The 57,671-nt window shown below is 66.4% G+C and carries 48 protein-coding genes and 1 other RNA gene (2 of these 49 cut by a window edge); 36 read left to right on the top strand and 13 right to left on the bottom strand.

Annotation, left to right across the window (positions count from 1 at the left end; translation table 11 throughout):
- From B5D37_RS01860 to B5D37_RS01840, 5 genes are all read left to right on the top strand, one after another.
- Window positions 1-2,428: the end of a HAMP domain-containing protein gene (locus B5D37_RS01860; protein ID WP_200809173.1), read on the top strand. It extends 3,011 nt beyond the left edge of the window; 2,428 of the gene's 5,439 nt are visible here — the last part of the coding sequence; its start codon lies off the left edge, out of view; the stop codon is at window positions 2,426-2,428.
- Window positions 2,413-4,152: a response regulator gene (locus tag B5D37_RS01855; protein ID WP_159447323.1), complete on the top strand. Its 1,740-nt coding sequence runs from the start codon at window positions 2,413-2,415 to the stop codon at window positions 4,150-4,152. The genes B5D37_RS01860 and B5D37_RS01855 overlap by 16 nt, the downstream gene beginning before the upstream one ends.
- Window positions 4,145-4,804, top strand: a complete 660-nt coding sequence (locus tag B5D37_RS01850) for a sensor histidine kinase (protein ID WP_078756986.1) — start codon at window positions 4,145-4,147, stop codon at window positions 4,802-4,804. Before B5D37_RS01855 ends, B5D37_RS01850 begins: the two co-directional genes overlap by 8 nt.
- Window positions 4,805-4,877: 73 nt before the next feature.
- On the top strand, window positions 4,878-5,498 hold the full coding sequence (locus tag B5D37_RS01845) for a hypothetical protein (RefSeq protein ID WP_078756985.1): 621 nt from the start codon (window positions 4,878-4,880) through the stop codon (window positions 5,496-5,498).
- Between the two features lie 3 nt (window positions 5,499-5,501).
- On the top strand, window positions 5,502-5,813 hold the full coding sequence (locus B5D37_RS01840) for a hypothetical protein (protein WP_078756984.1): 312 nt from the start codon (window positions 5,502-5,504) through the stop codon (window positions 5,811-5,813).
- Here the strand turns inward: B5D37_RS01840 and B5D37_RS01835 are convergent.
- Both B5D37_RS01835 and B5D37_RS01830 read right to left on the bottom strand, forming a co-directional pair.
- Window positions 5,798-6,349, bottom strand: coding sequence for a cysteine hydrolase family protein (locus B5D37_RS01835; RefSeq protein WP_159447322.1), 552 nt, complete (start codon window positions 6,347-6,349; stop codon window positions 5,798-5,800). The genes B5D37_RS01840 and B5D37_RS01835 overlap by 16 nt on opposite strands.
- 114 nt (window positions 6,350-6,463) lie before the next feature.
- Complete coding sequence (locus B5D37_RS01830; protein ID WP_143814084.1) at window positions 6,464-6,874, bottom strand: hypothetical protein; 411 nt, start codon at window positions 6,872-6,874, stop codon at window positions 6,464-6,466.
- Window positions 6,875-6,952: 78 nt separating this feature from the next.
- Here B5D37_RS01830 and B5D37_RS01825 point away from each other — a divergent pair, with 78 nt between their 5' ends.
- The 5 genes from B5D37_RS01825 to crcB all read left to right on the top strand — a co-directional run bounded on the left by B5D37_RS01825 (window position 6,953) and on the right by crcB (window position 10,179).
- Window positions 6,953-8,245 carry an SDR family oxidoreductase gene (locus tag B5D37_RS01825; RefSeq protein ID WP_078756981.1) on the top strand — a complete coding sequence of 431 codons (1,293 nt, stop codon included), beginning with the start codon at window positions 6,953-6,955 and terminating at the stop codon, window positions 8,243-8,245.
- A complete protein-coding gene (locus B5D37_RS01820; RefSeq protein ID WP_078756980.1) occupies window positions 8,242-8,709 on the top strand; it encodes a DUF2269 family protein in 468 nt (155 codons plus the stop codon). The genes B5D37_RS01825 and B5D37_RS01820 overlap by 4 nt, the downstream gene beginning before the upstream one ends.
- Window positions 8,710-8,812: 103 nt before the next feature.
- The gene (locus B5D37_RS01815) at window positions 8,813-9,325 is read left to right on the top strand and encodes a hypothetical protein (RefSeq protein WP_200809172.1); all 513 of its coding nucleotides are present in this window, start codon (window positions 8,813-8,815) and stop codon (window positions 9,323-9,325) included.
- Complete coding sequence (locus B5D37_RS01810; protein WP_078756979.1) at window positions 9,325-9,768, top strand: HIT family protein; 444 nt, start codon at window positions 9,325-9,327, stop codon at window positions 9,766-9,768. Before B5D37_RS01815 ends, B5D37_RS01810 begins: the two co-directional genes overlap by 1 nt.
- A gap of 27 nt (window positions 9,769-9,795) precedes the next feature.
- Window positions 9,796-10,179, top strand: a complete 384-nt coding sequence (gene crcB, locus B5D37_RS01805) for a fluoride efflux transporter CrcB (RefSeq protein WP_078756978.1) — start codon at window positions 9,796-9,798, stop codon at window positions 10,177-10,179.
- Between the two features lie 88 nt (window positions 10,180-10,267).
- Here crcB and ssrA read toward each other — a convergent pair.
- Window positions 10,268-10,622, bottom strand: a transfer-messenger RNA (tmRNA) gene (gene ssrA, locus B5D37_RS01800).
- 146 nt (window positions 10,623-10,768) lie between these two features.
- Here ssrA and B5D37_RS01795 point away from each other — a divergent pair.
- Window positions 10,769-12,970, top strand: a complete 2,202-nt coding sequence (locus tag B5D37_RS01795; RefSeq protein ID WP_078756977.1) for a CHASE domain-containing protein — start codon at window positions 10,769-10,771, stop codon at window positions 12,968-12,970.
- Between the two features lie 18 nt (window positions 12,971-12,988).
- On the opposite strand, the gene smpB is transcribed toward B5D37_RS01795, so the two are convergent.
- The gene (gene smpB / locus B5D37_RS01790; protein WP_078757443.1) at window positions 12,989-13,495 is read right to left on the bottom strand and encodes an SsrA-binding protein SmpB; all 507 of its coding nucleotides are present in this window, start codon (window positions 13,493-13,495) and stop codon (window positions 12,989-12,991) included.
- Window positions 13,496-13,563: 68 nt separating this feature from the next.
- On the opposite strand from smpB, the gene B5D37_RS01785 reads away from it, so the two are divergent.
- Both B5D37_RS01785 and B5D37_RS01780 read left to right on the top strand, forming a co-directional pair.
- On the top strand, window positions 13,564-13,995 hold the full coding sequence (locus B5D37_RS01785) for a type II toxin-antitoxin system RatA family toxin (protein ID WP_078756976.1): 432 nt from the start codon (window positions 13,564-13,566) through the stop codon (window positions 13,993-13,995).
- Window positions 13,992-14,246, top strand: coding sequence for an RnfH family protein (locus tag B5D37_RS01780; protein WP_078756975.1), 255 nt, complete (start codon window positions 13,992-13,994; stop codon window positions 14,244-14,246). Before B5D37_RS01785 ends, B5D37_RS01780 begins: the two co-directional genes overlap by 4 nt.
- 40 nt (window positions 14,247-14,286) lie before the next feature.
- Here the strand turns inward: B5D37_RS01780 and B5D37_RS01775 are convergent, their stop codons facing one another.
- Window positions 14,287-14,667 carry an outer membrane protein assembly factor BamE gene (locus B5D37_RS01775; protein ID WP_078757442.1) on the bottom strand — a complete coding sequence of 127 codons (381 nt, stop codon included), beginning with the start codon at window positions 14,665-14,667 and terminating at the stop codon, window positions 14,287-14,289.
- A 141-nt stretch (window positions 14,668-14,808) separates the two neighbouring features.
- Here B5D37_RS01775 and fur point away from each other — a divergent pair, with 141 nt between their 5' ends.
- Complete coding sequence (gene fur / locus B5D37_RS01770) at window positions 14,809-15,210, top strand: ferric iron uptake transcriptional regulator (protein WP_078757441.1); 402 nt, start codon at window positions 14,809-14,811, stop codon at window positions 15,208-15,210.
- Window positions 15,211-15,213: 3 nt separating this feature from the next.
- On the opposite strand, the gene recN is transcribed toward fur, so the two are convergent.
- Entirely contained in the window at window positions 15,214-16,881 is a 1,668-nt protein-coding gene (gene recN, locus B5D37_RS01765) for a DNA repair protein RecN (protein ID WP_078756974.1), read from the bottom strand.
- 90 nt (window positions 16,882-16,971) lie between these two features.
- Between recN and hrcA the strand changes: the two genes are divergently transcribed.
- The 17 genes from hrcA to B5D37_RS01680 all read left to right on the top strand — a co-directional run bounded on the left by hrcA (window position 16,972) and on the right by B5D37_RS01680 (window position 40,777).
- Entirely contained in the window at window positions 16,972-18,030 is a 1,059-nt protein-coding gene (hrcA, locus tag B5D37_RS01760; RefSeq protein WP_078756973.1) for a heat-inducible transcriptional repressor HrcA, read from the top strand.
- A 75-nt stretch (window positions 18,031-18,105) separates the two neighbouring features.
- On the top strand, window positions 18,106-18,624 hold the full coding sequence (gene grpE / locus B5D37_RS01755; protein ID WP_078756972.1) for a nucleotide exchange factor GrpE: 519 nt from the start codon (window positions 18,106-18,108) through the stop codon (window positions 18,622-18,624).
- Between the two features lie 115 nt (window positions 18,625-18,739).
- A complete protein-coding gene (dnaK, locus tag B5D37_RS01750; protein ID WP_078756971.1) occupies window positions 18,740-20,662 on the top strand; it encodes a molecular chaperone DnaK in 1,923 nt (640 codons plus the stop codon).
- A gap of 140 nt (window positions 20,663-20,802) precedes the next feature.
- Complete coding sequence (gene dnaJ / locus B5D37_RS01745) at window positions 20,803-21,939, top strand: molecular chaperone DnaJ (protein WP_078756970.1); 1,137 nt, start codon at window positions 20,803-20,805, stop codon at window positions 21,937-21,939.
- Between the two features lie 105 nt (window positions 21,940-22,044).
- Complete coding sequence (locus B5D37_RS01740) at window positions 22,045-23,307, top strand: cytochrome-c peroxidase (protein WP_327078545.1); 1,263 nt, start codon at window positions 22,045-22,047, stop codon at window positions 23,305-23,307.
- A 76-nt stretch (window positions 23,308-23,383) separates the two neighbouring features.
- Entirely contained in the window at window positions 23,384-24,094 is a 711-nt protein-coding gene (gene dapB, locus B5D37_RS01735) for a 4-hydroxy-tetrahydrodipicolinate reductase (protein WP_078756969.1), read from the top strand.
- A gap of 181 nt (window positions 24,095-24,275) precedes the next feature.
- A complete protein-coding gene (carA, locus tag B5D37_RS01730) occupies window positions 24,276-25,409 on the top strand; it encodes a glutamine-hydrolyzing carbamoyl-phosphate synthase small subunit (protein WP_078757439.1) in 1,134 nt (377 codons plus the stop codon).
- 13 nt (window positions 25,410-25,422) lie between these two features.
- A complete protein-coding gene (locus B5D37_RS01725) occupies window positions 25,423-27,321 on the top strand; it encodes an alpha/beta hydrolase family protein (protein ID WP_078756968.1) in 1,899 nt (632 codons plus the stop codon).
- 195 nt (window positions 27,322-27,516) lie between these two features.
- Entirely contained in the window at window positions 27,517-28,062 is a 546-nt protein-coding gene (locus B5D37_RS01720; RefSeq protein ID WP_078756967.1) for a hypothetical protein, read from the top strand.
- A gap of 9 nt (window positions 28,063-28,071) precedes the next feature.
- Window positions 28,072-31,323: a carbamoyl-phosphate synthase large subunit gene (carB, locus tag B5D37_RS01715; RefSeq protein ID WP_078756966.1), complete on the top strand. Its 3,252-nt coding sequence runs from the start codon at window positions 28,072-28,074 to the stop codon at window positions 31,321-31,323.
- Between the two features lie 87 nt (window positions 31,324-31,410).
- Window positions 31,411-31,887 carry a transcription elongation factor GreA gene (gene greA, locus B5D37_RS01710; RefSeq protein WP_078756965.1) on the top strand — a complete coding sequence of 159 codons (477 nt, stop codon included), beginning with the start codon at window positions 31,411-31,413 and terminating at the stop codon, window positions 31,885-31,887.
- Between the two features lie 3 nt (window positions 31,888-31,890).
- Complete coding sequence (locus B5D37_RS01705) at window positions 31,891-32,841, top strand: hypothetical protein (RefSeq protein ID WP_078756964.1); 951 nt, start codon at window positions 31,891-31,893, stop codon at window positions 32,839-32,841.
- Window positions 32,838-34,556 carry a single-stranded-DNA-specific exonuclease RecJ gene (gene recJ / locus B5D37_RS01700; RefSeq protein ID WP_078756963.1) on the top strand — a complete coding sequence of 573 codons (1,719 nt, stop codon included), beginning with the start codon at window positions 32,838-32,840 and terminating at the stop codon, window positions 34,554-34,556. The genes B5D37_RS01705 and recJ overlap by 4 nt, the downstream gene beginning before the upstream one ends.
- 96 nt (window positions 34,557-34,652) lie before the next feature.
- A protein-coding gene (gene prfB / locus B5D37_RS01695) for a peptide chain release factor 2 (protein ID WP_143814083.1) occupies window positions 34,653-35,781 on the top strand; the annotation gives its coding sequence in 2 pieces (ribosomal slippage) (window positions 34,653-34,727 and window positions 34,729-35,781; 1,128 coding nt in all).
- A gap of 117 nt (window positions 35,782-35,898) precedes the next feature.
- Window positions 35,899-37,416: a lysine--tRNA ligase gene (lysS, locus tag B5D37_RS01690; RefSeq protein WP_078756962.1), complete on the top strand. Its 1,518-nt coding sequence runs from the start codon at window positions 35,899-35,901 to the stop codon at window positions 37,414-37,416.
- Between the two features lie 75 nt (window positions 37,417-37,491).
- The gene (locus B5D37_RS01685; RefSeq protein WP_425478023.1) at window positions 37,492-38,610 is read left to right on the top strand and encodes an HD domain-containing phosphohydrolase; all 1,119 of its coding nucleotides are present in this window, start codon (window positions 37,492-37,494) and stop codon (window positions 38,608-38,610) included.
- The gene (locus B5D37_RS01680) at window positions 38,603-40,777 is read left to right on the top strand and encodes an ATP-binding response regulator (protein WP_159447321.1); all 2,175 of its coding nucleotides are present in this window, start codon (window positions 38,603-38,605) and stop codon (window positions 40,775-40,777) included. The genes B5D37_RS01685 and B5D37_RS01680 overlap by 8 nt, the downstream gene beginning before the upstream one ends.
- A gap of 39 nt (window positions 40,778-40,816) precedes the next feature.
- On the opposite strand, the gene B5D37_RS01675 is transcribed toward B5D37_RS01680, so the two are convergent.
- Both B5D37_RS01675 and B5D37_RS01670 read right to left on the bottom strand, forming a co-directional pair.
- Complete coding sequence (locus tag B5D37_RS01675; RefSeq protein WP_078756959.1) at window positions 40,817-41,710, bottom strand: crotonase/enoyl-CoA hydratase family protein; 894 nt, start codon at window positions 41,708-41,710, stop codon at window positions 40,817-40,819.
- 163 nt (window positions 41,711-41,873) lie between these two features.
- Window positions 41,874-43,547, bottom strand: a complete 1,674-nt coding sequence (locus tag B5D37_RS01670; RefSeq protein WP_078756958.1) for a long-chain fatty acid--CoA ligase — start codon at window positions 43,545-43,547, stop codon at window positions 41,874-41,876.
- Window positions 43,548-43,685: 138 nt separating this feature from the next.
- Here B5D37_RS01670 and B5D37_RS01665 point away from each other — a divergent pair, with 138 nt between their 5' ends.
- Entirely contained in the window at window positions 43,686-44,147 is a 462-nt protein-coding gene (locus tag B5D37_RS01665; RefSeq protein WP_143814082.1) for a nuclear transport factor 2 family protein, read from the top strand.
- A 17-nt stretch (window positions 44,148-44,164) separates the two neighbouring features.
- Here the strand turns inward: B5D37_RS01665 and B5D37_RS01660 are convergent, their stop codons facing one another.
- The 4 genes from B5D37_RS01660 to B5D37_RS01645 are packed head-to-tail and all read right to left on the bottom strand — an operon-like array spanning window position 44,165 to window position 48,061.
- The gene (locus tag B5D37_RS01660) at window positions 44,165-44,614 is read right to left on the bottom strand and encodes a DMT family transporter (protein ID WP_078756956.1); all 450 of its coding nucleotides are present in this window, start codon (window positions 44,612-44,614) and stop codon (window positions 44,165-44,167) included.
- 18 nt (window positions 44,615-44,632) lie between these two features.
- Entirely contained in the window at window positions 44,633-45,484 is an 852-nt protein-coding gene (locus tag B5D37_RS01655) for a MurR/RpiR family transcriptional regulator (RefSeq protein ID WP_078756955.1), read from the bottom strand.
- On the bottom strand, window positions 45,484-46,596 hold the full coding sequence (locus B5D37_RS01650) for a dipeptide epimerase (protein ID WP_078756954.1): 1,113 nt from the start codon (window positions 46,594-46,596) through the stop codon (window positions 45,484-45,486). Before B5D37_RS01650 ends, B5D37_RS01655 begins: the two co-directional genes overlap by 1 nt.
- Window positions 46,597-46,633: 37 nt before the next feature.
- Window positions 46,634-48,061, bottom strand: a complete 1,428-nt coding sequence (locus tag B5D37_RS01645; RefSeq protein WP_078756953.1) for a C40 family peptidase — start codon at window positions 48,059-48,061, stop codon at window positions 46,634-46,636.
- A 312-nt stretch (window positions 48,062-48,373) separates the two neighbouring features.
- Between B5D37_RS01645 and B5D37_RS01640 the strand changes: the two genes are divergently transcribed.
- The 4 genes from B5D37_RS01640 (at window position 48,374) to B5D37_RS01625 (ending at window position 55,775) form a co-directional block, all read left to right on the top strand.
- Window positions 48,374-49,828, top strand: coding sequence for a transglutaminase-like domain-containing protein (locus B5D37_RS01640; RefSeq protein ID WP_078756952.1), 1,455 nt, complete (start codon window positions 48,374-48,376; stop codon window positions 49,826-49,828).
- A 25-nt stretch (window positions 49,829-49,853) separates the two neighbouring features.
- Complete coding sequence (locus tag B5D37_RS01635; protein ID WP_078756951.1) at window positions 49,854-52,895, top strand: TonB-dependent receptor; 3,042 nt, start codon at window positions 49,854-49,856, stop codon at window positions 52,893-52,895.
- Between the two features lie 187 nt (window positions 52,896-53,082).
- Entirely contained in the window at window positions 53,083-54,210 is a 1,128-nt protein-coding gene (locus B5D37_RS01630; protein WP_327078544.1) for a dipeptidase, read from the top strand.
- Window positions 54,207-55,775 carry a serine hydrolase domain-containing protein gene (locus B5D37_RS01625; RefSeq protein ID WP_234987678.1) on the top strand — a complete coding sequence of 523 codons (1,569 nt, stop codon included), beginning with the start codon at window positions 54,207-54,209 and terminating at the stop codon, window positions 55,773-55,775. The genes B5D37_RS01630 and B5D37_RS01625 overlap by 4 nt, the downstream gene beginning before the upstream one ends.
- An 86-nt stretch (window positions 55,776-55,861) precedes the next feature.
- Here B5D37_RS01625 and acnA read toward each other — a convergent pair whose 3' ends face one another.
- Window positions 55,862-57,671: the 3' portion of an aconitate hydratase AcnA gene (gene acnA / locus B5D37_RS01620; RefSeq protein WP_078756948.1), read on the bottom strand. 941 nt of this gene lie beyond the right edge of the window; the window shows 1,810 of its 2,751 coding nt (coding positions 942-2,751); the start codon falls outside the window, past its right edge — the gene reads right to left on this strand; it ends in the stop codon at window positions 55,862-55,864.

Below are 57,671 nucleotides of genomic sequence, written 5' to 3'. Positions count from 1 at the left end.
GGTGCAGATCCGTTCCGGCCTGCTGGAAATGGTGCCGCGCAACGTCATCGTGTTGCCGGTGCTGTTCGAGGACCAGATCAAGGCGGTGATCGAACTGGCGTCGCTGTCGGAGTTCACCGTTTCGCACCGGGCCTTCCTGGACCAGCTCTCGCGCAGCATCGGCATCGTGCTGAACACGATCGAGGCGACGATGCGTACCGAGCGCCTGCTGGCCCAGTCGCAGCAACTGGCGGGCGAGCTGCAGTCGCAGCAGAAGGAGCTGCAGCAGACCAACGAGGACATCGCGCTCAAGGCGGCGTTGCTGGCAGAGCAGAAGAACGAGGTCGAGCACAAGAACCTGCAGATCGAGCACGCCCGCCGCGAGCTCGAGGAGAAGGCGGCCGAGCTGGCGCTGACCTCGCGCTACAAGTCCGAGTTCCTGGCCAACATGTCGCACGAGCTGCGCACGCCGTTGAACTCGATCCTGATCCTCGGCCAGCAACTGGCCGAGAACGTGGATTCCAACCTCACGCCGCGCCAGGTGGAGTTCGCGAGCACCATCCATGCCGCGGGTACCGACCTGCTGCACCTGATCAGCGACATCCTGGACCTGTCGAAGATCGAGTCGGGCACCGTCACCGTCGACAGCGAGGAGATCACTTTCCGCCACCTGCGCGAGAACGTGGAGCGCACGTTCCGGCACGAGGCGGAAAGGCGGAACCTGGATTTCTCCGTCGAGGTGTCCAGCGATCTCGGCCGTGCACTCACCACGGACCCCAAGCGCCTGCAGCAGATCCTCAAGAACCTGCTGTCGAACGCGTTCAAGTTCACCGCCGAGGGAAGCGTGCGCATGGTCGCGCGCCCCGTCACCAGCGGCTGGACCATCGGCCACGACGTCCTGGATTCGGCCGCCACCGTGGTCGCCTTCGAGGTCACCGACACCGGCATTGGCATCTCGCCGGACAAGCAGAAGATCGTGTTCGAAGCGTTCCAGCAGGCCGATGCCGGCACTTCGCGCCAGTACGGCGGCACCGGCCTGGGTCTGGCGATCAGTCGTGAGATCGCCGGCCTGCTGGGTGGCGAGCTCCGGCTGCGCAGCCAGGTGGGCGAGGGCAGCACCTTCACCCTGTACCTCCCGCTGAACTACACCGGCGCCGACAGTGCGCATGAAGCCCGGGCCACCCTGGCCATGGAACGCGCCCAGCTCGCCGCTCCGAGCGACGAACCAACCGTGCCGGTCCACGTGGAAGACGACCGCGAGGTCCTGGAGGAAGGCGATCCTATCCTGCTGCTGATCGAGGACGACGCCCGCTATGCAGCGGTGCTGCGCGACCTGGCGCGGTCCCAGGGTTTCCGCGTGCTAGTGGCGACCCGCGGCCACGAGGCGCTGCGACTGGTGCAGGAGTACCGGCCGACCGCGATCTCGCTCGATATCTTCCTGCCCGACATGCTCGGCTGGACGGTGCTGGCCCGGCTGAAGCAGGACTCGACCACGCGCCATATCCCGGTGCAGGTCGTCACCGTCGAGGAGGAGCGCAACCACAGCATGGAGCGTGGCGCCTTCTCCTATCTCGCCAAGCCTGCAACCACCGAGACCATCGGCGCCGCCCTGCAGCGCATCAAGGAGTACACGGTGCCGCGCGTCAAGCGGTTGCTGGTGGTGGAGGACGATGCGGCCGAGCGCATGAGCATCGAGGAGCTGATCCGCCACGACGATGTGTCGATTGATACCGTCGGCAGTGGCGAGGAGGCGCTGGAGGCACTCCGAAAGACGTCGTACGACTGCGTGGTACTGGACCTGAGGCTGCCGGACATGAGCGGTTTCGACCTGCTCGACCGCCTCGAGGCGGAGCCGAAGCTGAGCGAAGTGCCGGTGGTGGTGTTTACCGGGCGCGACCTCAGCGACGAGGAGGATCGCCGCCTGAAGCGCGTGGCCAAGAGCGTGGTGATCAAGGGCGTGGAGTCACCCGAGCGCCTGCTCGACGAGACCGCGCTGTTCCTCCACCGGGTGATTGCCGACCTGCCCGAAGCAAAGCAGCGCATGGTGCAAAGCCTGCATGAATCCAACGATGCGCTGCTCGGCAAGCGGGTGCTGGTGGTGGACGACGATGTCCGCAACATCTTCGCCCTGTCCAGCGCGCTTGAACGGCACGGCATGGACGTGGTCACCGCCAGCAACGGGCGCGAAGCCATCGGGCGGGTCGAGGCGGACGCCGATATCGCGCTGGTGCTGATGGACATCATGATGCCCGGCATGGACGGCTACGAGACCATGAAGGCCATCCGAGCCAATCCCGATTCCAGGGCACTGCCGATCATCGCCCTGACCGCGAAGGCGATGAAGGGCGACCGGGAGAAGTGCCTGGAGGCGGGGGCTTCGGATTACCTCGCCAAGCCGGTGGTGACGGATCAACTGTTGGGGGTGCTGCGACAGTGGCTGCACCGTTGAACCCCGCCGGTGTCGACGCACCGGTGAAGATCCTGCTGGTCGACGACCAGCCGGGCCGGTTGCTCACCTATCGGGCGATCCTGGAGCCGTTGGGCGAGGAGCTCGTGGAGGCGGACTCGGGCGACGAGGCGCTGCGGCTGCTGATGCAGGACGACTTCGCGCTGATCCTGCTCGACGTCAACATGCCGGGCATGGACGGCTTCGAAACGGCGAGCATGATCCACCAGCACCCGCGTTTCGAGAAGACCCCGATCATCTTCGTCACGGCGGTGAACGTTACCGACATGGATCGCCTGAGGGGCTACAAGCTCGGCGCCGTCGATTACGTGATGGTTCCGGTGATCCCGGAGATCCTGCGCAGCAAGGTGGTGGTGCTGGCGGAGCTGCACCGGAAAAGGACGGAGCTGCAAGCCGCCAACGCCCAGCTCGAGGCCGCCAACCGTGCCTTGCAGGCCGAACAGGCGCGCGAGCTCGAGGTGCTCAACGAGTCGTTGCGGCGCGCGAATGCCGCGCTGGGCGCACAGAACGTCGAGTTGCATGGCGAGGTGCTGGAGCGGACCCGGGTCGAGCAGTTGCTGCGCGAGGTCGACCGCCGCAAGGACGAGTTCCTCGCCACCCTGGCCCATGAGTTGCGTAACCCGCTGGCTCCGCTCCAGAACGCGTTGAGCATCCGCCGGCTTGCGATGGCCGGGGCGGATAGCGAGGATCCGCTGCAGGGACTGATGGAGCGCCAGGTCGCGCAGTTGGTCCGGCTGATCGACGACCTGCTGGATATCGCCCGCATCAGCCAGGCCAAGCTGATGCTGCGCAGGCACCCGACGGTGCTCCAGGACATCGTCCAGTCCGCGGTGGAAACCGCCCGGCCGACGGTCGAGGCGGGTGAGCACGAGCTGGTCGTGGAGGTGCCGGAGTCGCCCGTGCACCTGGTGGCGGACGAGGCCCGGCTTTCGCAGGTGCTGTCCAACCTGCTCAACAACGCGGCGAAGTACTCCGAGCCCGGGGGCCACATCCACCTGCTGGCGCGGGTCGCGGAGGAGCGCGTCGAGCTTGAAGTACGTGATGCCGGTATCGGCCTGACACCCGAGGAGACCGAACGCATCTTCGAGATGTTCTCGCAGGTCAACACGGCGGTGGACCGCACCCACGGTGGGCTCGGCATCGGCCTGACCCTGGTGCGCAGGCTGGTGGAGATGCACGGCGGGGAGGTTTCCGTGCAGAGCGACGGTCCGGGACAGGGCTCCACCTTCAAGGTGAGTTTCCCGCATGTGTGCGAGCCGACCGGCCCCGAGAGCACGGAACCGGCGGGAGCCGTCGAGCGCTCCGCGTCCGGAGGCAAGCGCGTGGTGGTCGCCGACGACAACCGCGACGCCGCCGATACATTGGCGATGATGATCGAGATGCTCGGTCATGACGTGCATCGCCACTACACGCCCCATACGGTGATCGCCGATGTGCGCGAATTCCGTCCCGACATCGTGTTCCTGGATGTCGGCATGCCCGGCATGAGCGGATACGAGCTTGCGCGGACCCTGCGCGCCCAGCCGGAATGCCGGAACATGGCAATCGTCGCCGTCACCGGCTGGGGACAGCCCGACGACCGCCGCCTCACCCGCGAGGCCGGCTTCGACGAACACCTGGTGAAACCCCCGGCATTGGACGCCATCGCCCGTTTGTGCAGCGGCCCGGACCGCGCACGCCACGACGAGGAGCCGACCGATGCCTGATGCTTCACCCGACCACAGCGTGGACCTGCTTGAACGGCTCGCCCATGACCTGCGTGGCCCCTTGTCGCCGCTGCAGACGGCCGCCTACCTGCTGCGGCGCGATGACGTGGATCCACAGCGCCAGAAGGAGCTGCTGGAGATCATCGACCGGCAGACATCCCGCCTGAGTGGGATGGTCCAGGAAGTGTCGGACTGGATGCGCGCCCGCAAGGCGCGGCTGGTCGGTACGAAGGAGCCGCTGGGGGTGCCGATGCTGGTGGAGCTTGTCTGCGCCACCCGTCCTGCGGTCAGCGTGGACCTGCCCGAGAGCCTGGACGAGGCGAACGTCCTGGGGGATGCCCAACGGCTCACGCAGATGCTGGGGACCCTGCTCGACTGGGCCCAGGCACTTGATCCCCAGGGCACGATCACCCTCCGGGCATCGCGGGATGGGGAGGTCCTCAGTCTCCGCCTCGCGGCGCCGCCGGTGGAGGGCGGGATGGTGCAGCTGGACGGCCTGTTCAGGATGCCGCAGGCGGTGCCGTTCGACGAGGGGCTGGGCATGCGGCTGCTGATCGCCCGTGAAATCGCTACCGCCCACGGGGGCGAGATTACAGGCGAGGGCGGGACGGACGGGACAACGGTCGTGGTGCGGCTGCCGCTGGACGAATGACCGTGCCCGCCTATACGGGACACAGACGCGCGCTGGCCTAACTTGCGGTCTCCCTCCCGCAAGGAACGTCCCCATGGCAAAGAAGCAGTACGACAAGGCGCAGCTCCACGAGCTGCTCTACCAGGCACTGGAAACCGAGCTCGGTGGCGAGAAGGTCTACCAGAAGGCGCTCGAGTGCGCGGTCAACAAAGACCTGCACAAGGAATGGGAGGAATACCTCGATGAAACCCGCACCCACCAGAAGGTGCTGCTGAACGTCTTCTCCGAGCTCGGGCTGGATCCCGGCACCATGACCCCGGGGCGCGAGGTGGTAGCGCACCACGGGGAGTCACTGGTCAAGGCCATGCAGATGGCCCAGGACGCCGGTGATCCGGCGGCCGCCGAGCTGGTGGCCGGCGAATGCGTGGTACTCGCGGAAACCAAGGACCACCTCAACTGGGAGCTGATCGGCCTGGTCGCCGAGAAGGGCAGTGGCGAAGAGACGAAGGTGTTGAAGAAGGCCTACGAGGCAGTGGCCGAGGACGAGCACCACCACCTCCTGCATACGACTGGCTGGACACGCGAACTGTGGATCCAGTCGCTTGGACTGCCGGCGGTGCTGCCGCCACCGGAGGAGGTCAAGAACGTCGAGACCAAGATCGGCGCTTCCCGTGCCGAGCAGGCACGGGACGACATGCTGAAGGGCCGGCACTGACCGGTGGGTGCCGACGCGTTGGGCTGGGCCGCCTCGGCGGTCCTGCTGGCTACGCTGGGGCGACAGGTCTGGGTGCAGTGGCGCAGCCGGAGTACCGCCGGCGTTTCCTCATGGCTGTTCATCGGTCAGGTGACCGCCAGCGTCGGCTTCACTGTCTACAGCTGGATGCTGGATAACTGGGTCTTCGTCTTCACCAACGTCGCATTGCTCGCCACCGCGGTGCTGGGGCAAGCGATCTACCGTCGTAATCGTCGCCTTGCCGAAGCCGGCGAGGCGACGCCCGAGGACGGGGCCGGCGCTCATGGATCGACGTAGCGCGAGGTCCGCACATCGATGTGCATTGAGGCCTTCATCAGCGCCAGCGCACGCTCCGTGCGTTCGGTGCTGATGGCGGCAACGCAGTCCCGGGGCACGTGCACGTCGAACTCCCGGATATGCGCATCGGTGGCAGTCGCGAGCACGCAGCCGTCGGTGGCCACCCCCGTGACCACCAGCCGGCCTGCCTGCAGCTTTTCCAGGAGCGTCGGCAAGGGCGTCTCGTAGAAGCCCGAATGCTTGGGTTTCAGTACGAAGTAGTCATCGTGTTCCGGAGCAAGCAGCTCGGCGAGCGGAGCGCCCGGGGTGTCATGGCCCACCACCGCAACGATCTCCTTGAAGTCGGCCTTCCAGTCCATGAAGTTGTCATTGACGTAGACCACCGGACGGCCGCTGTTGCGGAACCGCTTCTTGAGCTTGGCCAGCCGCTTCGCCGCTTCGATGGCCAGGGGCCGCATCGAGGCCCCACCCGGAAAGTCGAGCGGGTTGATCATGTCCACGATCAGCAGGACGGGAGTGCGGCTCGACTCGCTCAAGACTTTTTCTCCAAAGGCTTCACGCGCAGCTGCGCGAAGGTGGGACAACATTTCCCCGCCGCGGTGACGCACGGGCGGGCAGGGAGGCGAAATGCAGAGCGCCACATATCGGTATTAGCGGCGGCGCGTGGCGGCAACCAGGAACAGCCCCGCGGCGAACGCCGCGTACGCGCCGAGAATGGAGGGTCTGGAGAGGTGGAACTCGAAACCTGGGGTCAACCGACGCGGCACCACCTTGTAGTCGACGGTGTAGGCCACGCCGGCCATCGCGGCAGCGGCGATGGCCGGCCGCCTGGACAGCGGAATCCGCGACAGCAACCACCGCTCGTAGAAGGTCGCCCAGAACACGGAGCTGGCATGGTGGATCAGGTAGCCGACCGCCGTGTATCGCACGCTCGCAGGGTCCTGGTCGGCGGCGGCATCTCCCCAGACCCAGTGGCTGGTGGCATTGGTGCCGCGTGCCGGGCGCCGGCCGACGCCCCGCGCCCCGAGCGAGACCACCACGGTGCATAGCGCGCTTGCCACGGCCCCGGACACCATTGCCCGGCGCAGCGCGCGTTTCCACGGAGCCCAGCTGTTGCTCGGACCAGGGTCGGCAGCACGATGCGAGTCCTGCTGACCGGCGCCACCGGCTTCCTCGGCAGTGCCCTGGTGGATGCGCTGGGGCGCGCCGGTCACGACGTGGTGGTGGGCGTGCGCGACGTCGCTGCCGCCAGCCGCCGTTGGCCGGGTATCGACGCGGTCGGGATCGACTATCTCACCGACCATTCCGCGTCGGACTGGCTGCCGCGGCTCGAGGGTGTGGACGCGGTCATCAATGCCGTCGGGATTCTCTCTTCGCATGGCAGCCAGACCTTCGAGGCGATTCACGTGCGCGCGCCCTGCGCGTTGTTCGAAGCCTGCGCGCGAATGCGTGTACGGCGCGTGGTCCAGATATCGGCGCTGGGCGCCGACAAAGACGCCGAAACCGACTACCACCGCAGCAAGCGCGAGGCCGACCGGTGCCTGGTGTCGCTCGACGTGTCCTCCAGCATCCTGCAGCCGTCGCTGGTGTTCTCCGCCCATGGGCCCAGTGCCCGATGGTTCACCATGTTGGCGACGATGCCGGCGCTCGCACTTCCGCGGGGCGGGCCACAATGCCTGCAGCCGGTGCACCTGGATGATGTATGCGCAGCCGTGGTGGCCGCGGTCGCTGCCGCGGAGCCGCCCGCCACGGTGGCCGTCGTCGGCCCGCGTCCGCTGACCCTGCGCGGCTATCTCGATGCGCTGGCGGCACCGATGGGCCTGCGGCGCAGAGTCGTAGTGCCGGTGCCCGGTTGGTTGTCCAGGGCCGGCGTGTGGCTGATGGGGAAGGTGCCCGGATCCATCGGCAATCCAGATACATTGAAGATGCTCGAACGGGGCAACTGTGCACCCGCGGACGCGCTGGTACGCCTGATCGGAAGGCCTCCGCTAGATCCCGGGGACTTCCTTGAATCCGCAAGCGCCGGCGAGGTGAGGCGCAGCGCCCAGTTGCGCTGGCTCCTGCCGGTCCTGCGCGTGGCCCTGGCGCTGATGTGGGTCGTTACCGCCGTCGTCTCCCTGTGGGTGTATCCGGTACCCGACAGCCTGGGCCTGCTGGCCCGCACCGGCCTGACTGGAACGACGGGATGGATATCGCTGTACGGCGCGGCGCTACTTGATCTGGTGCTCGGCGTCGCGATGCTGTGGCCGGGCCTGCGCCGGCAGCTCGTCTACAGGCTCCAAGCGGCGCTCATCCTGGGGTACACCTTCGCCATCACCCTGTGGCTGCCGGAGTTCTGGGCGCACCCCTATGGCCCGGTGCTGAAGAACATCCCGCTGCTGGCGGCCATCTGGTTGCTGCATGAGCTGGACCGCCCGGAGCAGCGCGCATGACCGAGTACTTCGTGGTGAAGTGGCTGCACATCCTGTCCTCGACCATGCTGTTCGGGACGGGCATCGGCACCGCCTTCTACCTGTTCTTCGTCAGCAGGACGCGGGACGTGCACGCCGTGGCGGTCGTCGCGCGCTGGGTGGTGATCGCCGACTGGCTGTTCACCGCGACCACCATGGTGGTGCAGCCGGTGAGCGGCTTCTACCTGGCCCACCTGATGGGGGTGCCCCTTGGCGCGAAGTGGATCGTCTGGTCCACGATCCTGTTCGTGTTCGCCGCTGCCTGTTGGTTGCCCGTGGTGTGGCTGCAGGTGCGCCTGAGGGACATCGCCGCGGCCGCCGATGCGGCGGGCGAGCCGCTGCCACCGGAGTATTGGCGGCGGTTCCGGATCTGGACCACGCTCGGATTCCCGGCTCTTGCCGCGTTCCTCGTGATCTTCTACCTGATGGTGGCCAAACCGTACTGAGGGTGTCTTGAGGCTGATGCTCCGCTCGGCAACACGTGCGCTTTACGGACCGGGGTGCAGCCTGCGACCTCGGCTCCGCCATTGATGCATCAGGAGGACTCGCATGGCGACGCATCCTCAGCAGCACATCTTTTCGCCATCCAAAGGCGCCGAGCCGCCTGATTGGGGCGGCCTCCTGCGCCGTGCAGTGGGGTCGGGCACGATAGCCGCCGCGGCGTCGGGCCTGGCCTTCGCGCTGCTTGCGCGGAGACGCACCGGCAGCCTCGCCAGCGCCCCCAACGCTACCAGCCATGTGCTTTGGGGAGAATCCGCCGGACGCTGCCATGAGGTGGACCTGCGGCATACCGCGGCGGGCGTGGCCATCCACCATGCCAGCACCGTGTTCTGGGCCACCGGATTCGAATGGTTGCTGGCGAGGCGCCGGCCACCGCACCCGCTGACAGCGGCGGCGGCCGTGACCACGGCGGCTTACCTGGTGGACTACCACCTGGTGCCGACGCGGCTCACGCCAGGCTTCGAAATACACCTCCCGGCGCGCTCCATGGGCGGCATCTACGCCGCGCTTGGCGCAGGACTCGCGCTTGCGGCGCTGATGCGCCGTCCGGTACGGCACTGATGGGCGAATCCCCTGGCGGATGCCCGTTCTGCGCCGTCGTCGCCGGGGTCGGACCCTCGAGCATCGTGTGCGAAGATGAGCTGGCCGTCGCCTTCATCGATCTGCGGCAGTTCAATCCGGGCCATGTGCTCGTGGTTCCGCGGCGGCACCTGCAGGACATCCGCGAGCTGGACACCGCAACTGGAGCTGCCCTGATGACCATGCTGGTCCGCGTGACACGGGCGGTGGGGGAGAGGTTCCAGAATGACGGACTGAGTCTCTGGCATTCGATCGGCGAGGCGGCAGGCCAGGAAGTGCCGCACCTGCACTTCCACGTGCACCCGCGCCGGACCGGTGACGGCATGTTGCAGGTATATCCACGCGCGCCGCACACGCCGGGCGCGCAGGACCGGGAAGCGTACGCGGAGCAGCTTCGCTGCCAGCTGGAACTGCTTGGGCACTGATTGCGGTGCCGCGGGTAAAGTGGCCGGATGAAAGCACTCATCCTTGTGGGTCTAGGCGGCTTCATCGGATCCGTTGCACGCTACGCCCTCGGCAACCTCGTCCTGCAGCTGGCGCCCCACGCGCGATTCCCGTGGAGCACCTTCGCAGTCAACGTGCTGGGCTGCCTGGTGGTGGGGCTGCTGGCAGGTTTGGCTGATCGGCATCCGGTGCTCGGCAACGATGCGAGGCTGTTCGTGTTCACCGGCCTGCTCGGCGGGTTCACCACGTTCTCGGCGTTCGGACTCGATGCGCTGTCGCTGCTGCGGCGGGGCGAACCGCTGCTGGCGGCGATGTACACAGGCGCGAGCGTGGGGCTGGGCCTGCTCGCAGCCTGGCTCGGATTCGCAATGGTGACGGCATTGCTCCGGTGAGCCCCGGGCGGGAAAAGAAAAAGCCGGGACCCTTGCGGATTCCGGCTCGTCCTGATTGCTTTGGAGCTTCACTGCGTGGAGCTTGAATTGGTGGAGGTGGGGGGAATTGAACCCCCGTCCGAAGGCACTCCATCCCCGGCACTACATGCTTAGCTCACCGTTGGATCTCATCCACCGACAGCACGGTGCGCAAAGCGCATCGGCGGACCAGCCTGCTGTGTGTTAACCGGGTGCTGGCAGGCAGCCACTCCCGGCGATTCCGTGATAAATGACCCTACATCGCGAGCACGGACACAAGCGGTTTCGGGGCTTAGGCCTTAAGCGGCCAGTGCGTAGTTGTCGTCGTTGGCAACTAAAAGTTTGCAGCTGGATTTACGAGGAAAGCTACCCCCTCGGCATGCGCCAAGCGATTTCGCGACCCCCGTCGAAGCCAGTGCACCCCCGGGGACTACAAGATTGCTGACACAGCCAGTATAGGGCCACCCGTCCGGTACTCAAGGGCCCGGGAGCGCTTTCGTAGCGGCGGTTCAGCCATCCGCCTGGCGTTGGGGGAGCGCGGCGGTGGCCGCGCCTTGTATGCTTGCCGGCCATGCACGACCAGCACCGAGCGCAGCCCACCCAGACCCCCGCACGCAGGCTGCGCCCGCTGCGCGGACACCTGTGGGCGCTGGTGGTGCTTCTCGCCTCGGTGGGGTCCGTCTTCGCGTTGTGGCGGATGGCCTACGAGCGCGAACTGCGCGTGGCCGAGGCCGCCTTCGTCGCACGCACGGAGGAGGTGGCCGAGCTGATCCGGCAACAGCTGGTCAACTACGAACTGGTAGGCGGCGGCGGCACATCGCTGTTCGCCTCGGTCGAGCGCCCCACGCCGCAGCAGTGGTATGGCTACGTGGAGGGCATGGAGCTGTCCCGGCGATTCCCGGGCATGGTCGGCCTGGGCTTTGCCGGCTACCTGCGCGGCTCGCGGGTGGGAGACCTGCAGGAGGAGTGGAGCAACGCCGGCTGGGGCACGCTGAACGTGCGGCCGGAAGGGGAGCGCGAGAACTACGGTCCTATCCTGTACCTGGAGCCCCGGACTGCGGAGAACGTCGCCGCGATCGGATTCGACATGTTCTCCGAGCCGACCCGCCGGGAGGCGATGCTGAGGTCCATGGAAACCGGCGAGCCGGCGCTGTCGGGGCCGGTACACCTGGTCCAGGACCCGCTTGCCCGGTCCACGGGACTGCTGTTGTACCTGCCCGTATACCGTGGCGACATCCGACCCGTGACCCCTCAGGCCCGGCGCGAGGCGATGCTGGGCTGGGTGTACATGCCGTTCAAGCTCGAGCAGCTGGTCGGCGAGGTCCTGGCGCCGCGTGAGCAACGCGATGCCCGCTTCCGCATCTATGACGTGTCCGGAGACGACGCCGCGCTGCTGTACACAGCGAGCACCGAAGCGGACTCGCAGGTCCCTGCCTTCCGGCACCACACCGAGCTCGACCTGCACGGACGCCGCTGGCGCGTGGAGTTCGACTCACCCCCTGTCGCGGCAGCCGCCCCGAGATTGAAGAATCTGCAGAGCACCCTCGCGGTGGGGCTGTTCGCGTCCCTGCTGATGTATGCCATCGCCTGGATGCTGGCACGCACCGAGTCGCGAGCGCACGCCATCGCGGTCCGGATGACGGGCGACTATCGCCGCAGCGAGCAGCGGTTCCGTACCGCGATGGAGTATTCGGCGATCGGCAAGGTCCTCCTGGACAGCGACGGCGCGATCGTCGAGGCTAACAAAGCGTTTTCGACCATCGTCGGGCGCACGCCGGAGGCGCTGGTCGGAGCCGGATTCCACACCCTGTTCGAGGACGACGGTGAGACGTCCCCGGTCACGACCGATACCCGCCAGGCCATGAAGGACCTGGGCGAGGGCGTGCGCCGCGAGACCCGTCGCCTGCATCGGCAGGGGGGAGAACCGCGCCATGCCCAGCTGACGTATGCACCGCTGCCCAGCAGCGTGGAGCAGGACATCGCCGGCCTGGTGCAGGTGGAAGACGTGACCGAGCGCCTGCGCGCGGAGGCGCGGGTACACGCGCTCAACCGCACGCTCGAAGCCCGGGTGGCCCTGCGCACCCGTGAGCTCAGCCAGGCCAACCAGGAACTGGAAGCTTTCGCCTACAGTGTTTCGCACGATCTGCGCGCGCCGTTGCGGGCCATCGATGGCTTCAGCAAGGTGCTGGCCGAGCGCTACGCCGGCAGCCTGGACGAGGCGGGGTTGGGATATCTCGAGCGGGTCCGCAATGCGGCCGGGCGCATGGGCGAGCTCATCGATGCACTGTTGAAGATGTCGCGGGTCGGGCGCAGCCCCTTGAACCGGGAGCGCGTGGACCTGAGCCGCATGGCGCACGAGGTGATCGATGAGTTGCGCGCGGGAGACAGGGAGTACCACGTCGAGGCAGTGGTCGAACCCGGCCTGTTGGTAGAGGGCGACCCGACCCTGTTGCGGAGCCTGCTGGTCAACCTGCTCGGCAATGCCTGGAAGTTCACCCGTGGGGTGGATCATCCGCGGGTGGAGTTCGGCCGCGAGGGCGACGAGTTCATCGTCAGGGACAACGGGGCCGGGTTCGCCCAGGAATATGTCGACAAGCTGTTCCGGCCATTCCAGCGTCTGCACGACCAGACCGACTTCGCCGGCCATGGCATTGGCCTGGCGTCGGTGAAGCGCATCGTGGAGCGGCATGGTGGCAGCATCCGCGCCGCCGGGCGGGAGGGGCAGGGCGCCACTTTCTACTTCACCCTGCCAGGCGCGGTCGAATCCGTCTGAGTGGGCCGGGCGCCCTGGTCAGGCGCTCTTGTTGTGGCCGCGCATGACGCGCTGTTTCTCGCGCGCCCAGTCGCGGTCCTTGCTGGCCTGCCGCTTGTCGTGGTCCTGCTTGCCCTTCGCCAGCGCCAGCTCGACCTTTACCTTGTTGCCTTTCCAGTACATCGAGGTCGGCACCACGGTGTAGCCGTCGCGCTGGATGCGCCCCATGAGGTTGTCTATCTCGCGCCGGTGCAGCAGCAGCTTGCGGGTGCGGCGGTCATCGGCAACCACGTGCGTGGACGCCGAGATCAGCGGCGTCATCTGCGCACCGAACAGGAACATCTCGCCGTTGCGGACCACGGCATAGCTCTCGCCGATGTTGGCGCGACCGGCGCGGATGGACTTCAGTTCCCAGCCCTGCAAGGCAAGGCCAGCCTCGAAGCGTTCCTCCAGGTGGTAGTCGTGGCGGGCGCGCTTGTTGAGCGCGATGGTCCCGCCACCACCCTTTCCCTTATCCTTGGCGTTCTGGTTTTTGTTCTTGCTCATCGCGTCATTGTCCCCGAAGCGGAGGTGGCGTGCGATACATCCGGCCATCAGTGCCCCAACTGGACGCCATGCCCACCATCCGCCGCTCCGCTCTGGTCGAACACTCCGCCGCCCGCATGTTCGCGCTCGTCAACGACGTCGGCGCCTATCCGCGGCGCTTTGGCTGGTGCGATTCGGCGCAGGTCCTGGAATCCTCCGAGCACCGCATGGTGGCAAGGCTGGACCTTGGGCTCGGTGCATTGCGTACGTGGTTTACCACCGAGAACACGCTCGAGCCGCCGCACCACATCGACCTGCGGCTGGTCGACGGGCCATTCCGGCGCCTGTCCGGCCGCTGGGAATTCCACGCGCTGGACGAATCGGCCTGCAAGGTGACGCTCACGCTGACGTTCGAGCCGGCCGTGAAGCTGCTTGGCCCCGCGATGGCGGTGGGCTTCCAGAGCCTGGCCGACCGGATGGTGGAAGACTTCATCAAGGTCGCCGACCGCGGAGCCGAATGAAGGTGACGCTCATCCGCGCCTGGCCGCGGCGCTTCGAGTCGGTCGAAGTCGAGCTGCCGCAGGGGGCGTGCGTCGAGGACGCGCTGCACGCGGCGGGCTGGATGGACCCGGTGGGGCGCTGGGCCGTGTTTGGCGAGGTGGTCGACGTGCGGACACCTCTGGGTGACGGGGACCGCATCGAATTGCTGCGACCGCTGCAGGTCGACCCCAAGGAATCACGCCGCCGGCGCGCGGCCAGGCGGCAGCCCTGACACACGGTGCCGCCGGAAAAAACCGGGAAGGCGGGTGCCGTTACTTCCGGTCGCGCGCGAGGTTCGGGCCGAACTGTTTCCGGGCGGACTTGGCGAGTTCCGCGTCCTGCTCCGGGAAGTACTCGCCCTCCCAGCGGGCCAGGACGTCATTCTCGAACCACAGGGTCAGGTTCTTCACCCGGGTCCGGGCGCGGCGATCGGTGCGCTCGGTGGCAGCGTAGTCCCAGCGATCCTGGTGGAACGGGTCCTGGATCGAGGGCGTGCCGAGCAGGCCCTGGACCTGCTGCTTGCTCATGCCTTCCTGCAGCTGGTCGACCGCATTCTTTTCCAGCAGATTGCCCTGGTAGATCGGCTGCCGGTAGACGATGCCGCAGCCACTTGCCACCAGGGCAACGGCGAAGGCGAGCAGGAGGGTACGCATCGGGTGCTTGGGCATCGTTTTCCGCGGCAGGTGGATATCGGGCCGATGATACACTGCCGCGGCCATGGCGCAGACGCTGCCGCGCCTTGTTCATACTGGATTGCAATGCATCGGCGTCGCAGCGCGCCGAACGGGAAGCCGATGGAATCGAACGAACTGCGGAAGGCTGGACTCAAGGTGACGCACCCGCGGATGCGCATACTGGAGTTGCTGGAACAGGCAAAGCCGCGCCACATGACTGCCGAGGACATCTACCGGCTCCTGCTCGACCAGGGTGAGGACATCGGCCTGGCTACGGTGTACCGCGTGCTGACCCAGTTCGAGAGTGCGGGCCTGGTGCTCAAGCACAATTTCGAGTCCGGCCAATCGGTCTACGAGCTCGATCGCGGGCAGCACCACGACCACATGGTCGACATCGAGACCGGAAAGATCATCGAGTTCGAGAGCAGCGAGATCGAAGAATTGCAGGCCAGGATCGCCGAACAGCACGGTTACCAGATCGAGGAGCACTCGCTGGTGCTCTACGTACGCAAGAAGCGCTGACGCTCAGTCGACGTCGCGCAGCAGCCGGCGCGCCGCTGCACGCGCCTCCGGCGTCAGCTCCACGCCACCCAGCATCCGCGCCAGTTCCTCCTGGCGCTGCTTGCCGTCCAACAGCTTGACCTGGCTCTGGGTCACGCCCTCGCTTGCCGCCTTGCTCACGCGGTAGTGCGCATGTCCCTGGGCTGCGACCTGGGGGAGGTGGGTCACGCAGAGCACCTGCCGGCTCGCGCCCAGCGCCCTGAGCTTCTGGCCGACGATCTCGGCCACGCCGCCGCCGATGCCGGAGTCGACCTCGTCGAACACCATGGTCGGCACCGCATCCAGGCCAAGCGCGGCAACTTCGATGGCCAGCGAAATGCGCGACAGTTCGCCGCCCGAGGCGACCTTTCGCAGCGGGCGGGGCGGCTGGCCGGGGTTGGCCGCCACCAGGAACTCCACCCGCTCGCCACCCTGCGGATCCGGCTTGTCGGCATCGACGGGCTCAAGGGCGACATCGAAGCGTCCGCCGCCCATGCCCAGCTCGGTGATCAAGGCCGTCGTCGCTTCGGCAAGCGTGGCCGCGGCCGACCTGCGCTGCGCGCCAAGCACGTCGGCGGCCGAGCGCCACTGCTGGCGTGCCTGCTCGATCTCAAGGTCGAGCTTCTCCAGGCGGGCGCCGGCCCCACGAAGCTCCTCCAGCTCGGCTTCGATCGCATCGCGCTGGGCGGCCAACTGCTCCGGCGCCACGCGGTGCTTCCGGGCCAGGTCGTGCAGGCGGCCCAGGCGTTGTTCGATCGAGTCGAATGCCGACGGGTCCAGGTCCAGGTCGCTGAGGACCCGGTCGAGCAGGGCGTGCGCCTCGTCCACCTGGATCGCGGCGGTGTCGAGCATCGCATCGACCTGCGAAAGGCGCGGCTCGTGCTCGGCGACGCGTTGCAGCTCTGCACGCACCCGGCCCAGTGAGCGGGTCACCGACTCGTTCTCGTCGCCACCAAGCCGGGCAAAGGCGGTTTCGCAGGCGGCGATGAGGTCCGAGGCATGGGCCTGGCGACGATGATCGCGCTGCAGTTGCTCGATCGACTCGGGCTCGAGCGTCTCGCGCTCCAGCTCCGCGTGCTGGTGGGCCAGCCAATCGATCCGCTCGCTCACGTCTCCTTGGGAAGACAGCCTGTCGCGTTCGCGAAGCAGGTCGGTCCAGCGATTGGCTGCCGCCGCCACCGCCTCGAGCTCGGGGGCGGTGCGGGCAAAGGCATCGAGCAGCGCCAGTTGGCTGGGGCGGGACATCAGTGCCTGGTGCTCGTGCTGGCCGTGGATCTCCACCAGGCAGCCCGCCAGCGCCGCCAGTTGCGTCAGCGTCACCGGCCGGCCGTTGATCCAGGTCCGGGAGCCGCCGTCGGCGCGAACCACGCGGCGGATCTGGCAGGTGTCTTCCTCGTCCAGCTCGTTCGCCACCAGCCACTCACGGGCCGCCGGCACGTCCTCCAGCGAGAACTCACCCAGCACCTCGGCCCGGTCGGCGCCATGGCGGACGACGCCGCTGTCGGCGCGCAGGCCCGACAACAGCCCGAGCGCATCCACCAGCAGCGACTTGCCGGCGCCGGTTTCGCCCGAGATCACGGTGAGCCCCGGTCCGAAGGCGAGTTCCGCCTCGCTGACCACGGCGAATTGCTTGAGGGAGAGGTGGGCGAGCATGCGGCGGCGATTCTATCAGCGCCCCATGCCGTGGAGGCATCGGGTCGATGCGCTTGCACCCGTGGGGCCACGGACCTATATCGATAGGCAATGAACCGGAAATCCGCCGACCCGACCCAGGATCCCCGTGCGCGCCACCTGCTGCGCACGCTGATCTCGCGCTACATCCGCAGTGGCGAGCCGGTCGGTTCGCAGACACTTGCCCGCCACTCGGGGCTGGACGTGAGCCCGGCAACCGTGCGGAACATCCTGGCCGACCTGGAGGACGTCGGGCTGCTGAGTGCACCGCATACCTCGGCCGGACGGATTCCGACCGCGCAGGGTTACCGGTTGTTCGTCGATTCGCTGCTGCAGGTCCGGCCATTGCCGGAAGGCGAGCTGGTGCGCCTGCGCAATGAACTCCCGAGTGGTGCCGGTACCCGCGTGCTGCTGGACAGCGCATCGGAACTGGTGTCGGCGATGACCCACTTCGTGGGGGTGGTGAGCGTTCCCAGCCGGGAGCAGTTCGCGTTCCGCCGGCTGGAATTCGTTGCGATCGACGCGGAGCGGGTCCTGGCAATCCTCGTGTTCGCCGACAACGAGGTGCAGAACCGGGTGCTGCAAACCCGGCGCGCCTATGACCAGGGCGAGCTGGAGCGCATCGCCAACTACCTCAACCACCACTTCGCCGGGCGTTCGGTCGCGGAGATCCGGGCGACCCTGCTGCGCGAGTTGAAGTCCGCACGGGTCGAGATGGAGCAGGTGCTCGCCCAGTCGGTCGAGCTTGCCGAGCAGGTGCTGGTGCCGGGGCACGAGGACATGCTGGTGGCAGGCCAGACCCGCCTCATGGGGCTGCAGGAGCTGGCGGACCTGGACCGCCTGCGCGAGCTGTTCGAGGCATTCGCCAGCAAGCGCGAGATCCTGCAGTTGCTGGAGCGCACCGTGCAGGCGCCAGGCGTGCGCATCTTCATAGGCGAGGAAACCGGCCTGGCGCCCCTCGACGGCGTCTCCGTCGTCTCCGCCCCCTACGTCGCCGGCGACCGCGTGCTGGGCGTGCTGGGCGTCATCGGGCCCACCCGGATGGCGTACGAACGCGTCATTCCAGTGGTGCAGGCCGCGGCGGATGCTCTGGGACGGGCTTTCGATGGTTCAAAACCGCCCCCGGCTTGAATTGGTGCTCGCCGGCCCCATTGCTCGTTCCTGTCGCGTGAAACGCGCCTTCCGGCGCCAGGACCAGAGCAGAGCATGACAACCGAACCGATGAAGGAAGCGGCCGAGCAGGCCGATGTCGATACCGACGTGCAGTCGCCCATCGCGGCAGAGCTGGAGGCCGTGCAAGCCGAGTTGGCGCAGCTGCGCGAGGAGTCGCTACGCGAGCGTGCCGACCTCGACAACCAGCGCAAGCGCCTGACGCGTGACGTCGACATGGCGCGCAAGTTCGCCAACGAGCGCTTGCTGGGCCAGCTGTTGCCGGTCATCGACAGCCTGGAAGCGGGACTGGGCGTGAACGCCGACGGGGCCTCCGCCCTGCGCGAAGGGATGGAGCTGACCCTGAAGCAACTGCTGAAGGTGGCCGCCGACAACGGGCTGGTCGAGGTGAATCCGGTGGGACAGCCGTTCAATCCGGAGCACCACCAGGCCATGAGCACCGTCGAGAGCGCCGACCACCCGCCCGGCCACGTGGTGCAGGTCTACCAGAAGGGGTGGCTGCTGAACGAGCGCCTGCTGCGTCCCGCCCTGGTGGTGGTCAGCAAGTCCGATTGAGCCGCCATCGTTCTTGAACTGGGGGGCGGCGTCCCCAGATAGCGGTCATTGGCGGCCGAGACCGCCCCCTGATCAAGACATTTCAGACATTCCGGATTCGAGAGGGAGCAGCAACATGGGCAAGATCATCGGTATCGACCTGGGCACGACCAATTCGTGCGTCGCGGTGATGGAAGGCGGCAAGGCCAAGGTCATCGAAAACGCGGAGGGCGATCGCACCACGCCATCCATCGTCGCCTACACCAAGGACGGCGAGATCCTGGTGGGCGCCTCGGCCAAGCGCCAGGCCGTCACCAATCCGAAGAACACCTTCTACGCGGTGAAGCGCCTCATCGGCCGCAAGTTCACCGACGGCGAGGTGCAGAAGGACATCGACCTGGTGCCCTACGGCATCGTCCAGCACGACAACGGCGATGCCTGGGTGCAGAGCGCCGACGGCAAGAAGATGGCGCCGCAGCAGATCTCCGCCGAGGTCCTGGGCAAGATGAAGAAGACCGCCGAGGCCTACCTGGGCGAGACGGTCACCGAGGCGGTCATCACCGTGCCGGCCTACTTCAACGACAGCCAGCGCCAGGCCACCAAGGACGCCGGCCGCATCGCCGGGCTCGAGGTCAAGCGCATCATCAACGAGCCGACCGCCGCAGCGCTGGCCTATGGCATGGACAAGAAGGGTGGTGACCGCAAGGTCGCCGTCTACGACCTGGGTGGCGGTACCTTCGACGTCTCCATCATCGAGATCGCGTCGGTGGACGAGGAGATGCAGGTCGAGGTGCTGGCGACCAACGGTGACACCTTCCTGGGCGGCGAAGACTTCGACAAGCGCGTTATCGACTACCTGGTCGACGAGTTCAACAAGGACCAGGGCATCGACCTGCGCAAGGATCCGCTCGCCCTGCAGCGCCTGAAGGACGCCGCCGAGCGCGCCAAGATCGAGCTGTCTTCCAGCCAGCAGACCGAGGTCAACCTGCCGTACGTCACCGCCGACGCCTCCGGCCCCAAGCACCTGAACATCAAGCTGACCCGCGCCAAGCTGGAGTCGCTGGTGGAGGACCTGGTCAAGAAGACGATCGAGCCGTGCCGCACCGCGCTGAACGACGCCGGCCTGCGCGCCAGCGACATCAGCGAAGTCATCCTGGTGGGCGGCCAGACCCGCATGCCGAAGGTGCAGCAGGCGGTGGGCGAGTTCTTCGGCAAGGAGCCGCGCAAGGACGTCAATCCGGACGAGGCCGTGGCACTGGGTGCGGCGATCCAGGGCGGCGTGCTCGCCGGCGACGTCAAGGACGTGCTGCTGCTGGACGTGACCCCGCTGTCACTGGGCATCGAGACCCTGGGTGGCGTGTTCACCAAGATCATCGAAAAGAACACCACGGTGCCGACCAAAGCCTCGCAGACGTTCTCGACCGCGGAGGACAACCAGTCCGCCGTCACCGTGCACGTACTGCAGGGTGAGCGCGAGCAGGCCCGCTTCAACAAGTCGCTGGCCCGCTTCGACCTCACCGGCATCGAGCCGGCGCCGCGCGGCATGCCGCAGGTGGAGGTGTCCTTCGACATCGACGCCAACGGCATCGTGCACGTGACCGCGAAGGACAAGAAGACCGGCAAGGAGCAGAAGGTCGAGATCAAGGCCGGCTCGGGCCTCTCGGACGAAGAGATCCAGAAGATGGTCCAGGATGCCGAGGCCAACCGCGAGGAGGACCTCAAGTTCCAGGAGCTGGTGCAGGCCCGCAACCAGGCCGACGGCCTCATCCACATGGCCCGCAGCACCATCAAGGAGCACGGCGAGAAGCTGCCGGGTGACGCGATCGGCAATGCCGAAAGCGCCATCGGCGAGCTCGAAACCGCGATGAAGGGCGACGACAAGTCGCAGATCGAGGCCAAGAGCAAGGCGCTGGAAGAAGTGGTGCAGACGCTGATGGGCGCGGTGCAGGGCCAGCAGCCGGGCGCCGACGCGGCGGCCGGCGAAGCCAGCGCGAACAAGGCGGCCGACGACGTGGTGGACGCCGAGTTCACCGAGGTCAAGGACGACGACAAGAAGTAATTCGGCCACCGCCATGCCGAAACGGGCCCCACGCGGGCCCGGGGTGAGGGTCCGGGACCGTTCGCGCTTCCGGACCCTTGTCGTTTAAACAAACACCGCGTCCCGACCTGTCCCGGTGGGGCAGGGGGAACCAGCAGCAGATGAGCAAACGCGACTATTACGAAGTCCTGGGCGTGGCCCGCAACGTCGGTGCCGAGGATCTCAAGAAGGCGTATCGCCGATGCGCGATGAAACACCACCCGGACCGCAACCCGGGCGACGCCGCGGCCGAAGCCGCGTTCAAGGAGTGCAAGGAGGCGTACGAGGTCCTGGCCGATCCGAATCGCCGCCGCATGTACGACCAGCACGGCCATGCCGCCTTCGAGCACGGCATGGGTGGCAGGGGTGGCCCCGGCGGCCCCGGTGGTTATTCGGACATGGGCGACATTTTCGGCGACATTTTCGGCGACATCTTCGGTGGCGGTGCCGGTGGGCGCGGCCCCAGGCGTGGTGCCGACATCGGCTACGTGATGGAGCTGTCGCTGGAAGAGGCCGTTGGCGGCGTCGAGAAGGAGATCCAGGTCCCGACGCTGGACGAGTGCGACACCTGCGACGGCACCGGGTCCGACGACGGGAAGCTGGAGACCTGCGCGACCTGCGGTGGTCGCGGCCAGGTCCGCTTCCAGCGCGGCATCTTCTCGATGCAGCAGGGCTGTCCGCACTGCGGCGGGCGCGGCCAGATCATCGCCAATCCGTGTGGGGACTGCCACGGCCAGGGCCGCATCGAGAACGTCAAGAACCTGCAGGTCAAGATTCCCGCGGGCGTCGACAACGGCGACAGGATCCGCCTGAGCGGCGAGGGCGAGGCCGGGCCGGCAGGTGCCCCCCCGGGAGACCTGTACGTCGATGTGCGGGTGCGCGAGCACGAGATCTTCCGTCGCGAGGGCGACGACCTGCACTGCGACGTGCCGATCCGCTTGGGTCAGGCCGCGCTGGGTGATGTCACCCGGGTGCCGACGCTCGGTGGCGAGGTGGAGCTGCGCATCCCCGCCGAAACCCAGACCGGCAAGGTGTTCCGCCTGCGGGACAAGGGCGTGAAGTCCGTGCGCAGCCGCCACCCCGGCGATCTCTATTGCCGGGTGGTGGTGGAAACCCCGGTGAACCTCACGGCGGAGCAGCGCGAACTCCTGGAGAAGCTGGAGGCGACGTTCATCGGCGAGGGCGCCCGCAAGCATTCGCCGCGTTCATCCACTTTCATCGATGGCGTAAAGGGGTTCTGGGACCGGATGACTTCCTGATCGAACGGCTGTGCCGTATCACGAGGCTGCTGCGGTTTGATCGAGCTCAGGAATCCTTGACCGCGTTTGTGGCTGAATGCTCCAGAACCCGTCGAGGAGCCTGCCATGGAGCGTTCGAGAGTCGTCCTGGATCATTCAAGCCCGTTCCGGGCCCCGGCCGCGCGAGCCCTGGCGCTTGCCGTGGCTGCCGTCCTGGCGTTGGCAGGCTGCAGCGAACGGGAGCCGCCGGCCGGAGGGAGCGGAGCGGGCGAAGCCGCGGGGGAACAGGCGCCGGGTGTGGACTCGGCCGGCGTGGCCGCGAATGCCCCGGCCTCCGCGGCGGAAGGGGAGGTACTCCCGCCGGCGGGCAGCGCGGTTTCCGCTGCCGGTGGCGAGCTGCCCGGTGAACCCGCAGACGAGTTGATGGCGCAGGCGAGGGCGATCTTCAAGCCGATCCCCGCGCGCGCAGAGGATCCCGAGGGCAACCCGGTCACCGAGGAGAAGGTCGCGCTGGGTCGGCAGTTGTGGTTCGACGGCCGTCTCTCCTCCAGCGGTGTCATCAGCTGCAACACCTGCCACAACGTCGGCATGGGCGGTGTCGATGGCGTCCCGACATCGATCGGCCACGGATTCCAGAAGGGGCCGCGCAATGCGCCCACCGTCTACAACGCCGTCTTCAACGTCGCCCAGTTCTGGGATGGCCGCGCTGAAGACCTGAAGGCGCAGGCCAAGGGACCGATCGAGGCCGCGGTCGAGATGAATGCGCGTCCCGAAGATGTGGTTGCGACCCTGGAGTCCATCCCCGGCTATGTCGAAGGCTTCGACCGGGCCTTCCCGGGTGAGTCCGGGTCCCTGAGCTACGACAACATCGCCCGCGCCATCGAGGCGTTCGAGGTCACCCTGGTCACGCCCGATGCCCCCTTCGACCGCTACCTGCGCGGGGACGCCGACGCACTTGACGATGCCGCCCGCCGTGGACTCTCCACGTTCATCGGCAAGGGCTGCGCGGCATGCCACAACGGCGTCAACGTGGGCGGCGGTGCCTACTTCCCCTTCGGAGTGGTCGAGCGGCCGGGCGCGGAATTGCTGCCGCCGGGCGACCGCGGGCGGTTCGACGTGACGAAGACGGCGACGGACGAGTATGTGTTCCGCGCCAGCCCGCTGCGCAACGTCGCGCTGACCGCACCGTACTTCCATACCGGCCAGGTCTGGAGCCTGACAGAGGCGGTGGAGATCATGGGCAGCTCCCAGCTGGGAGCCGAGCTGACGGCGGCCGAGGTCGGTGACATCGTCAGCTTCCTGCACGCCCTGACGGGCGAGGTACCGGAGATCGAGTACCCGCAGTTGCCGATGCGCAGCGACGACACGCCACCCCCGAGCGGGTTCTGACGCCGCGCGCTCTTGCCCGGGCTCCCGTGGCCACCTAGGCTTCCGGCATGACCCCGATGCTGGAAGCGACCCGACCATGCCCACCCGCGTACTGATCCACGGAGCCAGGGGGAGGATGGGCCAGTCCCTGCTTCGCCTCGCCGGGGAACATGAAGACCTTCAGGTGGTGGCGGCGGTGTCCGGCGGCAAGCCGTCGCAGCGGGTGCTGGATGGCGTGCCGCAGTTCGCTTCCCAGGAGCTGCATGGGGTGCCGGCGTTCGACGTGGCGATCGATTTCAGCCTGCCGCCCGGATTCCAGTCGATCCTGTCGTTGTGCGGCAAGCGCGGGGCGGCGCTGGTGTCGGGCACGACCGGACTCGAACAGGCGGATTTGCAGGCGCTCGAGTCGGCGGGAGAAGCCATACCGGTGCTGTGGGCGGCCAACTACAGCCTGGGCGTGGCAGTTCTTGCCGACCTGGTGGAGCGGGCGGCGGCGATGCTGCGTCAGTGGGATTGCGACATCGTGGAATCCCATCACGTGCACAAGAAGGACGCACCGTCCGGAACCGCATTGGCGTTGGGTGAGCGCGCGTCCGCGGGCGGCGCGGATCCCCGCTACGCCTCGCTGAGGGCCGGGGACATCGTCGGTGAGCATACGGTCCAGTTCACCGGCCCGGGCGAACGGATCGAGCTGGTCCATCGCGCCACCAACCGCGACATCTTCGCGCGGGGCGCGCTTCATGCTGCCAGCGCGCTGGCCGCCAGGCCCCCCGGATGCTACCGCTTGCGGGACCTGTTGCTTTCCTGAGCGGGGCGGAGCGGATCCGGGCCGATCTACTGCTGGCGCCCGGCAACGTTCATCGCTAGAATTCCCGTTCGCCTGAACTCCATTCCGGACCGGTCCAGCACCGTGTTCGTGCTTTGCTGCAGCCGTGATCCGGCGGCGCTGCGCGAATGGAGTCAGTTCCCTGGCAGCCAAGGCGATCTCCGTGAACCAAACCGCAATCCTCGCGCTCGAAGACGGCACCATCTTCGAGGGCATCTCCGTAGGCGCATCAGGCCTTTCCGTCGGCGAAGTCGTTTTCAACACCGCGATGACCGGCTACCAGGAGATCCTCACCGATCCGTCCTACGCCCGGCAGCTGGTGACGCTGACCTATCCCCACGTCGGCAATACCGGCGTGAACCGGCACGATGACGAGTCACGCAAGGCATGGGCTGCCGGCCTGATCGTCCGCAACGTGCCGCGCCGCCCGAGCAGCTGGCGAAGCGAACAGTCGTTGCCGGAATGGCTGGTCGCGCAGGGCGTGGTCGCCATCGCCGATGTCGATACCCGCAAACTGACCCGCCTGTTGCGCGATACCGGTGCCCAGGGCGGGGCGCTCATGGCGGGGGAGAACATCGATCGCGAGCGTGCCCTGGAGGCCGCACGCAAGTTCGCAGGTTTGAAGGGCATGGACCTGGCGAAGGAAGTCACGGTGGCCCAGTCGCTGCAGTGGCGCGATGGACAGCTGGACCTCGACACCGGCGAGGTGCCGGTCACCGAGCCCAAGCGCCACGTGGTGGCCTACGATTTCGGCGTCAAGTACAACACCCTGCGCATGCTGGCCGAACGCGGCTGCCGGGTGACGGTGGTGCCGGCGCAATCCAGCGCCGCGGACGTACTGGCGCTCGAGCCCGATGGCGTGCTGCTGTCGAACGGTCCGGGTGATCCGGAACCCTGCGACTACGCGATCGACGCCACCCGCGAGTTCATCTCGCGGAAGATCCCGACATTCGGCATCTGCCTCGGCCACCAGTTGCTGGGCCTGGCGGTGGGCGCGCGCACGATGAAGATGAAGTTCGGCCACCACGGTGCGAACCACCCCGTCCAGGACCTTGATACCGGCCGGGTCATGATCACCAGCCAGAACCATGGTTTCGCCGTCGACGAAGCCACGCTGCCATCGAACGCACGGGTCACCCACCGGTCCCTGTTCGACGGCTCCAACCAGGGCATCGCGCTGACCGACGCACCGGCCTTCAGCTTCCAGGGACATCCCGAGGCCGGGCCGGGCCCGCATGACGTATCACCCATGTTCGACAGGTTCATAAGCGCAATGGACGTTACTCGTAGTTCCTAGGGGGAACATCAGGATGAAGATGGTTAGATCGATAGTATTGTTGGCGGGGCTGGCGACGGCCATAGCCGTAGCGGAAGCGCGCGAGATTCCGGTTGGGGACTTTTTCAAGGATCCGGAATTCACAAGCGTTTCTCTTTCGCCCAAGGGCGACTACATCGCGGTTTCGGTTCCGCAAGGAGACCGGACCGTACTTGCTGCGTTCCGCATCGAGGATATGGAGCTGGTCGGCAAGTGGGACTATGGGTCCAACCTGCACATCGACCGGGTTCGTTGGGTCAATGACGAGCGCTTCTTCATGTATGTGACGGAGAAGACGGGCCGCTTCGACCAGCGCCAGGGCAGGGCGGATGTCTACGCCAGCAACGTCGACGGCAGCCAGCGCGCGGACATTCCGAACGGCGGTACTTACCAGATCGTGGACATCCTGCCCGAGGATCCGTCCAACATCCTGGTGTCCCGTTCGATCGAATCCGCATTCCTTTCCAAGATGCGGGTCCGTGACGGCAGCGTGCGTACCGTGGCGACGGCGCCAATCGACTACGGCACTTTCCTTGTGGACCACGACGGCAACGTCCGGTATGCATTCGGCCAGGAAGAGAGCAATGACACCGTTACCCTGCGCCGTGACGGAGAGACCTGGACCCAGGTCCACAGCGCTCCGATGGGCGGGCCGAAGCGGCAGCCGCTCGCGATGGCTTCAGACAACAAGCACGCCTGGGTAGAGGTCAGCAAGAATGGTGAACCTGCGCAACTGATGCTGGTGGATCCGGAGACGGGCAGTGAGAAGGTCGTCAGTGGCAACCCCAACGTAGAGGCTTCCAACCTGCTGTTCAGTAGCGATGAGCGGGAGCTGCTCGCGGTTGCTTACGAAGACGGCACGCCGCGTTACGACTTCACCAATACCGAGCACGACGAGTCCAAGGTCTATGCGGGCCTGATCAATGCCTTTCCCGACCACGCGGTGAGTTTCCGTGGCATCAGCGACAACGGACGCTACATCCTGGTTACGGCGTACAGCGACATCGACCCCGGCTCGTATTATCTCTATGACCGCGAGACCGGCAGCGCCAAGTTCCTTTTGGCCGCGATGGGATGGATCAAGCCTTCGGAGATGTCGCCGATGGAGCCGTTCACCTTTACCGCGCGAGACGGAACCAAGGTCCACGGATACCTCACCATTCCGCGCTTCAGCAACGGCAAGAATCTTCCGCTGATCCTCCACCCGCACGGTGGTCCACATGGGCCGCGTGATTCGTGGCGCTTCAATCCGGAAGTGCAGTTCCTCGCCAACCGCGGATATGCCGTCCTGCAGGTGAATTTCCGCGGGTCCGGAGGCTATGGCAACGCATTCGAAGCCAAGGGCTATCGCAACTGGGGCACCACGATGGTCGATGACATGACCGACGCGGTGAACTGGGCGGTTGCGCGGGGCGTAGCCGACAAGGACCGGTTGTGCACGTACGGCGCCTCGTACGGGGGATATGCGGCACTCCAGACCGTGGTGCGCGAGCCGACCAAGTACCAGTGTGCCATCGGCTACGTCGGAGTCTACAGCCTTCCGCTGATGTTCAAGGATGGTGATATTCCCGAGCAGGATTCGGGCCGCAACTATCTCCAGCGCGTGATGCCGGAGACCCTCGCCGAGCAGCAGGCACAGTCTCCCGCCTTCAACGTCGATCGGATCAACATTCCGGTGATGCTGGTCCAGGGGGCCAAGGACCGCCGGGTACCGATGTCGCAGTACGAGGCGCTCCGCGACGCGCTCGCCAATGCCGGCAAGCCGGCGGAAATCACCATCGTTGCCGACAAGGAAGGTCACGGGTTCTACGACTATGACAACCAGGTCGATCTCTACACCAAGATGGAAGGCTTCCTCGACAAGCACATGGGCATGGCGCAGGACGCCCGTTGATTGATGCGCAGGGCGGGGGCGCTGGTCGCCCCCGCCCATCAGACAAATACTCAATGCGCGGCCATTGGTCGCACAAGGATATTTCCATTGAAAAAGGTCCGCTGGTTGTTCCTGGCTGCGTCGCTCATGCCTGTAGGGGCGCCGTTTGCCCAGACTGCGCCGGGTACCCACCCAGGTGCGGCTGTCGTTGACCGGATGACCGATTCCATGGTCCAGCTGCTGCCGCTGGGCCAGGTATTCGAGATGTTCGCCAGCCAGGATCCATCCTGGCCGATGCAGGCACGGCCCGATGCGGTGACGCCCGGGCAGCTCTCCTGCCTGCGCACCGAACTCTCGCGGGAAGGGTTCCGCCGGGCCAAGCGTCGGCAGGTGGCGGAATACGCTGCTGCCCACCCGGAGCGGATGCAGGACGAGGTCCGCCTGCTCGAGGAAGGGGCCGCCGAGGTCCTGGGACGCCTGGTGAATGCCGGTGTCAACGACATGGCAACCGGACAGGCGCCAGACGTCGATGCCGTGATCAAGGGTGCCACCGAGCAACAGATGGCCGCCGCTACCCGGTTCGTCGAAGACCCCGCCCTGGCTCCGCTTCGCGAGCTGTCCGGCATTGGCGAAGTCTTCAACACCAACCTTCCCCCGGACGAACAGGCCGCAGCCGGTGAGCGCCTCGGCGCGAACGTGGCGCGGCAGTTCATGCTCGCCGCCACCCGCACCTGCCAAGTGCCGCCCGAAGCCTATCTCTGAGGAACACCGATGCCCAAGCGCACCGACATCAAGACCGTCCTGATCATCGGCGCAGGCCCCATCGTGATCGGGCAGGCGTGCGAGTTCGACTACTCCGGCGCCCAGGCCTGCAAGGCGCTGCGGGCCGAGGGTTACCGGGTGGTGCTGGTCAACAGCAACCCGGCCACGATCATGACCGATCCGGAGATGGCGGATGCGGTGTACATCGAGCCGATCAACTGGCGCACGGTCGAGAAGATCATCGCCAAGGAAAAGCCCGATGCCCTGCTGCCGACCATGGGTGGCCAGACAGCGCTCAACTGTGCGCTGGACCTCGCCGACCACGGCGTGCTGGAGAAGCATGGCGTCGAGCTGATCGGCGCTTCGCGCGAGGCGATCCGCATGGCCGAGGACCGCGAGCTGTTCCGCGTGGCAATGGCCGAGATCGGGTTGGAATGCCCCAAGGCCGCGGTCGCCCGGACCTTCGAGCAGGCGGTCGAGATCCAGGCGACGGTCGGGTATCCCACGATCATCCGGCCGTCCTTCACTCTCGGTGGCAGCGGCGGCGGCATCGCCTACAACAGGGAAGAATTCGAGGAGATCGTCAAGGGCGGGCTGGAACTGTCGCCGACCAGCGAAGTGCTGATCGAGGAGTCGGTGCTGGGCTGGAAGGAGTTCGAGATGGAGGTGGTCCGCGACAAGGCGGACAACTGCATCATCGTCTGCTCGATCGAAAACTTCGATGCGATGGGTGTGCACACCGGCGACTCGATCACGGTGGCGCCGGCGCAGACCCTGACCGACCGCGAGTACCAACGCCTGCGTGATGCATCCCTGGCGGTGCTGCGCAAGATCGGCGTGGATACCGGCGGCTCCAACGTGCAGTTCGGCATCAATGCCCAGACCGGGCGCGTGGTGGTGATCGAGATGAATCCGCGGGTATCGCGGTCCTCGGCGCTGGCTTCGAAGGCGACCGGCTTCCCGATCGCCAAGATCGCCGCGAAGCTCGCGGTCGGTTACACGCTGGATGAACTTCGCAATGAGATCACCGGCGGCGAGACGCCCGCCTCGTTCGAACCGACCATCGACTACGTGGTCACCAAGATCCCGCGCTTCGCTTTCGAGAAGTTCCCCCAGGCGGACTCCCGCCTGACCACCCAGATGAAGTCGGTGGGCGAGGTGATGGCCATGGGCCGGACCTTCCAGGAGTCCCTGCAGAAGGCGCTGCGTGGCCTGGAAACCGGGAAGGTGGGGCTCGACCCGACCGGCCTGGACCTGTCCAGCGACGAAGGCATGGCTGCGGTGCGGCGCGAGCTGAAGGAGCCCGGTCCCGAGCGCATGTTCCACATCGGCGACGCCTTCCGCGCCGGCATGAGCGTCGAGGACGTGCACGCGCTGTCGTTCGTGGATCCGTGGTTCCTGGACCAGATCGAGGAGCTGGTAGCGGCCGAGAATGAGGTGGCGGCCGCGGGTCTGTCCGCACTGGACGCGCGTCGCATGCGTGCGCTCAAGCGCATGGGCTTCTCGGATGCCCGCCTGGCCCAGTTGACAGGGACCGACGAGGTGGCCGTCCGCACCCTGCGCCACGCCTTCGCGGTCCGCCCTGTGTACAAGCGTGTCGACTCCTGCGCCGCCGAGTTCGCCACCACTACCGCCTACATGTACTCGACCTACGAGGACGAGTGCGAGGCGCAGCCGAGCGACCGCCGCAAGATCATCGTGTTGGGTGGTGGCCCGAACCGCATCGGACAGGGCATCGAGTTCGACTACTGCTGCGTGCACGCCGCGTTGGCGCTGCGCGACGACGGGTTCGAGACCATCATGGTCAACTGCAATCCGGAAACCGTGTCCACCGACTACGACACCTCCGACCGCCTCTATTTCGAGCCGCTGACACTCGAGGACGTGCTGGAGATCTGTGATCTCGAGAAGCCGTTCGGGGTCATCGTGCAGTACGGCGGCCAGACGCCGCTCAAGCTGGCGCAGGACCTTGAAGCCGCCGGCGTGCCGATCATTGGCACGAGCCCCGACAGCATCGACCTGGCCGAGGACCGCGAGCGCTTCCAGCAACTGATCGAGAAGCTGGGCCTCAAGCAGCCGCCCAACCGCATCGCCCGCAACGCCGACGAGGCGGTGGTGCTCGCGCGCGAGGTCGGTTATCCGCTGGTGGTGCGACCCAGCTATGTGCTCGGCGGCCGCGCCATGGAAGTCGTGCATTCCGACAGCGACCTGGCGCGCTACATCCGCGACGCGGTGAGGGTGTCGGAAAAGTCGCCGGTGCTGCTGGACCGCTTCCTCGACAACGCGGTCGAGGTCGACGTGGACGTGATCGCCGACAAGGACGGCAATGTGCTGATCGGCGGCGTGATGGAACATATCGAAGAGGCGGGCGTGCATTCGGGCGACTCGTCCTGCTCGCTGCCACCGTATTCGCTGTCGGCCGATACCCAGGCCCGGCTGCGGGACCAGGTGGTCGCACTGGCCAAGGCCCTGAACGTGGTCGGCCTGATGAACACCCAGTTCGCGGTGCAGGTGGACGGGGAGGGCGCCGACAGCATCTATCTGCTGGAAGTGAACCCGCGTGCATCGCGCACGGTGCCGTTCGTGTCCAAGGCCACCGGCATGCCGCTGGCCAAGATCGCCGCACGTTGCATGGCGGGCAAGACGCTGGCCGAGCAGGGCGCCCTGCACGAAGTGATCCCCGACTACTACTCGGTGAAGGAAGCGATCTTCCCGTTCGCCAAGTTCCAGAACGTCGATCCCATCCTGGGGCCGGAGATGCGTTCCACCGGCGAGGTGATGGGCGTGGGCCGCAGCTTCGGCGCCGCCATGGCGCGTGCGCAGGAGGCCGGCGGTATCAAGCAGGTCCCGGAGAGCGGCAAGGTGTTCGTATCCGTCCGGGATCCGGACAAGCAGCGCGTCCTGCCGGTCGCCCGTGACCTGGTGGAGCGGGGCTACTCGCTGGTCGCCACCGGTGGCACGGCGAGCTTCCTGCGTGACCAGGGCCTGGAGTGCGGTTCGATCAACAAGGTGAACGAGGGCCGGCCGCACATCGTCGATCTCATCAAGAACGGCGAGATCGCCTACATCATCAACACCACCGAGGGCCGGCAGGCGATCTCGGACTCCTTCTCCATCCGGCGGGAGGCATTGCAGCAGCGGGTCACGTACTCGACCACCGTCGCCGGCGCCCGCGCACTGGTGCAGTCGATGGAGTTCCGAGGCACGGGGCCCGTCTGGTCGCTGCAGGAGCTGCATGCGGAGTTGAACGGCTCCGCCTGAACCCGTTGCGTACGTCCGTCCGGATGTGCGCACAATCATCCACCCGGAACAGCAAGGCCGGCCGAGGGCCGGTGCAAGGACTTTTTCATGCAGGCACCCATCACATCCAAGGGCGCGCAGCGCCTGCGCGCCGAGCTCGAGGAGCTCAAGTCGGTCCAGCGCCCGGCGGTCATCAACGCGATCGCCGAAGCCCGGGCGCATGGCGATCTGAAGGAGAATGCCGAGTACCACGCTGCCCGCGAGCAGCAGGGCTTCATCGAGGGCCGGATCAAGCAACTGGAGGCCGAGCTTTCGCACGCCCAGGTGATCGACATCGCATCCCTGAACGCGGGGTCCAAGATCGTCTTCGGCGCCACTGTTGACCTGGCCGATGCCGATACCGACGAGGAACGGACGTACCAGATCGTCGGTGACCTGGAAGCGGACATCAAGAAGGGCCTGATCGCGATCTCGTCGCCGGTCGCGCGTGCGTTGATCGGACGCCACGAGGGCGACAGCGTCAGCATCGATGCCCCCGGCGGAACCCGCGAGTACGACATCATCGCCGTCCGCTACGTCGGCTGAGCCGTGGCATCGGCCACGTTGCTGCTGCCGCCCCGCAGCCGGTTCGGCGGACAGCGGCTCGCTTTGGGTTCGGGCAGGTGGTTGGCCCGTGCCGATCGCGTGCGGCAGGACGGTGATCAGGTCGAGCGCCACTTCGACGTGCTGCCCCGTGGCTGGCCGGCAGCGGCAGTCACGCGTGAACGCGATGCACGGGACGCCGCCGGCCATGCGTGGTTGCGGGCCGACCCGGTGTTCATCCAGCCCGACCTCAACGGTGCGCGACTGCTCGCCCATGGCGATGCCCTGGGGCTGAGCCCTGAGGACGCCGCTGCGTTCCTCCGGCCCCTGAAGCCGCTGTTCGGTGACGCAGGATTCCCCATCGACGCGCCGGTACCGGACCGCTGGTACCTCAGGCTACCGCTCGATTCGCGCTTGCCATCGATGGCCTCGCCAGAGCAGGCGTTGGGAGCCGATGTCTTCGATCACTTCCCGCAGGGCGAGGACAGCCGTCGCTGGCGCGCCTTGCTCAGCGAAGCGCAGGTGGTCCTGCACAACCACCCGCGGAACGAGGAACGCGCACGGCTCGGCCTGGCGCCGGTGAACTCGCTCTGGTTCTGGGGCGGTGGGCGGGCACCTGACCGTATCGCCACGGGTTTCGAAAGAGTGTTCACCGACGACCGGACCCTTGCGGCGTTCGCCAGCGCCGCCGGCGCGGACGCGGCGCCGCTTCCCGCCCATTGGCACTCGGCCAAGGGCGAGGCGCTGCTGGACCTGCGGCACTTCCGGGAGCTGGGTCAGGTTGACCGCCACTGGCTTTCGCCGCTGTTCGATGACCTGCAGGCCGGCCGCGTGGTCCACGCGACGCTGGACTTCGCCGACGGCTGGCGTTTCGAGTTGAAGCGTGCCCACGTGCTGCGCTTCTGGCGCAAGCCCTTGCTTTCGCTCGCGCCACGCAATGGAGAGGTCGGCGAGTGACCGCCCCGGTGGTGCTGCGTCGCCGGCCTCCAGCCGAAGCCCATGGCCATTGGCCGGAGCAGGTCATCCCGCTGCTCCGGCGCATCTATGCTGCCCGGGGAGCGGGCGCAATCGAGCTGGCCCAGCCGCGCCTGGCCCACTTGCTCCCGCCCGAAGGAATGCTTGGTCTCGATGCGGCGAGCCACCTGCTGGCCGACGCCATTGCCAACGATCGCCACGTGGTGGTGGTCGGCGATTTCGATTGCGATGGCGCCACGGCCTGCGCGGTGGCGGTGCGCGGGCTGCGCATGCTGGGTGCCCGGAAGGTGTCGCACGCGGTGCCCAACCGCATCACCCACGGCTACGGACTCTCCCCCGGGCTGGTGGCCGAACTTGCCGAACGTGACCCCGACCTGCTGGTCACCGTGGATCACGGCATTGCCTGCCATGCCGGCATTTCCGAGGCGAAGGCGCGCGGCTGGCAGGTACTCGTCACCGACCACCACCTGCCTGGCGAGACCCTCCCTGCAGCGGACGCCATCGTGGACCCGAACCAGCCGGGCGACGGATTTCCCAGCAAGGCCCTGGCGGGTGTCGGCGTAGTGTTCTACGTGCTCCTGGCCCTGCGCCGACGGATGCGCGAAGCGGGAGCGTTCGCAGGGGCAGGACCGGATCTGTCCCGCCTGCTCGACCTGGTGGCGGTCGGCACCGTCGCCGACCTGGTGCCGCTGGATACCAACAACCGCACCCTGGTCGCGGCAGGCCTGCGCCGTTTGCGGGCCGGCCAGGGCTGCGCCGGCCTCAATGCGCTGATCGAGGTTGCACGACGGGATCCGACGCGCCTGTCGGCAGCGGACATCGGCTATGCCGTCGCGCCACGCCTGAACGCGGCGGGCAGGTTGGAAGATATGTCGCTGGGCATCGAATGCCTGCTGACAGACGATCCCGCGCATGGCCGCGAGCTGGCCGAGACACTCGACCGCATCAATGGCGAGCGCAGGGCGATGCAGCAGCAAATGATGGAGGAGGGCGAGGCCTTCGCTGCGCGCATTTCTGTCGCCGACGCCGGGATGCCGTTGGCGATGTGCCTGCACGATACCGACTGGCACCCCGGCGTGATCGGGTTGGTCGCTTCGAAGATGAAGGAGCGCCTGCACCGACCGGTCGTCGCGTTCGCCCCTGCCGAGCCCGGCAGCGATATCCTCCGCGGCTCGGCCCGGTCCATCCCGGGGCTGCATATTCGCGATGTGCTGGCCACCGTCGACGCCCGCCACCCCGGATTGATCGATCGCTTTGGCGGGCACGCGATGGCGGCGGGGCTGACCCTTGCTTCCAGCGCCCTGCCGCTGTTCGAACAGGCGTTCAGGGACTGCGTCCAGGCGCTCGCGACCCCGGACCTGCTGCGTGTCGAGATCCTCAGCGACGGAGAGCTCGGGGTGGAGGAGTTCTGCCGCAGTGCGGCGGAGGCCCTGCGCGACGGCGGGCCTTGGGGGCAGGCGTTCCCGGAACCGCAGTTCGACGGCGTTTTTACGGTGCAGCGCTGGCGCGTGGTGGGCGAGCGTCACCTGAAGCTGGAACTCGAATACGCCGGCATCCGGATCCCGGCGATCGAGTTCGGCGGCTGGGATGGCGGCGAGCCTCCCTCGCGCGTGAGGCTGGCATACCGCCTGGAACCGGACGACTATCGCGGCGGCGATGCCATCCAGCTGGTCGTCGTCCACCGCGAAGCGGCCTGAGCGCCCATTGGCACTGGCGGTTCAATCCCGCAAGGCCGGGGACGCACGAGCGTGGCCCTGATAGAATCGCCGGTCACTTTTCCAGCAGCCACGGACATGATCGAACTGAATCCCGTCCGCCAGCGCATCGCCGACCTGACCGGTCGGCTGGATGCGCTCAGGGGGTATCTTTGACTTCGATGCCAAGGTCGAACGCCTCGAAGAAGTAACCCGCGAGCTCGAGAACCCCGACATCTGGAACGATGCCGAGCGGGCCCAGTCACTGGGGCGCGAGCGCGCGTCCCTGGAGAAGGTGGTCAACGGCATCCGCGAGCTCACGGACGGCCTGGCCGGCGCCGGGGAGCTGCTCGAGCTGGCGGAGATGGAGGATGACGAGTCCACTGCCCAGGCCGTTGTCGACGATGTCGAGGGCTACGCCAAACACGTCGATACGCTCGAGTTCCAACGCATGTTCTCGGGCCAGATGGACAGCGCACCCGCGTTCGTCGACATCCAGGCCGGTGCCGGCGGCACCGAGGCCCAGGACTGGGCGGAGATCCTGCTGCGCATGTACCTGCGCTGGGCCGAGTCGCGCGGCTGGAAGACCGAGCTGATGGAAGTCAGCGGTGGCGACGTCGCCGGCATCAAGTCAGCGACGGTCCGGGTGGAAGGCGACTTCGCCTACGGTTGGCTGAAGACCGAGACCGGCGTGCACCGGCTGGTGCGCAAGTCGCCGTTCGACTCGGACAACCGACGCCACACCAGCTTCACTTCGGTGTTCGTCAGCCCCGAAGTCGACGACAACATCGACATCGAGATCAACCCGGCCGACCTCAGGACCGACGTGTACCGTTCGTCCGGCGCCGGCGGCCAGCACGTTAACAAGACCGAGTCGGCGGTGCGCATCACGCACGTGCCCACCGGGATAGTGGTCGCCTGCCAGACCGGCCGCAGCCAGCACCAGAACCGCGACACCGCGATGAAGATGCTGGCGGCCAAGCTCTATGAGCTTGAGATCCAGAAGCGCAACGCCGAGCGCGATGCGGTGGAAGCCACCAAGTCCGACATCGGCTGGGGCAGCCAGATCCGTAATTACGTGCTGGACCAGAGCCGCATCAAGGACCTGCGCACCGGCGTGGAGCGCAGCGATACCCAGAAGGTGCTGGATGGCGACCTGGACGAGTTCGTCGAGGCCAGCCTGAAGTCCGGCCTGGAAGCAGGCTCCAAGCGCGCCGACGCCATTTGAATGCCTTTGTAGGAGCGGCTTCAGCCGCGATCTGGAATCGTTCGCCCGCGCCGACTCCAGATCGCGGCTGAAGCCGCTCCTACAACAGCCCCTACATCCCCCAAATCCGATACGACCATGACCGACAACGCCACTCCGACGCCGCCCGACGAAAACAAGCTCATCGCCGAACGTCGCGCCAAACTGGCGGTGTTACGCGGGCAGGGCGTGGCGTTCCCGAACGACTTCCGCCGTGCCGATTACGCCGGTGACTTGCAGGCCGAATACGCCGACGCGGAACAGTGGACCGCCGAGGCGCTGGAGGCCAAGGGCCACCGCGTCGCCGTCGCCGGCCGGCTGCTGCTCAAGCGGGTGATGGGCAAGGCCAGCTTCGTGCAGATCCAAGACGAATCCGGTCGCCTGCAACTGTTCCTGCAGGCCACCGCGCTGGGCGACACGTACACGGCGTTCAAGGGCTGGGACGTCGGCGACATCGTCGGCGCCGAGGGCGTGCTGACCCGCACCCGCACCGGCGAGCTGTCGGTCAAGGTCGACGCCTTGCGCCTGCTGACCAAGTCGCTGCGGCCACTGCCGGACAAGTTCCACGGCTTGGCCGACGTCGAACAACGCTACCGCCAGCGCTACGTCGACCTGATCGTCTCGCCCGAGGCGCGCGAGGTGTTCGTCAAACGCAGCAAGATCATCCGGGCGATGCGCGAGTGGCTCGACACCCGGCGCTTCCTGGAGGTCGAGACGCCGATGATGCATTACATCCCCGGCGGCGCCGTGGCCAAGCCGTTCGCCACCCACCACAACGCACTCGACCTCGACCTGTACCTGCGCGTCGCCCCGGAGCTGTACCTCAAGCGACTGGTGGTCGGCGGGCTGGAGCGGGTCTACGAGATCAACCGCAACTTCCGCAATGAGGGCGTGTCGACTCGGCACAACCCCGAGTTCACCATGCTCGAGTTGTACGAGGCCTACGCGACCTACAGCGAGGTCATGGACCTGACCGAAGGTGTGATCCGCGACGTCGCCCAGTCGGTCCTCGGCACCACCAAGGTGGAGTGGGACGGCCAGTCGATCGACCTCGGCCCGGCGTTCCGGCGCTGGTCGATGAGCGACGCGGTGCTCGAGCACAACCCGGAGATCAGCCGCGACGAACTGCGCGATGTCGAGAAGATGCGCGCCCATTGCGCCCGCCTCGGCGTGCCGACCAAGCCCTCGCAGGGCTGGGGCAAGCTGCTGCTGGAGATCTTCGAGAAGACCGTCGAGCACACCCTGGTGCAACCGACCTTCATCACCGAGCACCCGGTCGAGGTCAGCCCGCTGGCGCGTGCCAATGACAGCGACCCCGGCATGACCGACCGTTTCGAGCTGTTCATCGGCGGCAAGGAAATGGCCAACGGGTTCTCGGAGCTCAACGACCCCGAAGACCAGGCGGCCCGTTTCCAGGCTCAGGTGGATGCGAAGGAGGGCGGCGACGACGAAGCCATGCACTACGACGCCGACTATATCCGCGCCCTGGAGGTCGGCCTGCCGCCCACCGGCGGTCTTGGCGTGGGCATCGACCGGCTGGTCATGATGATGACCGGTTCGTCGTCCATCCGGGACGTGCTGCTGTTCCCCTACATGCGCCCCCAGACCCACGCCTGACAAGGAGTACGCACGCCGCATGGAACGCGTGAGCACCACCGCCCCCGGACGCGACAACGGTCACTTCCTGCTGCCCTGCAACCGTTATCCTCGGGACATGGCCATCCCGCGGAGGCAAGCACCCCAGGTGCAGGCATGAACGTAGTCATCATCGATGACCAGGCGTCGGCGCGTACGATGCTGCGCCACATCATCGAGGACATTGGTCCCGAGCTGGTGGTCCACGATTTCGGTGAGTCCGAGGCGGCGCTGACGTGGTGTGAGTCCCACCATCCGGACCTGTTGCTGCTGGATTACCGCATGCCGGGCATCGACGGGCTGGAATTCGCCCGGCGGTTCCGCCGGCAGCCATTGCATCGCGACATCCCGATCATCCTGGTGACGGTGGTCGGCGATGAGCCCGTGCGCCAGGCCGCGCTGGATGCCGGTGTCATCGACTTCCTGGTCAAGCCGGTCCGGCCGCGCGAGCTGCGCGCCCGCTGCCGCAACCTGCTGCAACTGCGCCAACAGTCGGAAACCGTCAAACAGCGTGCCCTTTCACTGGAACAGCGCCTGCTGTCGAGCATGCACGAGGTCGAGGAGCGCGAGCGCGAGACTCTGTCCCGCCTCGCTCGCGCCATCGAGTACCGCGACAGCGGTACCAGCGCGTATCTGGAACGCATGGCGCGGGTGGCGGCCCTCATCGCCGAGCGGCTCGGCCTGCCCGAGGACGAGGTCCGCCTGATCGAGATGGCGGCGCCCCTGCACGATATCGGGAAGATCGCCATCCCGGATTCGGTGCTGCTCAAGCCGGGCCCGCTGGATGCCGAAGAAGTGAAGGTCATGCAGCGCCATCCCGGGATCGGCCACGAGCTGCTGGTGGGCAGCCAGAACCGCTTCATTCAGGCAGGGGCGGTGATCGCCTTTCGCCACCACGAGCGCTACGACGGAAGCGGCTACCCGGACGGCCTGGTTGGCGAGGATATTCCACTGGAGGCACGCATCGTGGCCGTCGCGGACGTCTTCGATGCACTGGTGTCCCCGCGGCCGTACAAGCCGGCGTGGGAGATCGAGGCGGCGCTGTCCTACCTGCGCGACCAGCGTGGCCGCCTGTTCGATCCGCGTTGCGTAGACGCCCTGCTGCAGGGTCGGTCGCAACTCGAAGATATCTGCGCGCGCTTCTCGGTGCAGGCGCGGCGCCCCGGCTTTGCCTGAGACCATGGCCGCGATGCTCGCCACGCTGAAGCAGCGCTTTTCGAACCGCCCCGACAGCGAGCACGGCCAAGCGATGGTGCGGCTGGTCATCGCCTGCCTGATCGTCTCCTACCTGGCCGCATTGCGCTGGGCCGGCGCCGACACCCAGACCAACCTGACCATGCTGTTGGTGATGCTGGCCGAGGCAGTGGTGGGATTGGGATTGCTCGCGGCGATCGCCGCCTGGCCGGGGGTGTCCCACGTACGTCGGTGGATCGGCATGCTCGCCGACTTCAGCACCCTGTCCATCCTGATGTTGCTGGATGCGATGTCGCTGGCACCCCTCTACGTCATCATCCTGTGGGTGGCCATCGGCAACGGCCTCCGCTTCGGCACCACGTACCTGTACACGGCGGCGAGCCTGGGCTCGGCAGCCTTCCTGGCGGTGGTGCTGGGCAGCCCGTACTGGCTGGCGCAGCCTTATCTGGCGGGCGGATTGCTGATCGGGCTGTTCGCAATCCCGGCGTATCTGTCGTCGCTGCTGCACAGCCTGCAGGTCGCGACGCAGGAGGCCAAGCGCGCCAACGAGGCCAAGAGCCGCTTCCTGGCCAACATGAGCCATGAGCTGAGATCCCCGCTCAACGGCATCATCGGGATGGCCGAACTCATCCATGGGACCCGGTTGAATGCGGAGCAGCGCGAGTATGCGGAGGTGATCCATACCTCGGCGCAATCGCTGCTGCTGCTGGTCAATGACGTGCTGGACATCTCCGCGATCGAAGCGGGCAAGCTGCAGCGCAAGGATGCCGATTTCAACCTGCAGGACCTGTTGCAGCGCCTGCAGAAGATGCTGCAGCCGGTGGCGGCGGCGAAGGGACTGGCACTCAGGGTCGATTGCGACCCGGACGTGCCCGTCAGGTTGCACGGCGATGGTACCCACCTGACCCAGATCCTGTTGAACCTGACCCACAACGCGGTGAAGTTCACCGAGCAGGGGAGGGTGGAGCTGACCGTCGCCAAGGTCGGGGCGCTGGACGAGGGCGGGGTGCGGCTGCGGTTCTCGGTTCGCGATACCGGCATCGGGGTCCCGCAGGAGGACGCCGAACGCATCTTCCTTGCTTTCGAGCAGGCGGACTCCGGCCCGACGCGGCGCTTTGGTGGCACCGGCCTGGGCACGACCATCGCCAAGACGCTGAGCCACCTGCTCGATGGCGATATCGGGTTGGAGGCCAATCCCGGTGGTGGCAGCCACTTCTGGGTCGAGCTCCCGCTGCGGGTGCAACAGGCTGCCGCCGGGCCGGTGGAGGTGGATGAGGAAGAGGGCGACAAGGTCATTTCCTTCGACGATCCGTTCATCCGCCATCGCGCGCGCATGCGCAGCCTGCGGATCCTCATCGCCGACGACCAGTCGGCCAACCGCATCGTGCTGACCCGAATCCTCGAGCGGGCGGGCCACAAGGTGAAGGCCGCCAACGACGGCGAGCAGGCGCTGGACCTACTGGCGGAGGAGCACTTCGACCTGGCGGTGCTCGACATGCACATGCCCGGGCTGACCGGGCTCGACGTGATCCGGCAGTTGCGTTTCATGCAGGTGGGTGACGGCAAGCGCACGGCCGCGATCATCCTGAGTGCCGACGCGACGGTGCAGGCGTCCGAGGCTTCCGCCGAAGCCGGTGCCGAAGCGTTCCTGACAAAGCCGATCGTCAACAGCCGCCTGCTCGAGACGATCGCGGACGTGCTCGATTCCCAGAAACTTCCCGCAGCTGGGGTGATCAGCGACGTCGCGCATCCTGTCGCCCCGGCGGCGGTGCTGGAGGAGTTGGCCGAGATGGGGCTGGGAGATGTCTTCCTGCGTGACTTCGTTGCCCAGTGCATGAAAGACGCGTCGAACTGCCAGGCTGGACTGGCGCGCGCGGCATCGGACCGCGACTGGAGCGAAGTACGCGAGATTGCGCATGCCATGAAGGGTGTCGCGGAGAACCTGGGGGCGAGGGCGATGTCCGAGCGATGCGCCCAGCTGATGCGCGCAAGCGACGAGGCGCTGACAAATGAGCAGCCGCGCTTCGTGGGCGATCTTGCGGTGATGCTTGCAGAGGCAGCCGATACCGCACGCCGGGAGGTCGAGCGGCTTTCCAACAAGCGCGAGCCCGAGGCCAGCAGGGAGCGCGGTGCCCCGGACGCCTCCTGAGGACGCGGTGTGCGTGTCCTCAGGAGGTACCTTCGCCTATCAGGCCGAGGCCGAGGAAAGCACCCGCGGCGCTGATTCCGCCCGGCGCTGCTGGGCCCGGATCAAGCGCTCCATCGTCCGCAGGCCGCGGTCGTTCAGGCGCATCGCCGCGTCGACCCACTCGGTGGTCACCGCGAGCAGCTCGTCGAGGCTTACCGGCTTGCAGGCATGGCGGACGGTGTTCATGGCACGCATGGCATTGCCCATGCGCTGGTGGCGCTTGACCAGGTCCCGCGCGGCCTGCAGTCCCTCGCCCTTGGGTACCACCATGTCGACCACCCCCATGGCGAGCAGCTCTTCCACCGGGTAGACCCGGGCATCGAGCATCATCCGTTCCGCCTGTACCGGCGTCACGCGGCGGGTCAGGAAGGTGTAGGCGCCCATTCCCGGGAACAGGTCGAACAGCACCTCCGGGAAGCCCATTCCGCTACCTTCCTCGGCGATGATGGTGTGGCAGCACAAGGCGGCCTCGAACCCGCCGCCCAGGGCCTCGCCCTGGATCACGGCGATGCTGTGGACGCGATCTTCGTACAGGCGGTACAGGTTGTAAGCCACCTCGATGCAGAGCTTGGCGTAGTCGAGCAGGCGACCGCGATCGCCATTGCGGATGAGTTGTGCGAACAGCGTGAGGTCTCCCCCCAGGTTGAATACGTCCGCGTCGGAGGCAAGTACGAGGTGGTGGATGCCCGCCTGCGGATTGGTGTCGGCCGCGAGGGAGCGGCGGATGCCTTCCTGGGTCCGCTTCATTTCGTGCAACAGCCGCTCCGAGAAGCAGGGGTGGTAGACGGCCGAGGGATTGGCGTGCATGAAGCACCAGTCGGCGGTGCCCGAAGCGTCGGTGACGTGGCGGACAAGGGCGGGATTGGCATTGGGAACGAGAGCGAGATTGGACATGGCGGTTTCCAAGGAAGTGGCCGGAAAGCAGGCTTGATGCCTGGCTCAAGTGATGCTACACCCGCCGTGAAACCGCCATGAGAAGCATCAGTCCCGGTGCCATCCGGGCAAGAAAAAGCCCCTCCGGGGAGGGGCTTGGTCGGTGCGGAAACAGGCTCCGGTATCAGGTCCTAGCGTCGTCCCGGAGCTCCCGCCTCAGGATCTTGCCGACGTTGGTCTTGGGCAGCTCCTTGCGGAATTCGATCACCTTGGGCTGCTTGTAACCGGTCAGGTTTTCGCGGGTATGGGCCTTGATCTGCTCCGCGGTAAGCGACGGGTCCTTCTTGACCACGACCAGCTTGACCACCTCGCCGGACTGCTCGTCCGGGATGCCCACCGCCGCCACTTCCAGGACGCCCGGGAGCATGGCCACCACGTCCTCGATCTCGTTCGGATAGACGTTGAAGCCCGACACCAGGATCATGTCCTTCTTGCGGTCGACGATGTAGAAGAACCCCTTCTCGTCCATGCGCGCCATGTCGCCGGTGTGCAGCCAGCCGTCCCCGTCGATGGCTTCGGTCGTCTCCTGCGGCCGCTGCCAGTAGCCCTTCATGACCTGCGGCCCCTTGATGCAGAGCTCGCCGATGTCGCCCATCGGCAGGGTCCTGCCGTCTTCGTCCTTGATGCATGCATCGGTGGAGGGGATGGGCAGGCCGATGGCGCCGCTGTACTCCGCCAGGTCCATGGGATTGATGCAGGCGGCCGGGGACGTTTCGGTCAGTCCATAGGCCTCGATCAAGGTACTGCCCGTGGTCTTTTTCCAGCGTTCGGCGACTGCGCGCTGGACCGCCATGCCGCCACCCAGGGTCAGGTGCAGTTTGGAGAAGTCCACTTCATCGAAACCGGGGGTATTCAACAGGCCATTGAAGAGGGTATTGACCCCGGTGATGGCGGTGAAGCGGACCTTCTTGAGCTCCTTCACGAACCCCGGCATGTCGCGCGGATTGGTGATCATGTGGTTCAGCCCGCCGAACTTCATGAAGACCAGGCCGTTCGCCGTCAACGCGAAGATGTGGTACAGCGGCAGGGCGGTGATGATCACCTCGTGGCCCGGATTGACGTTGGCCCCGACCCACGCGGCGGCCTGCTGCATGTTCGCGACCAGGTTGCGGTGGGTCAGCATCGCACCCTTGGCCAGTCCGGTGGTGCCGCCGGTGTATTGCAGGAAGGCGATGTCGTCGGGCTGCGATTCGATCTTCGGCAGCGGGTGGGCCGCGCCGCGCTCCAGCGCCGACCGGAACCGGACGGCGCCACGGATGTCGAAATCCGGCACCATCTTCTTGATGTACTTGAGCACGAAATTCATCAACGAACCCTTCAGCCCGAGCATGTCGCCCAGGCCCGTGGTGATGACCTGCTTCACCTGGGTATCGGCCAGCACCTGCTCGACGGTGTGGGCGAAGTTGTCCAGCACCAGCACCACCGTCGCACCGGAGTCGACCAGCTGGTGCCTGAGCTCCCTCGGTGTGTACATCGGGTTGGTGTTGACCACCGTCAGGCCCGCACGCAGTACACCGAACGTGGCGATGGGGTACTGCAGGCAGTTCGGCATCATGATGGCGACGCGGTCGCCCTTCTTCAGGCCGAGCTCGCCCAGCAGGTAACCGGCGAAGCGGGCGCTGAGGGTGTCGATCTCCGCGTAGGTCAGCGTCTTGCCGAAGTTGGCGAACGCCGGCCGGTCGCGATAGTTCTGGATCGCGTTTTCCAGCACCGCCACCACGGAGGGGAACTCGTCGACGTCGATCTGTTCCGGGACTCCGGCCGGGTACTGGTCAAGCCACGGACGTTCAACACTCATCGTCTGATCCCCTCTTCTCTGATGCGCAACCGTACGGTGCTCCACCGGATTGGAGCATAGGCCCCCCGGACTGGCAAGGCGCACCCGTGCCATCTGCGAAGCATGTCAGGATGCGGGGAAAACGGGCCGGAGCAGGCAATGGCGAAGTCGGGGTATCCATGCATGGAAGTCGCGGGAAACCGCTGGCGTCCGGTTTTCCTGATGCTCCTGATGGTGGTCGCCTGCGGCCGTCCGCCGCCCGAGCAGCAACTGCGGGAGGCGATCGGCGGGATCGAAGCCGCCATCGAGGAGCGGGACGTATCGGGCATACGGTCGAAACTCGCCGACGACTTCATCGGGCCGGACGGGATGGACAGGGAGGCGGCGGGGCGCCTGGCCCGCGTGATGTTCATGCGTCACCGGGATGTCGGCGCGACAGTGGCCATCCGCGAAGTGGACATCTCCGAGGACCATGCGACCGTCCGGCTGGAAGCGGTGCTGACGGGTGGTGCGGGCCGTGCACTGCCGGATGCGGCGAGGGTCTACACGGTGCGCACCGGGTGGAGGTATGAATCGGGTGAGTGGCGCATGACCAGCGCCGAGTGGTCGCCGCGCTTGTAGCCGGGAGAAAAGCCGCCTCAGTTCTTCCAGGGCTGCACGATCATCAGGGCGCCGACCAGGATCAGCACGGCGCCGGCGATTCTCACGGGCGTCGCCGCCTGGGGCGCATGAAGCACTCCGAAATGGTCCAGCACCAGGGCGCCGGCCAGTTGGCCCAGCACCGTCAGCGCAATCAGCGCCGATGCTCCAAGGCGCGGCACCGTGATCGTCGCGATGGCCACGTAGGCGGCCCCGATGACGCCGCCCAGCCATATCCAAGGCGGCAACCGCCCCAACTGGTCGGCGCCGGGCAGCGGAGGGCGCATCAACACCAGCAGCAGTGCCAGCGAAGCCGTTCCGACCAAAAAGGACACGGCGGCGGCGAACATTGCCCCGGACGTGGCCTGGCCGAGCCTGGCGTTGATGAGCGCCTGCAGAGGCAGCACCGCGCCAATGCCCGCGACAACCAGCATCAGCAGGTACTTCATGTTGCCTCCAGTCGGTGGTCAGTGCTCCAGCATCGGCTGGATACGTTCGAGGTTGGCTTGCAACTGTGCCTCGCGTCCTCCCTCGCACAGCAGGACGAAGATGCGGTCCAGCAGGTGCTGCAGTGCGGAGTGGTAGAGCAGCGCCTCGATGGACGGACGATCATCGTGCGCCGAGACCAGGAGGGCAAGGTGGGCGTATGCCCGCAGGGGATTGGAGGTGTGGCGGGTGATGGAGATCACCTTGCCGCCGCACTCGCGGAACTGGTGGCCGATCTGGCACAGCGACGGCTGCTTGCCCTGTTCGGAGAAGACCAGCAGTACGTCATGCCGGCCGGCAGCGGACACGCTGGCGGTCATGTGCGCCGTATCGAAGTTGTGTACCGTCAGGATGCCCAGCAGCGAGAGCTTCAGGGCAAAGGAGCGGGCGTGGATGTCGTCCTCGCCCAGGCCGATGATGAAGACCTTCCCGGATTCGGCGGCGCCGGCGATCGCCTGGGCCACGGCTTCGATGGCGCGTGGCGGGTTGATCGAGCGCGTTTCCTCCTCGGCCTGCGATTTCCGCCGCCACAGGTCTCCGGCCAGTCCGCCATCGGCGCTCGCCTCGCTGCCCGCTTCGACGTCGGCATCATCTCCGTTGCCGGCGCGGGCCATGGCCTCGCCAACGGCGTACTTAAGGTCCGGATAGCCCTTGAATCCCAGCTTCTGGCAGAACTTCACCACGCTCGACTGGCTGATCCCCAGCGCGTTGGCCAGCTGCTGGGACGAGTAGTCGCGCAGCAACTGCGCGTTGTCGAGGATGAAGTCGGCGATGCGCCGCTCGATGGCGGACATCTGGTCCCGCCCTGCGCGGATCCTGAGCAGGGCGGACATCAGGCGGCGGCGCTGCCGGCGGAGATGGGTTCGAGGCCGCGGATGCTGCGGATGCCGAGCCCGGGGGCATCGGTGATGGTGATCTCCGACTCGTTGAAGATGACGCCACCATCGACCGGGTTCTCCCGGCAAAGCGAGGGGCCGTCGAGGTCGACCTTGGTGATGACGTCGGCCTTGGCCACGGCCACGTGCACGGCGGCGGCGACGCTGATGCTGGATTCGAGCATGCACCCGATCATGCACTCGACCTGGTGGAGGGCGGCGATGTCCGCGATGCGGATGGCATTGGAGATGCCGCCGGTCTTCATGAGCTTGATGTTGATGATGTCGGCCGCACGCATGTTGATCAATTCGATGACCTCCATCGGCCCGAACACGCTCTCGTCGGCCATGATCGGGGTGTGCACGCGCTCGGTGACGTAGCGCATGCCCTCAAGGTCGTTGGCCTTCACCGGTTGCTCGACCAGCTCCAGGCGGACGCCCGCATCCTCGAGGGTGCGGATCGCGTAGACGGCCTGCTTCGCGGTCCAGCCCTGGTTGGCGTCCAGCCGAAGCAGCGCACGGTTTTCGACCGCCGCATAGATGGCCCGGATCCGCTCGATGTCGACGCCGATGTCCTTGCCGACCTTGATCTTGAGCGAGTCGAAGCCACGCTCCACCGCGCTGATGGAGTCCGACACCATCTTGTCGATGGTATCGACGCTGATGGTGATGTCGGTGGTGATGACCGGGTCGCCACCGCCCAGCATCTTGTAGAGCGGCGCGTCATACAGCTGCCCGAACAGGTCGTACACCGCGATCTCCACCGCGGCCTTGGCGCTGGAGTTCTTCTCCATCGACGACTGCACCAGCCGGGTGATCCGGTTGAGGTTGGCGATGTCCTCTCCGATCAGGCGCGGGGAGATGTAGTGCTGGATCGCATCGACGATGGAGCCGTGGGTATCGCCGGTGATGACCGCGGTGGCCGGTGCCTCGCCGTACCCGACGTGGCCGGTGTCGGTATGCACCATCACCACGATGTCCTCGACCCTCTCCACGGTGCGCAGGGCGGTCTTGAACGGCGTCTTGAGCGGCACCCGGAGCATGCCGAACTGGATGTCTGTGATCTTCATGGCTCGGTCGTCTTTGTTGGCCGGTGGTGGTCCGGGATCAATGAAGGGTGGCCCTGGGGCGGTGCGGGCGGACGATGCTGGTCATGCGGTCCACGTAGCTCTCGCGCTCGTTGAACATCATCGGCAGCAGGGGCGTTACGGAGACGCCATTGAGCGCCATCGACTGCAGGGTCCCGTCCGGACCCAGGTAGCGCCCACCGTTGGTGTCATGGATGACATACGGCGCGCCATCGACGTGCCCGATCACCATCATCACGTGGCCGGGAATGTAGACCAGGTCGCCCACCTGCAATCCTGCGACCGCCGCATCCCGTACGTCCCGTCCGTCGCCCTCGTCGAACAGTTGATGGTCGAACGCGGGGCTGACCGCCTGCGCGCTGGTGTTGCGCGGGAGCTGCACCCCCATGCTCCGGTAGATTTCGGACACGAAGCCGCTGCAGTCACGTGCGTCGTACGCGTGCCCCCAGCCGTAGCGCTCGCCCAGGAACTTGAAGCCCTGGCGAACCAGGTTGGCCTGCGTCAGCGGCAGGTAGTCCGCGGCGCTGCCGGCACGGCGGGGCAGCAGCGCCGGTGCGAATGCGAGTGCGCCATCTTCTTCGCGAACCGGCAACCGCAGGATGTGGGCGGTGTAAGGGTGTTGGCCGTTCACCGGTTCGTCCGGTGCGGCATCTGCCAGGGGCAGGCGGATGCCCATGTCCAGTTGCAGCGCGGACACCCGGGGCTCTTCCCGCGTGAAAACGGTGCGTTCGGTGCCGCCTGTGACCACCCGGTACGGCGCGTCGTCGACGTAGCCGAAGACATCCCCGGCCCCACCCTCGGCGACCTGGCGTCGCTCGATCCAGGCCGCGTATCTCGGACTGACCACGAACAGCCAGTCGCCGTCGCGGCTCTCGTGCGCGATCACCACTGGCGTGCCGGGGAACAGCGCACTCTCCTGGAGCCTGTCGATATCGGTTTCGCCACGGCGGCTGAACATGCGTTGCCCGGTGGGGAAGGTGCGCAGCGCCGCGCGTTGGACAACCAGCCCGTAGCGGGTGTCCTGCACGGCGGGCACCGCATCCAGCGCGAGGTTTTCCATCATCGCCGCGATCACACCGGCCGGGACGAGGTTGCCATCCACGTCCCACCGCTCAGTGTCGGGTCTGTTCGACAGGTCCTGGATCCATCCACGCACCATCCCGGCCGGCAGTGTCGTCGGCAGTGCGCGCAGGTCATGCATTGAATCGTCGAGCTGCAGCAGGGCGGTGTTCTGCTTCCGGATCGACGCCTTGTCCATCAACACCCGGTCCGGGGTGCGCAGGCGCGCCAGCCAGTAGTCCGGCTCGAGATGATCCTCCTGCACCCCCACCACGCCGTGTGCGGGATTGGCGCCCGGCTGGACCGGCTCCCGTGCCGCCACCGGACCGAGCGCAATGCCGGCCGCAAGCACGGGAATGGTGAGCAGGACGGAGAGGGTGGATCGCATGGCTGCACCTTCGAATCGGCAATAGCGGGGGTGGTGGTGATCAGGATACGGGTGGCATCGGCTACGGGTATCGCTTGGCTATCGCGGTGTTCAGGTGGTGTCCGTACGGCTCGCCTGACGTCCCCGATTGCTGCGCTGCGGAATAGTCATTCTTATAACACAGTGCCGAAGAATAAATTATTGACCGCCATTCCACGCCGTGCTACACAGCTGACCCAAGGGGATATCGGGAGGGTGGCTCCGGTGCGAGCGGGCAGCAACGGCAGCGCGGGACAGAGACGCAACCAGGCGCTGCGCTTCGTGACGCTTGGGATGCTTGCCGTCGGCCTGGTTGCGCCGGTGGCGGCATCGAATCCGTTGCAACGGGCTCCGGCAGATGCTGCGGTAACAGTGGACACGGTGATTGCTGACGTCGACGCCGGCCGTTTCGCAGAGGCCAGCTTGAAGATCGAGCGCGCCCTGGTCGGACAGATCACCGCGCCGGAACACGAGGCACTGGAGTTCGAGCGCGAGCGCATGCGCCGCATCCTGCTGGACTTCAGCCACGATGAAGAAGAGATGCTCGCGCGACTCCGCCGGTACGTTCCCGACGTTCGCCCCGAAGAGGTCGAACGCTGGAAACGGCAGGGCGTCCTCGAGCATCGGGTGATCGATGGGCGGGTGCTGTACTTCAACCGCGCCGTGCCCAACCTGTTCCGCCTCAGCGAAGAAGCCGCAGCCCGGCGCAACGATCCCAAGCCCTTCAGCCAGGGCCCCATGGAGTCGCTGGATCCGCACCACGCGGCCGTGCGCGCCGCGGCCGTCGAGAGCGGCAGCACGAGTGTTCTTCCCCGCAGGGTCCGGGTGAAACAGACGATCAGCGTCGCGGCGGATGCCGTCCCGGCGGGAGAGCCTGTCCGCGCATGGATTCCGTATCCGCGCGAAATCGAAGGGCAGCAGGAAGACATCCAGTTGCTGGCGAGCGAGCCGAAGGATATCCAGGTGGCGGACCCATCGACGATGCAACGCACCGTGCACTTCGAGAAAGTGGCGAGAGCAGGGCAGCCGGTGGAGTTCTCAGTGGAATACGAGCTCACCCTGTACGCGCGCTACCACGACATCGACCCGAACAAGGTCCAGCCCGCCCCGGCGACCGCGGAACTGGCCGAGCACCTGGGCGAGCGCCCGCCGCACATCGTCTTCACCCCGGCGATCCGCGAATTCTCGGCGCGGATCGTGGGCGACGAGAAGAACCCTTACCGGATCGCGAGGAAGCTGTTCGCGGCCGTGGATCAGATCCCGTGGGCGGGTGCGCGCGAGTATTCGACCATCTCCAACATCAGCGAGCACGCGCTGCAGACCGGCCATGCCGATTGTGGTCAGCAGACCCTGCTTTTGATGACGCTGCTCAGGCTAAACGGCATACCGGCTCGCTGGCAGTCCGGGATGGTCTATTCCGATGGCGACTACTGGAACCTGCACGATTGGGGCTGGCTGTATCTAGCCCCCTACGGCTGGGTGCCGATGGACGTCACCACCGGGCGCTTCGCGGATGCCGTCGATGCCGGGGACGAGGACCTGGAGTGGTTCTACCTGGGCGGGCTGGATGCCTATCGGATCGCCTTCAACGACGACTACGGCACCCCGCTGCAGCCATCCAAGCAGCATTTCCGTTCCGAGACCGTCGACTCCCAGCGGGGCGAAGTCGAATGGAGCGGCGGCAACCTGTATTTCGACCAGTGGGACTATGGCTTCCGGGCCGAGCTAGTACCACCAGACCACCCATAAGATCACCTTACCGGGGAGAGTAGCAATGAAAGCCAGTCACACCACGCTCCGTCGTGCCGCACTCTGGATCGCCCTCGGTGCAAGCCTCTCTACGATGGCGCCGACGGCAATAGCCCAAAGCTCGACCGGGTCGGTTGCCGGTCGTGCTACGGGCGGCGACCAGGTGACCGTAACCCGCGCCAGTACCGGCCTGACGCGTACCGTGACGGTGGATAGTGATGGCAGCTACCGGCTAGGGCAACTGCCCGTTGGCGACTACACACTCCGGGCCACGCGTAACGGGCAACCCGTCGGGGAGCCCATCGCAGTAAGTGTCGGCCTTGGTGGTACCACCACCGTCAACCTTGGCAGCGAGGGCGGGATCGCCAATCTTGGTGCCGTGACCGTCGTGGGCCAGCGGGTGGTCAACCGCGTCGATGTCTATTCCACCGAATCGGCCACCAATATCACCCGGGAGGACTGGGCGCGGCTTCCTGTGGAGCAGAGCCTTAGTTCGGTTGCGTTGCTGGCGCCGGGCGTGGTGGGTGGCAACTCCTCCTTCGGCGGCATCTCCTTCGGTGGCTCGTCCGTCGCCGAGAACTCGGTGTTCATCAACGGCCTGAACGTCACCGACTTCTACCGTCGGCAGAGTTTCTCCGCGGCACCGTTTGCGTTCTTTCGCGAGTATCAGGTCAAGACAGGCGGATACTCGGTGGAGTTCGGGCGCGCCACGGGTGGAGTCATCAATGCGGTCAGTCGCTCCGGTGGCAACGAATTCGAGAGTGGTATCGAATTCACGTTCGAACCCGCGGCCTGGAAGGCCAGTGCTGACGACCACTATTACGACGCCGTCAACTCCGATGGCGAGGCCGTGTCTTCCGTATACCGTGCCAGCCGCGACCGTCGCAGCTTCGCCAAGGCCAACGTCTGGGGCTCGGGACCGATCATCAAGGACCGTCTGTTCCTTTTCGCCATGTACGAGCAGCGCGACAGCAACGCAAAGTACAGCAGTACGGGCGGGAGTGGCTGGTTCCGGGACGATTCGGGTGATGGGTTCTGGGGCGCCAAGATGGACTGGCGGATTACCGACGACCACCTGCTGGAACTGTTGGCGTTCTCCGATGAAACGGACGTCGACACGTCAAGCTATGGCTACGATTGGGACTCTGGTGAGATAGGCGAAGCCATCGGCACCAGCACGACGACCAGCGGTGGCGAGAGCGGCTCTCTGACGTATACCGGGTACTTTGGCCAGAACTTCATTGCCAAGGCGATGTACGGCATCAACCAGAGCCAGTCGTTCACTCGGTCACCTGCCGATGCGGCCTGTGAACAGATCTTCTTCGCCGACAGCTACCAGGACATTTACGAGTCGATGGGTTCGCCGACGCTGGGATGCCATCCAACGTCTGGAACGATCGTGGCGCACGAAGACGAGCGTGAAGTCGGGCGACTGGATTTCGAGTGGTCGGTGGGTGACCACCAGTTCCGCTTCGGCATTGACCACGAGCTCATGACGACTGATCGCACCAGCTTCTATCCCGGCGAGAGTGGCATGCGTTATACGGCCTATTCGATGGCGCCCGGGACAGTGCTCGACAACGGAACTCCGGTCCCGGCTGGGGTCGACGAGGTCCTGATGGCGCGTCGCCGGGTGGATGGCGGCGTGTTCGAGACCGAAGCCAGCGCCTACTACATCGAGGACAACTGGAGCGTCACGCCCAACCTCCTGCTGAACCTGGGTGTCCGTGTGGACGGCTTTGACAACAAGACGGCCGCCGGCGGCAGCTTCATCAAGATGGATGACCTTGTCTCGCCGCGTCTCGGATTCTCCTGGAACGTCAGAGGTGATGGCACGAGCAAGGTGTTTGGCAGCCTGGGGCGGTACTACCTCCCGGTCACCAACAACATCAACTACACGTTTGCCGGTGGCCTTACCGACGAGCGAACTTTTTACGCACTTGACGGATGGCGTGAGGCGACCAACCCCGTCACTGGTGCCTCCTACATGGAGCCGATCATCGGTGAACAGATCGGACCGGTAGACACGAGCTACAACGTGGCGGTCGGCGACCTGCGCCAAAGTGTGGACCGGGACCTTGATGCTGTGTACCAGGATGAGCTGATCCTCGGTTACCAGGCGATGCTAAGCCCCGCATGGTCGTGGGGTGTCAATGCGACCTACCGTCGCATGAAGAATGCGCTCGACGACGTCCGAATCAACCACACCCCGTGTGGTCCCGTCGGCTTCAACCTCTGGCCGATCGCCAACCCGGGAAAGCCACTGACCATCTGGGGAGATTCCAGCATCGGGTGCGACACCGAAGGCTGGATCACGATCGATACCTCCACGGACGGCTACGTCAAGCGCGGCAGCGGCGAAGTCGTCGGCTACTTCGAGCCCAAGCGGACCTATCAGTCGGTGGAGTTCCAGATCGACCGGGCTTGGGATGACAAGTGGGCGTTTAATGCCTCCTACATCTGGTCAAAGCTGGATGGCAACCATGAGGGCCCGGTTAATTCCGATACCAACTATGGCGACACCGGCATGGTCCAGCATTGGGATCACCCGGCCAACAACCAGGATTACGGTCCCCTGTTCAACGATCGCCGCCACCAGGTGAAGTTGCGCGGGAGCTATGCGCTCAATGACCAGTGGATGTTCGGCGGCATGCTTACGGCGATGTCCGGGGCTCCGATCAACGAATTCGGTGTCACGTGGCCGGGTGACACCCTCGGCGGCGCCAGCTTTGTCACCGAAGGATCGGGCGGGGGCACCTTCTGGCACTGCGTGCAGAATTGTTCCGGGGACGTCGAAGACCGTGTCTACGAGTACGCTGGCCGTGGCTCGGGTGGGCGGATGCCTTGGACCTACAACGTTGGTGCCAGCGTGACCTGGACCCTGCCCGTTGAGGGAGTCGACCTGAAGGCGCGACTGGCGGTCTACAACTTGCTCAACGAGCAGGAAGTCGTGAACGTGCGGCAGCGTTACGAGGCCAACCCGGGGGTGGTGCGAGGACTGCATGGCACCGGTACCCGCTGGCAGTCGCCGCGTTACGCCCAACTGGTGGTGACCTGGAACTTCTGACCCCTCCGACCCGGATACTGCAGGCGCGCCCCTCGATGTCGGGCGCGAAGGCTTCAGCTCGAGTATCGCTACATCCCCGGGTGACGCGAACCAATCGGGAAAGTGAATGGCTACAACGTTGATGCGGTTGTGTGCGGCGGCCATCATGGCCGTCGCCTCCGGCTTTTCCCCAGCAAAAGAATGGCCGTTGACCATCGACACCCATGTCGACATCCCGCAGGCCTACATGCAGAAGGCCCGCTTCGATGCCGGCGCCGACTCGGTGCTCAAGGTGGACTTGGCCAAGATGGAACGCGGCGGCCTGGATGCGGCGTTCTTTGTGGTCTATGTCGAGCAGGGGCCGCTGACCGCCGAAGGCTACGGGCGGGCGATGCGCCTCGCGGATGAGAAGTACGACGCCATAGAAGCACTCGTCCAGCAGAACCCGGGCCGGATCCGGTTGGCGACCGGCCCGCAGCAGGTTCGCCAGAACCACCAGGATGGGGTGCTGTCGGCGATGATCGGCATCGAGAACGGCTACTCGCTTGGCCGTAGGCTCGACCGGCTCGACGCCGCCCACGCGCGTGGTGCGCGCTACCTTGGCCTGACCCACACCGGACATAACGCCATCTGCACCAGTTCGGGCGAGCGGCCGGAGTTCGGGGACGTGCCGGCCGGGGGCAAGGGGCTGAGCGGGTTCGGCCGCTCGGTGGTCCTGCGTGCCAACCGGCTGGGCATGATGATCGACGTGTCCCATGCCTCCGATGCATGCGTGCGGGAGGTGCTGCAGGCTTCCGCCGCCCCGGTGATCGCCTCGCATTCGGCCGCCCACGCGCTGGTTCCGCATCCGCGGAACATCAATGACGGACTGTTGCGCGGCATCGCCGATTCCGGGGGTGTCGTCCAAGTGGTGGCCTACACCTACTTCCTCAAGCCCGACCCGGCACGTGAAGCGGCGGAGCAGGCACTGCAGGGCGAGGTTGCGAAGCTCGCCGGGGCAGGGGAGTTCGACAGCGATCTGCACGACGGCCACCCGGCCTACGTGGTAGGCATGGCCCGGATCGATGCCGAATTCCCGATCGCCACCCTCGATGACTACATGGACCATGTCGACCACGTGGTGTCCGTGGCGGGTATCGACCACGTTGGCCTGGCATCCGACTTCGACGGCGGCGGTGGCATTACCGGATGGATGGATGCCTCCGAGACCGCCAATGTCACCCGGGCGTTGCGAGAGCGGGGCTACGGGGATGAGGAGATCGAAAAGCTCTGGGGCGGCAACCTGCTGCGGGTATGGGCCGAGGTCGAACGCATCGCCGCAGGGGCGGGTGCGTGAGCACGCGACTCATCCGTGGCGTCCAAGTGGTGCTCGCGCTGGCAGCTGCGCTCGGAGGTGGCAACGTCTTCGCCACCACCCCGGTAGAGCTCGACCGGGAGGTCGATGCCCTGGTGGAGCGTTACCACCTCCCGGGGCTCGCCGTGGGGGTGATCGAGGATGGCGAGATCGTCTACACCCGTACCGTGGGGGAGACGGTGGAAGGCACCGGCGACCCGATTGCTCCGGCCACGCTGTTCAAGATCGCATCCAATACCAAGGCGATGACGGCGAGTGTGCTGGCACGGCTCGTCGATGCCGGTGAACTGCAGTGGGAGGATCCGGTCGTCAAGCACCTGCCCGGGTTCCGGATGCATGACCCGTGGGTCACCCGGGAGATGCAGGTGCGTGACCTGCTGATCCACAACAGCGGGCTGCGCGAAGGTGCCGGCGACCTGATGCTGTGGCCGGAGCCGAACGACTACGATCGTGGCGACATCATCGCCGGGCTCGCGCACCTCAAGCCGCAGCGGAGCTTCCGTTCCGGCTACGCCTACGACAACCTGCTTTACGTGGTCGCCGGCGAAGTGGCCGCGGCCGCTGGTGGGGCTTCGTACGAAGCGCTGGTGCGTCGGGAAGTGTTCGAGCCGCTGGGGCTGACCGGCTGCCGGGTTGGGGCGTTCGATCTCGAGTCCGCCGGTAGCGTGGCCCAGCCGCACAGCCATCGCGATGGCGCCAACGTTGTGGTCAACCGCGACGACAGCCGGGTACCGGCGATCACCTCCGCCGCGGCCGGAGGCATCCGCTGTGGACTGGCCGACATGCTGAAGTGGGCACAAACGTGGCTGGCGCCGGATCCATCGCAAAAGGCCTGGCTGTCCGACACACAGCGCGCCGCACTGTGGGCATCGCACACGCCGCTCCCGATTTCGCAGCGTGACCGCGACTGGAACGGCACCCGTTTCCGGGCCTATGGGTATGGCTGGCGCCTGGCCGACATCGACGGCGAGTGGAGTGTCTCCCACACCGGCACGTTGTCGGGCATGTACTCGGTGCTGCACCTGCTGCCGGACCGAAGGAGCGGATTCGTGGTGCTGATCAACGGCAGCGGGGACCGGGCCAGGACGGTGATCAACCAGGTGCTGGTGAAGCACTTCACCCGTCCGGACGAGTCGCACACGGTGGAGCGCTACGCGAACCTGTTGGAACGGCAACCGGTCCAGGACGGCACAAACGTGTCAAAGCCGGATGTATCGGTACGCCGGCCTGCAACGGGCGAAGAGCTGCGGCACTGGCTCGGGACATGGCGCGATCCCTGGTTTGGCGAGATCCGCCTGTGCAGCGAGGGCGACACCGTCCGTTTCGCCGCAGCAAAGTCGCCGATGCTGGCGGGCGTGGTGATGGAGTCGGCGGGACGCTACCTGGTCGACTGGGATCGCGACAGCGTCGACGCAGAGGCGTGGCTGTTCCCGCGTGGGGACGGGGAGCAGGGACGCCGGCTGGAGATGGCCAAGGTCGACCCGGAAGCGGACTTCAGCTACGACTACGAGGACCTCTCTTTCGTCCCTGCTGGTGGATGCGACTGAGAGAAGGTTCCCGGTGGGGGATGCGGGCCATAAAAAGGAAAAGCGGCCGAAGCCGCTTTCCCTGTTACCGCATGTGCTGCCAGTGATCAGGCAGCACGCTTGGCGAGGTCCCGCAACACGTAGTGCAGGATGCCGCCGTGGCGGAAGTACTCGACTTCCTTCGGCGTCAGCAGCAGCACGTGGACGTCGAACCGCACTTCGGAACCGTCGGCCTTGCGGGCCACGACCGTCGCGGTCTTGGACTTGCCGTCCTGCAGCCCGGTCACGCTGATGACTTCCGAACCATCCAGGCCGTGCGACTTTGCGCTTTCGCCGTCCTTGAACTGCAGCGGAAGCACGCCCATGCCGACCAGGTTGGAGCGATGGATGCGCTCGAAGCTCTCGGCCACGACCGCTTTCACCCCGAGCAGGTTGGTGCCCTTGGCCGCCCAGTCGCGCGATGAGCCGGTGCCGTACTCCTTGCCCGCGAAGACCACCAGCGGGGTGCCGTCGGCCTTGTACTTCATTGCCGCGTCGTAGATCGACATCTGCTCGTCGGCGCCGCCGCCGAAGTAGCGGGTGTAGCCGCCCTCGACGCCATCGAGCATCAGGTTCTTGATGCGGATGTTGGCGAAGGTGCCGCGCACCATGACGTCATCGTTGCCGCGGCGGCTGCCGTAGCTGTTGAAGTCCGCCGGCTGTACGCCGCGCTCCTGCAGGAACCGGCCGGCCGGGGAGTCCTTCTTGATCGCGCCGGCCGGGGAGATGTGGTCGGTCGTGATCGAATCGCCGAACAGCCCCATCACGCGCGCCTCGTGGATGTCCGAGATCGCGCCGACGTCCATGGTCATGCCGTCGAAATAGGGCGGGTTCTTGATGTAGGTCGAAGCTTCGTCCCAGGCGAAGGATTCGCTGTCGGGCGAGGCAATCTCGTTCCAGCGGCTGTCGCCCTTGAAGACGTCAGCGTAGTTCTGTGCGAACAGCTCCGGGCCCACGGTCGCGGCGATGGTGTCGCCGATCTCCTTGTTGCTCGGCCAGATGTCACGCAGGTAGACGTCGTTGCCGTCCGCGTCCTGGCCAAGCGGATCGTTGGTCAGGTCGATATCGACCGTGCCGGCGATCGCATAGGCCACCACCAGCGGCGGCGAGGCCAGGTAGTTCATCTTGACCTCGGCGTGGATGCGGCCCTCGAAGTTGCGGTTGCCCGACAGGACCGAGGCGACGGCGAGGTCGTTCTCGGCGATGCCCTTGGACACTTCCTCCGGCAGCGGACCGGAGTTGCCGATGCAGGTGGTGCAGCCGTAGCCGACCACGAAGAAGCCCAGCTTCTCCAGGTCGTCCAGCACGCCGGCTTTCTGCAGATAGTCGGTGACCACGCGCGAACCCGGCCCGAGCGAGGTCTTGACCCACGGCGCGGCCTTCAGTCCCTTGGCCGCGGCATTGCGCGCCAGCAGGCCCGCACCCAGCATCACGGCCGGATTGGAAGTGTTGGTGCAGGAGGTGATCGCGGCGATGACCACCGAGCCGTCGGTCAGCTCCACGTCGCGGTCCTGCATGCGGATGCGCGACACCGGCTTGGCAGCCAGCGTTTCGGCCTGCTGCTGTGCGCCGCCTTCCTGGTCGAACCGGACCTCTTGGCGCACGGGCTTGCGGTTGGCCACAAGGCTCTGCACGTTGGCCTGGAAATTGGCCTGCATGTCGGTGAGCAGTACGCGGTCCTGGGGACGCTTCGGGCCGGCGAGGGACGGCTTGACGTCACCCATGTCCAGCTCGAGCACGGAGGAGTACTGGGCCGGGGCCTGGCCGGCCTCGTGCCACATTCCCTGGGCCTTGGCGTATGCCTCCACCAGCGCGATCTGCTGTTCGCTGCGGCCCGACAGGCGCAGGTAGCGCAGTGCCTCGGCATCCACCGGGAAG

Origin of the sequence: Lysobacter spongiicola DSM 21749 (assembly GCF_900167055.1) — a bacterium.
GTDB classification, from domain to species: Bacteria; Pseudomonadota; Gammaproteobacteria; order Xanthomonadales; family Xanthomonadaceae; genus Novilysobacter; species Novilysobacter spongiicola.
Note: the sequence above shows the minus strand (reverse complement) of the source record. Positions and strands in the feature narration are given on the sequence as shown.

Excerpts from the sequence above, each read along its gene's own strand:
- B5D37_RS01645 (WP_078756953.1), bottom strand. The coding sequence starts at position 48,061 with ATGCGATCCACCCTCTCCGTCCTGCTCACCATTCCCGTGCTTGCGGCC.
- B5D37_RS01675 (WP_078756959.1), bottom strand. The coding sequence starts at position 41,710 with ATGTCCAATCTCGCTCTCGTTCCCAATGCCAATCCCGCCCTTGTCCGC.
- B5D37_RS01810 (WP_078756979.1), top strand. The coding sequence starts at position 9,325 with ATGGGCGAATCCCCTGGCGGATGCCCGTTCTGCGCCGTCGTCGCCGGG.
- hrcA (WP_078756973.1), top strand. The coding sequence starts at position 16,972 with ATGAACCGGAAATCCGCCGACCCGACCCAGGATCCCCGTGCGCGCCAC.
- B5D37_RS01785 (WP_078756976.1), top strand. The coding sequence starts at position 13,564 with ATGCCCACCATCCGCCGCTCCGCTCTGGTCGAACACTCCGCCGCCCGC.
- B5D37_RS01655 (WP_078756955.1), bottom strand. The coding sequence starts at position 45,484 with ATGTCCGCCCTGCTCAGGATCCGCGCAGGGCGGGACCAGATGTCCGCC.
- B5D37_RS01720 (WP_078756967.1), top strand. The coding sequence starts at position 27,517 with ATGACCGATTCCATGGTCCAGCTGCTGCCGCTGGGCCAGGTATTCGAG.
- B5D37_RS01850 (WP_078756986.1), top strand. The coding sequence starts at position 4,145 with ATGCCTGATGCTTCACCCGACCACAGCGTGGACCTGCTTGAACGGCTC.
- B5D37_RS01795 (WP_078756977.1), top strand. The coding sequence starts at position 10,769 with ATGCACGACCAGCACCGAGCGCAGCCCACCCAGACCCCCGCACGCAGG.
- dapB (WP_078756969.1), top strand. The coding sequence starts at position 23,384 with ATGCCCACCCGCGTACTGATCCACGGAGCCAGGGGGAGGATGGGCCAG.
- B5D37_RS01640 (WP_078756952.1), top strand. The coding sequence starts at position 48,374 with ATGCTTGCCGTCGGCCTGGTTGCGCCGGTGGCGGCATCGAATCCGTTG.
- B5D37_RS01670 (WP_078756958.1), bottom strand. The coding sequence starts at position 43,547 with ATGAGTGTTGAACGTCCGTGGCTTGACCAGTACCCGGCCGGAGTCCCG.
- B5D37_RS01825 (WP_078756981.1), top strand. The coding sequence starts at position 6,953 with ATGCGAGTCCTGCTGACCGGCGCCACCGGCTTCCTCGGCAGTGCCCTG.
- B5D37_RS01815 (WP_200809172.1), top strand. The coding sequence starts at position 8,813 with ATGGCGACGCATCCTCAGCAGCACATCTTTTCGCCATCCAAAGGCGCC.
- greA (WP_078756965.1), top strand. The coding sequence starts at position 31,411 with ATGCAGGCACCCATCACATCCAAGGGCGCGCAGCGCCTGCGCGCCGAG.
- B5D37_RS01725 (WP_078756968.1), top strand. The coding sequence starts at position 25,423 with ATGAAGATGGTTAGATCGATAGTATTGTTGGCGGGGCTGGCGACGGCC.
- lysS (WP_078756962.1), top strand. The coding sequence starts at position 35,899 with ATGACCGACAACGCCACTCCGACGCCGCCCGACGAAAACAAGCTCATC.
- B5D37_RS01665 (WP_143814082.1), top strand. The coding sequence starts at position 43,686 with ATGGCGAAGTCGGGGTATCCATGCATGGAAGTCGCGGGAAACCGCTGG.
- B5D37_RS01780 (WP_078756975.1), top strand. The coding sequence starts at position 13,992 with ATGAAGGTGACGCTCATCCGCGCCTGGCCGCGGCGCTTCGAGTCGGTC.
- B5D37_RS01650 (WP_078756954.1), bottom strand. The coding sequence starts at position 46,596 with ATGAAGATCACAGACATCCAGTTCGGCATGCTCCGGGTGCCGCTCAAG.
- dnaK (WP_078756971.1), top strand. The coding sequence starts at position 18,740 with ATGGGCAAGATCATCGGTATCGACCTGGGCACGACCAATTCGTGCGTC.
- B5D37_RS01820 (WP_078756980.1), top strand. The coding sequence starts at position 8,242 with ATGACCGAGTACTTCGTGGTGAAGTGGCTGCACATCCTGTCCTCGACC.
- carB (WP_078756966.1), top strand. The coding sequence starts at position 28,072 with ATGCCCAAGCGCACCGACATCAAGACCGTCCTGATCATCGGCGCAGGC.
- crcB (WP_078756978.1), top strand. The coding sequence starts at position 9,796 with ATGAAAGCACTCATCCTTGTGGGTCTAGGCGGCTTCATCGGATCCGTT.
- dnaJ (WP_078756970.1), top strand. The coding sequence starts at position 20,803 with ATGAGCAAACGCGACTATTACGAAGTCCTGGGCGTGGCCCGCAACGTC.
- smpB (WP_078757443.1), bottom strand. The coding sequence starts at position 13,495 with ATGAGCAAGAACAAAAACCAGAACGCCAAGGATAAGGGAAAGGGTGGT.
- B5D37_RS01845 (WP_078756985.1), top strand. The coding sequence starts at position 4,878 with ATGGCAAAGAAGCAGTACGACAAGGCGCAGCTCCACGAGCTGCTCTAC.
- grpE (WP_078756972.1), top strand. The coding sequence starts at position 18,106 with ATGACAACCGAACCGATGAAGGAAGCGGCCGAGCAGGCCGATGTCGAT.
- B5D37_RS01660 (WP_078756956.1), bottom strand. The coding sequence starts at position 44,614 with ATGAAGTACCTGCTGATGCTGGTTGTCGCGGGCATTGGCGCGGTGCTG.
- B5D37_RS01775 (WP_078757442.1), bottom strand. The coding sequence starts at position 14,667 with ATGCGTACCCTCCTGCTCGCCTTCGCCGTTGCCCTGGTGGCAAGTGGC.
- B5D37_RS01740 (WP_327078545.1), top strand. The coding sequence starts at position 22,045 with ATGGAGCGTTCGAGAGTCGTCCTGGATCATTCAAGCCCGTTCCGGGCC.
- recN (WP_078756974.1), bottom strand. The coding sequence starts at position 16,881 with ATGCTCGCCCACCTCTCCCTCAAGCAATTCGCCGTGGTCAGCGAGGCG.
- fur (WP_078757441.1), top strand. The coding sequence starts at position 14,809 with ATGGAATCGAACGAACTGCGGAAGGCTGGACTCAAGGTGACGCACCCG.
- B5D37_RS01635 (WP_078756951.1), top strand. The coding sequence starts at position 49,854 with ATGAAAGCCAGTCACACCACGCTCCGTCGTGCCGCACTCTGGATCGCC.